Origin of the sequence: Streptomyces griseoruber (assembly GCF_001514205.1) — a bacterium.
In the GTDB taxonomy this organism is placed as follows: domain Bacteria; phylum Actinomycetota; class Actinomycetes; order Streptomycetales; family Streptomycetaceae; genus Streptomyces; species Streptomyces griseoruber.
The window spans coordinates 1,862-57,872 of sequence record NZ_KQ948765.1; the positions used below are offsets into that span (position 1 = coordinate 1,862).

The 56,011-nt window shown below is 72.6% G+C and carries 52 protein-coding genes and 1 pseudogene (1 of these 53 only partly in view); 32 read left to right on the forward strand and 21 right to left on the reverse strand.

Annotated features, from left to right (window positions below; genetic code table 11):
• From AQJ64_RS08365 to AQJ64_RS08395, 7 genes are all read left to right on the forward strand, one after another.
• The coding region (locus AQJ64_RS08365) for an alpha-glucosidase C-terminal domain-containing protein (RefSeq protein WP_079061534.1) at window positions 1-454 on the forward strand (454 nt) is incomplete at its 5' end.
• A gap of 28 nt (window positions 455-482) precedes the next feature.
• The gene (locus AQJ64_RS08370; protein WP_055637111.1) at window positions 483-1,844 is read left to right on the forward strand and encodes a maltokinase N-terminal cap-like domain-containing protein; all 1,362 of its coding nucleotides are present in this window, start codon (window positions 483-485) and stop codon (window positions 1,842-1,844) included.
• Between the two features lie 4 nt (window positions 1,845-1,848).
• Entirely contained in the window at window positions 1,849-4,056 is a 2,208-nt protein-coding gene (glgB, locus tag AQJ64_RS08375; RefSeq protein WP_055637112.1) for a 1,4-alpha-glucan branching enzyme, read from the forward strand.
• A gap of 88 nt (window positions 4,057-4,144) precedes the next feature.
• Window positions 4,145-5,239 carry a glutamate--cysteine ligase 2 gene (locus tag AQJ64_RS08380; RefSeq protein WP_055637113.1) on the forward strand — a complete coding sequence of 365 codons (1,095 nt, stop codon included), beginning with the start codon at window positions 4,145-4,147 and terminating at the stop codon, window positions 5,237-5,239.
• Window positions 5,240-5,404: 165 nt separating this feature from the next.
• Window positions 5,405-7,303: an AMP-dependent synthetase/ligase gene (locus AQJ64_RS08385; RefSeq protein WP_055637114.1), complete on the forward strand. Its 1,899-nt coding sequence runs from the start codon at window positions 5,405-5,407 to the stop codon at window positions 7,301-7,303.
• 160 nt (window positions 7,304-7,463) lie between these two features.
• On the forward strand, window positions 7,464-7,898 hold the full coding sequence (locus AQJ64_RS08390) for an ATP-binding protein (protein WP_055637115.1): 435 nt from the start codon (window positions 7,464-7,466) through the stop codon (window positions 7,896-7,898).
• 167 nt (window positions 7,899-8,065) lie between these two features.
• Complete coding sequence (locus tag AQJ64_RS08395) at window positions 8,066-8,455, forward strand: STAS domain-containing protein (protein WP_055637116.1); 390 nt, start codon at window positions 8,066-8,068, stop codon at window positions 8,453-8,455.
• Window positions 8,456-8,662: 207 nt separating this feature from the next.
• Here the strand turns inward: AQJ64_RS08395 and AQJ64_RS08400 are convergent, their stop codons facing one another.
• Entirely contained in the window at window positions 8,663-9,157 is a 495-nt protein-coding gene (locus tag AQJ64_RS08400) for a MarR family winged helix-turn-helix transcriptional regulator (protein ID WP_167739003.1), read from the reverse strand.
• Between the two features lie 117 nt (window positions 9,158-9,274).
• Here AQJ64_RS08400 and AQJ64_RS08405 point away from each other — a divergent pair, with 117 nt between their 5' ends.
• From AQJ64_RS08405 to AQJ64_RS08430, 6 genes are read left to right on the forward strand one after another with little or no spacing between them, the layout of a single operon-like run.
• Window positions 9,275-10,480 (forward strand): PP2C family protein-serine/threonine phosphatase, encoded by a 1,206-nt coding sequence (locus AQJ64_RS08405; RefSeq protein WP_244902642.1) that lies wholly within the window; start codon window positions 9,275-9,277, stop codon window positions 10,478-10,480.
• 38 nt (window positions 10,481-10,518) lie between these two features.
• A complete protein-coding gene (locus tag AQJ64_RS08410; RefSeq protein WP_055638423.1) occupies window positions 10,519-11,427 on the forward strand; it encodes an STAS domain-containing protein in 909 nt (302 codons plus the stop codon).
• Window positions 11,424-11,840: an STAS domain-containing protein gene (locus AQJ64_RS08415; protein WP_055638424.1), complete on the forward strand. Its 417-nt coding sequence runs from the start codon at window positions 11,424-11,426 to the stop codon at window positions 11,838-11,840. Before AQJ64_RS08410 ends, AQJ64_RS08415 begins: the two co-directional genes overlap by 4 nt.
• Window positions 11,837-12,280, forward strand: a complete 444-nt coding sequence (locus AQJ64_RS08420) for an anti-sigma regulatory factor (RefSeq protein ID WP_055638425.1) — start codon at window positions 11,837-11,839, stop codon at window positions 12,278-12,280. Before AQJ64_RS08415 ends, AQJ64_RS08420 begins: the two co-directional genes overlap by 4 nt.
• The gene (locus tag AQJ64_RS08425) at window positions 12,280-13,317 is read left to right on the forward strand and encodes an ATP-binding SpoIIE family protein phosphatase (protein WP_055638434.1); all 1,038 of its coding nucleotides are present in this window, start codon (window positions 12,280-12,282) and stop codon (window positions 13,315-13,317) included. The genes AQJ64_RS08420 and AQJ64_RS08425 overlap by 1 nt, the downstream gene beginning before the upstream one ends.
• Complete coding sequence (locus AQJ64_RS08430; protein WP_055638426.1) at window positions 13,314-15,035, forward strand: PP2C family protein-serine/threonine phosphatase; 1,722 nt, start codon at window positions 13,314-13,316, stop codon at window positions 15,033-15,035. Before AQJ64_RS08425 ends, AQJ64_RS08430 begins: the two co-directional genes overlap by 4 nt.
• Before the next feature lie 7 nt (window positions 15,036-15,042).
• Here the strand turns inward: AQJ64_RS08430 and AQJ64_RS08435 are convergent, their stop codons facing one another.
• On the reverse strand, window positions 15,043-15,504 hold the full coding sequence (locus tag AQJ64_RS08435; RefSeq protein ID WP_059202534.1) for a MarR family winged helix-turn-helix transcriptional regulator: 462 nt from the start codon (window positions 15,502-15,504) through the stop codon (window positions 15,043-15,045).
• Window positions 15,505-15,729: 225 nt separating this feature from the next.
• Between AQJ64_RS08435 and AQJ64_RS08440 the strand changes: the two genes are divergently transcribed.
• Together AQJ64_RS08440 and AQJ64_RS08445 are read left to right on the forward strand one after the other, a co-directional pair.
• Window positions 15,730-17,115 carry an NAD(P)/FAD-dependent oxidoreductase gene (locus AQJ64_RS08440; protein ID WP_055638427.1) on the forward strand — a complete coding sequence of 462 codons (1,386 nt, stop codon included), beginning with the start codon at window positions 15,730-15,732 and terminating at the stop codon, window positions 17,113-17,115.
• 20 nt (window positions 17,116-17,135) lie between these two features.
• Window positions 17,136-19,361 (forward strand): FUSC family protein, encoded by a 2,226-nt coding sequence (locus AQJ64_RS08445; RefSeq protein WP_055638428.1) that lies wholly within the window; start codon window positions 17,136-17,138, stop codon window positions 19,359-19,361.
• Window positions 19,362-19,406: 45 nt separating this feature from the next.
• Here AQJ64_RS08445 and AQJ64_RS08450 read toward each other — a convergent pair whose 3' ends face one another.
• The 4 genes from AQJ64_RS08450 to AQJ64_RS08465 form a co-directional block, all read right to left on the reverse strand.
• Window positions 19,407-19,838: a hypothetical protein gene (locus AQJ64_RS08450; protein ID WP_055638429.1), complete on the reverse strand. Its 432-nt coding sequence runs from the start codon at window positions 19,836-19,838 to the stop codon at window positions 19,407-19,409.
• A gap of 28 nt (window positions 19,839-19,866) precedes the next feature.
• A complete protein-coding gene (locus AQJ64_RS08455; protein ID WP_055638430.1) occupies window positions 19,867-20,718 on the reverse strand; it encodes an ANTAR domain-containing protein in 852 nt (283 codons plus the stop codon).
• 117 nt (window positions 20,719-20,835) lie between these two features.
• Window positions 20,836-21,678, reverse strand: coding sequence for a SigB/SigF/SigG family RNA polymerase sigma factor (locus tag AQJ64_RS08460; protein WP_055638431.1), 843 nt, complete (start codon window positions 21,676-21,678; stop codon window positions 20,836-20,838).
• A 181-nt stretch (window positions 21,679-21,859) separates the two neighbouring features.
• Complete coding sequence (locus tag AQJ64_RS08465; RefSeq protein WP_055638432.1) at window positions 21,860-22,312, reverse strand: ATP-binding protein; 453 nt, start codon at window positions 22,310-22,312, stop codon at window positions 21,860-21,862.
• Between the two features lie 200 nt (window positions 22,313-22,512).
• Between AQJ64_RS08465 and AQJ64_RS08470 the strand changes: the two genes are divergently transcribed.
• On the forward strand, window positions 22,513-22,734 hold the full coding sequence (locus AQJ64_RS08470) for a hypothetical protein (protein WP_055638197.1): 222 nt from the start codon (window positions 22,513-22,515) through the stop codon (window positions 22,732-22,734).
• 279 nt (window positions 22,735-23,013) lie between these two features.
• Entirely contained in the window at window positions 23,014-23,469 is a 456-nt protein-coding gene (locus AQJ64_RS08475) for a cyclic nucleotide-binding domain-containing protein (protein ID WP_055638198.1), read from the forward strand.
• A 43-nt stretch (window positions 23,470-23,512) separates the two neighbouring features.
• Here the strand turns inward: AQJ64_RS08475 and AQJ64_RS08480 are convergent, their stop codons facing one another.
• Window positions 23,513-24,823: an MFS transporter gene (locus AQJ64_RS08480; RefSeq protein ID WP_055638199.1), complete on the reverse strand. Its 1,311-nt coding sequence runs from the start codon at window positions 24,821-24,823 to the stop codon at window positions 23,513-23,515.
• Window positions 24,824-24,943: 120 nt separating this feature from the next.
• A complete protein-coding gene (locus tag AQJ64_RS08485) occupies window positions 24,944-25,561 on the reverse strand; it encodes a LysE/ArgO family amino acid transporter (RefSeq protein WP_055638200.1) in 618 nt (205 codons plus the stop codon).
• 77 nt (window positions 25,562-25,638) lie between these two features.
• On the opposite strand from AQJ64_RS08485, the gene AQJ64_RS08490 reads away from it, so the two are divergent.
• Window positions 25,639-26,541 (forward strand): LysR family transcriptional regulator ArgP, encoded by a 903-nt coding sequence (locus tag AQJ64_RS08490; RefSeq protein WP_055638201.1) that lies wholly within the window; start codon window positions 25,639-25,641, stop codon window positions 26,539-26,541.
• Between the two features lie 105 nt (window positions 26,542-26,646).
• Here AQJ64_RS08490 and AQJ64_RS08495 read toward each other — a convergent pair whose 3' ends face one another.
• Window positions 26,647-27,354 (reverse strand): TetR/AcrR family transcriptional regulator, encoded by a 708-nt coding sequence (locus AQJ64_RS08495; RefSeq protein ID WP_055638202.1) that lies wholly within the window; start codon window positions 27,352-27,354, stop codon window positions 26,647-26,649.
• Window positions 27,355-27,464: 110 nt separating this feature from the next.
• Here AQJ64_RS08495 and AQJ64_RS08500 point away from each other — a divergent pair, with 110 nt between their 5' ends.
• A complete protein-coding gene (locus AQJ64_RS08500; RefSeq protein ID WP_055638203.1) occupies window positions 27,465-28,682 on the forward strand; it encodes a saccharopine dehydrogenase family protein in 1,218 nt (405 codons plus the stop codon).
• 345 nt (window positions 28,683-29,027) lie between these two features.
• Here the strand turns inward: AQJ64_RS08500 and AQJ64_RS08505 are convergent, their stop codons facing one another.
• Both AQJ64_RS08505 and AQJ64_RS50035 read right to left on the reverse strand, forming a co-directional pair.
• On the reverse strand, window positions 29,028-29,606 hold the full coding sequence (locus AQJ64_RS08505) for an SMI1/KNR4 family protein (RefSeq protein WP_079061537.1): 579 nt from the start codon (window positions 29,604-29,606) through the stop codon (window positions 29,028-29,030).
• Window positions 29,599-30,324 (reverse strand): DUF6262 family protein, encoded by a 726-nt coding sequence (locus AQJ64_RS50035; RefSeq protein ID WP_211286472.1) that lies wholly within the window; start codon window positions 30,322-30,324, stop codon window positions 29,599-29,601. Before AQJ64_RS50035 ends, AQJ64_RS08505 begins: the two co-directional genes overlap by 8 nt.
• 182 nt (window positions 30,325-30,506) lie before the next feature.
• On the opposite strand from AQJ64_RS50035, the gene AQJ64_RS50630 reads away from it, so the two are divergent.
• Window positions 30,507-30,698 carry a WhiB family transcriptional regulator gene (locus tag AQJ64_RS50630; RefSeq protein WP_055638206.1) on the forward strand — a complete coding sequence of 64 codons (192 nt, stop codon included), beginning with the start codon at window positions 30,507-30,509 and terminating at the stop codon, window positions 30,696-30,698.
• 18 nt (window positions 30,699-30,716) lie between these two features.
• Here the strand turns inward: AQJ64_RS50630 and AQJ64_RS08520 are convergent, their stop codons facing one another.
• A complete protein-coding gene (locus AQJ64_RS08520) occupies window positions 30,717-32,132 on the reverse strand; it encodes a M1 family metallopeptidase (RefSeq protein WP_059202535.1) in 1,416 nt (471 codons plus the stop codon).
• A gap of 133 nt (window positions 32,133-32,265) precedes the next feature.
• On the opposite strand from AQJ64_RS08520, the gene AQJ64_RS08525 reads away from it, so the two are divergent.
• A complete protein-coding gene (locus tag AQJ64_RS08525) occupies window positions 32,266-32,613 on the forward strand; it encodes a DUF488 domain-containing protein (protein WP_059202536.1) in 348 nt (115 codons plus the stop codon).
• Between the two features lie 7 nt (window positions 32,614-32,620).
• Here the strand turns inward: AQJ64_RS08525 and AQJ64_RS08530 are convergent, their stop codons facing one another.
• The 4 genes from AQJ64_RS08530 to AQJ64_RS08545 form a co-directional block, all read right to left on the reverse strand.
• Window positions 32,621-34,294, reverse strand: a complete 1,674-nt coding sequence (locus AQJ64_RS08530; protein ID WP_055636282.1) for an FAD-binding dehydrogenase — start codon at window positions 34,292-34,294, stop codon at window positions 32,621-32,623.
• A 46-nt stretch (window positions 34,295-34,340) separates the two neighbouring features.
• Entirely contained in the window at window positions 34,341-34,973 is a 633-nt protein-coding gene (locus AQJ64_RS08535) for a TetR/AcrR family transcriptional regulator (protein ID WP_059202537.1), read from the reverse strand.
• 314 nt (window positions 34,974-35,287) lie between these two features.
• Window positions 35,288-37,009, reverse strand: a complete 1,722-nt coding sequence (locus tag AQJ64_RS08540; RefSeq protein ID WP_079061599.1) for an MFS transporter — start codon at window positions 37,007-37,009, stop codon at window positions 35,288-35,290.
• Between the two features lie 236 nt (window positions 37,010-37,245).
• Complete coding sequence (locus AQJ64_RS08545; RefSeq protein ID WP_055636612.1) at window positions 37,246-38,283, reverse strand: LacI family DNA-binding transcriptional regulator; 1,038 nt, start codon at window positions 38,281-38,283, stop codon at window positions 37,246-37,248.
• Between the two features lie 110 nt (window positions 38,284-38,393).
• Between AQJ64_RS08545 and AQJ64_RS08550 the strand changes: the two genes are divergently transcribed.
• The 3 genes from AQJ64_RS08550 (at window position 38,394) to AQJ64_RS08555 (ending at window position 40,713) form a co-directional block, all read left to right on the forward strand.
• Window positions 38,394-39,572: a phytanoyl-CoA dioxygenase family protein gene (locus tag AQJ64_RS08550; RefSeq protein WP_055636613.1), complete on the forward strand. Its 1,179-nt coding sequence runs from the start codon at window positions 38,394-38,396 to the stop codon at window positions 39,570-39,572.
• A 107-nt stretch (window positions 39,573-39,679) separates the two neighbouring features.
• Complete coding sequence (locus AQJ64_RS45465; RefSeq protein WP_079061539.1) at window positions 39,680-39,871, forward strand: hypothetical protein; 192 nt, start codon at window positions 39,680-39,682, stop codon at window positions 39,869-39,871.
• A 56-nt stretch (window positions 39,872-39,927) separates the two neighbouring features.
• On the forward strand, window positions 39,928-40,713 hold the full coding sequence (locus AQJ64_RS08555; RefSeq protein WP_079061540.1) for a TetR/AcrR family transcriptional regulator: 786 nt from the start codon (window positions 39,928-39,930) through the stop codon (window positions 40,711-40,713).
• On the opposite strand, the pseudogene AQJ64_RS08560 reads toward AQJ64_RS08555, so the two are convergent.
• The 3 genes and pseudogenes from AQJ64_RS08560 to AQJ64_RS08570 all read right to left on the reverse strand — a co-directional run.
• Window positions 40,637-41,048 (reverse strand): annotated as a pseudogene (locus AQJ64_RS08560) (DUF2071 domain-containing protein); the annotation flags it as partial. The gene AQJ64_RS08555 and the pseudogene AQJ64_RS08560 overlap by 77 nt on opposite strands.
• 66 nt (window positions 41,049-41,114) lie before the next feature.
• Window positions 41,115-42,116 (reverse strand): MASE1 domain-containing protein, encoded by a 1,002-nt coding sequence (locus AQJ64_RS08565; protein ID WP_099054055.1) that lies wholly within the window; start codon window positions 42,114-42,116, stop codon window positions 41,115-41,117.
• A gap of 51 nt (window positions 42,117-42,167) precedes the next feature.
• Window positions 42,168-43,013, reverse strand: coding sequence for a PP2C family protein-serine/threonine phosphatase (locus tag AQJ64_RS08570; protein ID WP_059202538.1), 846 nt, complete (start codon window positions 43,011-43,013; stop codon window positions 42,168-42,170).
• Between the two features lie 354 nt (window positions 43,014-43,367).
• Between AQJ64_RS08570 and AQJ64_RS08575 the strand changes: the two genes are divergently transcribed.
• Complete coding sequence (locus tag AQJ64_RS08575) at window positions 43,368-44,753, forward strand: serine hydrolase domain-containing protein (RefSeq protein ID WP_079061541.1); 1,386 nt, start codon at window positions 43,368-43,370, stop codon at window positions 44,751-44,753.
• Between the two features lie 62 nt (window positions 44,754-44,815).
• Here AQJ64_RS08575 and pgm read toward each other — a convergent pair whose 3' ends face one another.
• Window positions 44,816-46,456 carry a phosphoglucomutase (alpha-D-glucose-1,6-bisphosphate-dependent) gene (pgm, locus tag AQJ64_RS08580; protein WP_059202539.1) on the reverse strand — a complete coding sequence of 547 codons (1,641 nt, stop codon included), beginning with the start codon at window positions 46,454-46,456 and terminating at the stop codon, window positions 44,816-44,818.
• A 145-nt stretch (window positions 46,457-46,601) separates the two neighbouring features.
• Between pgm and AQJ64_RS08585 the strand changes: the two genes are divergently transcribed.
• Both AQJ64_RS08585 and AQJ64_RS08590 read left to right on the forward strand, forming a co-directional pair.
• On the forward strand, window positions 46,602-47,042 hold the full coding sequence (locus AQJ64_RS08585; protein WP_055636634.1) for a PPOX class F420-dependent oxidoreductase: 441 nt from the start codon (window positions 46,602-46,604) through the stop codon (window positions 47,040-47,042).
• A gap of 76 nt (window positions 47,043-47,118) precedes the next feature.
• Complete coding sequence (locus tag AQJ64_RS08590; protein ID WP_055636633.1) at window positions 47,119-47,784, forward strand: lysophospholipid acyltransferase family protein; 666 nt, start codon at window positions 47,119-47,121, stop codon at window positions 47,782-47,784.
• Window positions 47,785-47,862: 78 nt separating this feature from the next.
• Here the strand turns inward: AQJ64_RS08590 and AQJ64_RS08595 are convergent, their stop codons facing one another.
• Window positions 47,863-48,918: a LacI family DNA-binding transcriptional regulator gene (locus AQJ64_RS08595; protein WP_055636632.1), complete on the reverse strand. Its 1,056-nt coding sequence runs from the start codon at window positions 48,916-48,918 to the stop codon at window positions 47,863-47,865.
• Window positions 48,919-49,147: 229 nt separating this feature from the next.
• Here AQJ64_RS08595 and AQJ64_RS08600 point away from each other — a divergent pair, with 229 nt between their 5' ends.
• From AQJ64_RS08600 to AQJ64_RS08620, 5 genes are all read left to right on the forward strand, one after another.
• The gene (locus AQJ64_RS08600; RefSeq protein ID WP_055636631.1) at window positions 49,148-50,074 is read left to right on the forward strand and encodes a carbohydrate ABC transporter permease; all 927 of its coding nucleotides are present in this window, start codon (window positions 49,148-49,150) and stop codon (window positions 50,072-50,074) included.
• Between the two features lie 4 nt (window positions 50,075-50,078).
• Window positions 50,079-51,002 carry a carbohydrate ABC transporter permease gene (locus AQJ64_RS08605; RefSeq protein ID WP_059202540.1) on the forward strand — a complete coding sequence of 308 codons (924 nt, stop codon included), beginning with the start codon at window positions 50,079-50,081 and terminating at the stop codon, window positions 51,000-51,002.
• A 92-nt stretch (window positions 51,003-51,094) separates the two neighbouring features.
• The gene (locus tag AQJ64_RS08610) at window positions 51,095-52,432 is read left to right on the forward strand and encodes an ABC transporter substrate-binding protein (RefSeq protein WP_055635506.1); all 1,338 of its coding nucleotides are present in this window, start codon (window positions 51,095-51,097) and stop codon (window positions 52,430-52,432) included.
• Between the two features lie 84 nt (window positions 52,433-52,516).
• Complete coding sequence (locus tag AQJ64_RS08615) at window positions 52,517-54,562, forward strand: beta-galactosidase (protein ID WP_055635507.1); 2,046 nt, start codon at window positions 52,517-52,519, stop codon at window positions 54,560-54,562.
• A gap of 131 nt (window positions 54,563-54,693) precedes the next feature.
• Window positions 54,694-56,011, forward strand: partial view of an RICIN domain-containing protein gene (locus AQJ64_RS08620; RefSeq protein ID WP_055635508.1) — the 5' portion only. 704 nt of this gene lie beyond the right edge of the window; only the first 1,318 of its 2,022 coding nucleotides appear in the window; it begins with the start codon at window positions 54,694-54,696; its stop codon lies off the right edge, out of view.

Here is a 56,011-nt window from a genome sequence, read left to right on the forward strand (position 1 = left end):
CAACGCGGGTTTTTCCTCCAGCGACCCCGGGCGGCTCTATCTGCCGACCATCATGGACCCCGTCTACGGCTACCAGGTCACCAACGTCGAGGCGTCGATGGCGGATCCGTCCTCGCTGCTGCACTGGACCCGCCGGATGATCGAGATCCGCAAGCAGAACCCCGCCTTCGGCCTCGGCACCTTCACCGAGCTGCCGTCCTCGAATCCGGCCGTTCTCGCGTTCCTGCGCGAATACGAGGACGACCTGGTGCTGTGCGTGCACAACTTCTCGCGTTTCGCCCAGCCCACCGAGCTCGACCTGCGCCGCTTCGACGGACGCCATCCGGTCGAGCTGTTCGGCGGGGTGCGCTTCCCGGCCATCGGTGAGCTGCCCTATCTGCTCACGCTGGCCGGGCACGGCTTCTACTGGTTCCGGCTCACCCGAGCCGCGGCCCGGGTCGGCCGACGCCCGTGAGCGTGCGCCGAGGAAAGGATGGGTCATCGTGACGAAGACCGCCCCGCTCAGGCCGAGCACCGCGAGCGCCTTCCGCTCCGGGGGGCCGCTCGTCGCGCTGCTGCGCGAGTGGCTGCCCCGGCAGCGCTGGTTCGCCGGGAAGGACCGGCCGCTCACCGAGCTGCGCATGCTGTCGATGACGGAGCTGTACCCGGGCTGTCTGCATCTGCTCGTGCACGCGGGCCAGTCCGGGGTGCCGACGCCCGGGGGCACTCCCCCGGCCGGTGACTGCTACCAGCTGCTCCTCGGTCTCCAGGAGCATCTGTCGCCCCGGCTGCGCCGGGCCCTGATCGGCAGGGTCGAGGACGGCCCGCTGGCCGGGCTCACGGTGCATGACGCGTTGCAGGACCCCCGGTCGGCGCAGTTGCTCCTGGAGCGGATGCGGCACCCGGGCACACTCGGTCCGCTGTGCTTCGAGTCGGATCCGTCGGTGTCGCTGCCCGCCGGGCTCGCACCGCGGCTGCTGGAGGCCGAGCAGTCCAACACCTCGCTGGTGTACGGCGACGCGTACATCCTGAAGATCTTCCGGCGGATCCAGCCGGGGGTGAACCCCGATCTGGAGGTGCCGGTGGCGCTGGCCGGCCAGGGGTGCGGGCGGGTCCCGGCGCCGGTGGCCTGGTTCCGCACCACCCACCCCCAGGAGGCCACACTCGGCGTGCTCCAGCCGTTCCTGCCCGACGCGGCGGACGGCTGGACGCTGGCGCTGCAGGCGCTGGCCCGGGGCGAGGACTTCACCTCGGAGGCCGAGGAGCTGGGCCGGGCGACGGCCGACGTGCATCTGGCGCTCGCGGCGGCCCTGCCGGCCGGTCCGGACGCCGAGGACGGGCGTACGGCGGCCGCGATGACGGAGCGGCTGGAGGCGGCGGCGCACCACGTGCCGGCGCTGCGGCCGTTCGTCCCGGGTCTGACCACGGCGTTCGTCTCGCTCGCGGTGTGCGACCAGGGTCCGCCCGCCCAGCGCATCCACGGCGATCTGCATCTGGGCCAGGTGCTGCGGGCCGGGCGCGACTGGTTCGTCATCGACTTCGAGGGCGAGCCGTCGCGTCCGCTGGCCGAGCGGCGGCTCGCCCACTCCCCGGTGCGGGACATCGCGGGCATGCTGCGTTCCTTCGACTACGCCGCCCGGCAGCGGCGGCCCTGGCGGCCGGAGTGGGCGCGCCGCTGCCGGGAGGCCTACTGCGCGGGCTACGCGGCCCGGGCGGGCTGGGATCCCCGGAAGAAGCACGCCCTTCTGCGTGCCTATGAGACGGATCGCGCCGTTTACGAAGTGCTGTACGAGGCCCGCAACCGGCCCGACTGGCTACCCGTACCCATGGCGGCGATCGAACGACTCGCCGTCCGAGGAGGCTGACCCCATGGCCCTGCGCGACACCGCTCCCCCCGAGGCCGCCGGCCCCCGGCCGCTCGCGGCGCCCGCGCTCGACCCCGCCGAACGCGCCCGTCTGCTGTCGGGCGCCCATCACGACCCGCACGCCCTGCTGGGCGCGCACCCGGTGGCGGGGGGCGTGCTGTTCCGGGCGCTGCGCCCGTTCGCCGACTCCGTGAGCGTGGTGGTCGGCGGTACGGCGACCGCGCTGGCATCGGAGGAGGACGGTCTCTTCGCCGCCGTACTGCCGCTCGACGAGGTGCCGGCGTACACCCTGCGGGTGTCCTACGCCGGCGATCCGTGCGAGGTGGAGGACCCGTACCGGTTCCTGCCCGCGCTCGGTGACCTTGATCTGCATCTGGTGCGGGAGGGTCGGCACGAGGAGCTGTGGCGGGCGCTGGGCGCCGAGCCGATGACCCACCAGGGGGTGGCCGGCACCCGGTTCACGGTGTGGGCGCCGAACGCCCGGGGCGTGCGGGTCGCGGGCGACTTCTGCTGCTGGGACGGGACCGCGTTCCCGATGCGGTCGCTGGGCGCGGCCGGGGTGTGGGAGCTGTTCCTGCCCGGCATCGGGGAGGGCACCCGGTACAAGTTCGAGATCACCTCCCGGCACGGCGGGCGGTTCCTGAAGGCCGACCCGATGGCGCGGCAGGCGGAGGTCCCGCCGGACACGGCGTCGATCGTGCACGCCTCGCACCACGAGTGGGGCGACGCGGAGTGGATGGCGCACCGGGGTGACGTCCCGGTGCACCGGGCGCCGTTCTCGGTCTACGAGGTCCATCTGCCGTCCTGGCGGCCGGGGCTGACGTACCGGCAGCTGGCCGAGGTGCTCCCGGCCTACGTGAACGGCCTCGGCTTCACGCATGTGGAGTTCATGCCGGTCGCCCAGCACCCCTTCGCCGGTTCCTGGGGCTACCAGGTCACCGGCTTCTACGCGCCGACGGCCCGGCTCGGCACCCCGGACGACCTCAAGTACCTGGTGGACGCCCTGCACCGGGCCGGCATCGGGGTGATCGTGGACTGGGTGCCGGCGCACTTCCCGAAGGACGACTGGGCGCTGGCCCGGTTCGACGGGGATCCGCTGTACGAGCCCGGGGACGCGCGGCGGGCCGAGCACCCGGACTGGGGGACGTTCGAGTTCGACTACGCGCGGACCGAGGTGCGCAACTTCCTGGTCGCCAACGCCACGTACTGGTGCGAGGAGTTCCACATCGACGGGCTGCGGGTGGACGCCGTCGCCTCGATGCTCTACCTGGACTACTCGCGGGACTCCGGTCAGTGGGAGCCCAATGTGTACGGCGGGCGGGAGGATCTGGCCGCGATGGCGTTCCTCCAGGAGATGAACGCCACCGTGTACCGGCGGTGCCCGGGGGTCGTCACGATCGCCGAGGAGTCGACCGCCTGGGGCGGGGTGACCCGGCCGACCGACAGCGGCGGGCTGGGCTTCGGCCTGAAGTGGAACATGGGCTGGATGCACGACTCGCTCCAGTACATGGCGAAGGAACCGGTGCACCGCAAGTACCACCACAACGAGATGACCTTCTCGATGGTGTACGCGTACAGCGAGAACTACGTGCTGCCCATCTCCCACGACGAGGTGGTGCACGGTAAGCAGGCGCTGGTGTCGAAGATGCCCGGCGACTGGTGGCAGCGGCGCGCGAACCACCGGGCCTATCTGGGGTTCATGTGGGCCCATCCCGGCAAGCAGCTGTTGTTCATGGGGCAGGAGTTCGCGCAGGGGGCCGAGTGGTCCGAGGCGCACGGTCCCGAGTGGTGGCTGCTCGACCCCGGGTACGCGTCCGCGGGCGACCACCGGGGCGTCCAGGACCTGGTGCGTGATCTGAACACGCTGTACCGGTCGACCCCGGCGCTGTGGGAGCGCGACACCGACCCGGCCGGGTTCCGGTGGGTGCTCGGGGACGCCGCCGACGACAACGTCTTCGCGTTCCTGCGGTACGGCGCCGACGGCACCCCGCTCCTCGCGGTGAGCAACTTCTCTCCCGTGGTCCGCCACGACTACCTCCTGCCCGTCCCCGGTGAGGCACCCGTGTGGGAGGAGGTCCTCAACACCGACGCGGCACGGTACGGCGGCGGTGACGTCGTGCACGCCGATCCGGTCAAGGCAGCGGCGCACGGGGAGCTGATGCTGACGCTGCCGCCGCTGGCCACGGTGTGGCTGAGGCCGTCGTCCGTGTGAGGCAGCCCCCCAGGGGGCAGTCGGGTGCGTGCCACCCGTCAGCAGTCCCACCCGTCAGCAGGCAGGACGCAGAGAAAGGCCGCATCGCGTGCGCACCGTCGGAGTGGAGGAGGAGCTCCTCCTGGTCGACCCTGAGACCGGGGAGCCCAGGGCGCTGTCCGCCGCGGTCCTCGCCCGCGCCGCGCGGTACGAGGTGGCGGAGGAGGAGCCCGTCTTCCAGAAGGAACTGCACAACCAGATGGTCGAGTTCGCCACCCATCCCCAGTCGGAGATGGGTGAGCTCGGCGCGGACATCGTCCGGATCCGCGCGGAGGCGGCCCAGCACGCGCGGGAGGCCGGCTGCGCGGTCGCCGCGCTCGCCACCTCCCCGCTGGCGGTGCGCCCCTCCGTGAGCATCGGGCAGCGCTACCGGTGGATGGCCGACCAGTACCGCATCGCGACCCGTGAGCAGATCGTGTGCGGCTGTCACGTCCATGTCTCGGTCGCCTCCGACGAGGAGGGGGTAGCGGTCATCGACCGGCTCCGGCCCTGGCTGTCGGTGCTGACCGCGCTCAGCGCCAACTCTCCCTTCTGGCAGGGCCGGGAGACGGGGTACAGCAGTTATCGCAGCCGGGTGTGGCTGCGCTGGCCGTCGGCCGGCCCGACCGAGCTGTTCGGCTCGGCCGAGCGCTACCACCGGCGGGTGGCGGACATGCTGGCCACGGGGACGATCCTCGACGAGAAGATGGTCTACTTCGACGCCCGGCTGTCGGCGCGCTGGCCGACGGTGGAGGTCAGGGTGGCGGACGTCTGTCTGCACGCGCACACCGCCGTCCTCGTCGCGACGCTGGCGCGGGCCCTCGTGGAGACGGCCGCCCGTGACTGGGAGGCCGGAAAGGAGCCGGCGGACCACAGTGTCAGCCTGCTGCGGCTGGCCGACTGGCGGGCCGCCCGCTCCGGTCTGACCGGGGACCTGGTCGACCCCCTGACCATGCGGAACGCGCCCGCCGAGACCGTCGTACGGTCGCTGCTGGAGTACGTCGAGGACGCGCTCACGGACAGCGGGGACCTGGAGCGGGCCCGGGAGTCGTGCGCCGGACTGCTGCTGAACGGCAACGGGTCGCAGATGCAGCGTGAGGTGTTCGAGCGTACGGGCAGCCTGCGCGAGGTCGTCACCACCTGCGTGCGGCAGACGCAGACCTGAGGCCGCTTGGCCGGTTTCCGTCTGCGCCCTCCGACGGGCCAGGTCACCGACGCTCATCACTTGGTCGGTTCCCGGCCACAACCGGTCCCACCTGGGCTACATTCGCCAGCGTCGATAACAGTTCTCGTCGACGGGGTCACCCTTCGTACATGTCAGGAGCAGCGTATGCGCGACTTCGCTGTCGCTCCCCCAGCCGTTTCGCCCCTGACCGGAGGGCTGGCCGACAGCGTTTTCGAGACAGCGGCCCGCACCCCGACGCTCGCCGTGCTGGCCCGCCGCCGTGCGCCCGGCTCCGCCACCTGGGACGAGGTGACGGCCGTCGAGCTGCGCGACGAGGTGGTGGACCTGGCCAAGGGGTTCGTGGCGTCCGGGATCTCCCCGGGCCACCGCGTCGCGATCATGGCGCGCACCCGGTACGAGTGGACCGTCCTCAGTTACGCCCTGTGGGCGGTGGGCGCCGAGGTGGTGCCCGTGTACCCGACCTCCTCGCGGGACCAGGTCGAGTGGATCCTGCGGGACTCGGCCTGTGTGGGCGTGGTCGTCGAGGACGAGCAGAGCGTCATGACGGTGGGGTCGGTGTGTGCGACCCTGCCCCGGCTGCGGCACGTCTGGCAGCTGGACACGGGAGCGCTGGACGCGCTCGCGCGGCGCGGTGAGTACGTCCCGGTGACCACCGTGGACTCGCTGCGCCGGATCGTGCTGCCCGACTCCACCGCGGTGATCGCGTACACCTCGGGCACCTCGGGCCGTCCGCTCGGCTGCGCGCTGAGCCACCGCAGCCTGGCCAGTCCCTGCGACACCCTGCTCGCCGGCTGGGGACAGACCGCCGCGCCGGCCGGGGAGCAGGCCTCCGTCCTCGCGTTCCTGCCGTTCTCCCATGTGTACGGCCTGATGATCCAGGGGCTGTGTCTGCGCGGGGGCATCCTGATGGGGCACGAGCCCGAACTCGGCGCGGAGTCGCTCTCGGCGGCGCTCCAGTCCTTCCGGCCGACGTATCTGTACGCGGTGCCGTCGGTGTTCGAGAAGATCTACAAGAATTTCCTGCGGGTGGCGCAGGAGGCGGGCCGCGGGGCGCTGTTCGAGCGGGCCGCGGAGACCGCGCGGGACTTCGCGGCGGCCGTCGAACGGAGTCGGCTGGGCCGGGGTTCGGGGCCCGGCTTCGACCTGCGGCTCCAGCACGCGCTGTTCGAGCGGACGGTGTACCGCCGGCTGCGCGCGGCGCTGGGCGGCCGGGTCCACCGCGCCACCTCCGGCGGCTCCCCGCTCCACCGCGACCTGTCCCTGTTCTACGAGGGCATCGGCGTGTACGTGCACGACGGGTACGGGCTCACCGAGACCAGCGGCGGGGTCACCATGCAGCCGCTCGGCCGGGAGCGGTCCGGGACGGTCGGGCAGGCCCTGCCGGGCACGGACATCCGGGTGGCGGACGACGGGGAGATCCTGGTGCGCGGACCGTCGGTGTTCCAGGGCTATGTCAACGACGAGGGCGCGACCCGGGCCGCGCTGCGGGGCGGCTGGCTGGCCACGGGCGATCTGGGCTTCCTGGACAACGACGGCTATCTGACCATCACCGGGCGCAAGAAGGACGTCATCATCACCAGCAGCGGCAAGAGCGTGGCCCCGGCCGCGCTGGAGCAGCGGCTGCGGATGCATCCGCTCGTGCACCAGGCGGTGGTCGTCGGCGACAACCGGCCCTGCGTGGGCGCGCTGATCACCCTGGACCCCGATTTCCTGGCGCACTGGCGCGGCAACCTGACCCTGTACGGGGAGAGCCGGGAGGCTCGCGAGGAGAACGCGCTGCGGGAGGAGATCGCCCGGGCGGTCGCCGCGGCCAACAGCACGGTGTCCCGCTCGGAGTCGATCCGCGCCTTCCGGATCCTGCCCCAGCCCTTCGACCAGACCAACGGTCTGCTGACCCCGTCCATGAAGCTGCGCCGCGACTCGATCGTGCGGCACTACGCGGCGGAGATCGAGGCGATGTACCAGGCGAGGGCCCGGCTGCCGCGGCAGGCCCCGACGGAGGAGATCCTGAGCTGGGACGACGCGGACGACGTGTTCCGCTGAGCGGCGCGGGGCGTGCGTACGGACAAGGGCGGACGAGGGCGGACGAGGGCGGCCGGGAGCGCGTAGGGCGGGCCGGCTCGGGAACCCTGTGAGTGGCGACGAGAGAGATCCGTACGAGAAAGGACGCCGGCCCCCGCTGCCGGAGGGCCGCACCCACGACATGGCGATCGACCCGCGCGGCGACGACACCCCGGCCTGTGCGGCCGTGCCGGGCCGCACCGTACGGTTCGCGGGCGAGCCGCACGACGTGACCGGCGCCCGGCTGGCCGCGGAGGAGTTCCTCGACGCGCTCGCGGAGGTCACCCCGCCGTCCGCGCCGGAGTGCTGGCACGACATCGTGCTGATCGTCACGGAACTGGCGTCCAACGCCGTCCGGTTCGCTCCGGGGCCGTTCGAGCTGGCGCTGCGGCCGACGTTCGACGGGGTGCACGTCACCGTGCACGACACCAGCGCCGCACCGCCGGCCCCGCGGCCCTTCCGGCCGGAGAGCGGGGGCGGCGGCATCGGCTGGTATCTGATCGAGGCGCTGGGCACGCAGGTCAGCGTGGTCCCGGACGGGGCGGGCAAGGAGATTCACGTGTTCCTGCCGTGGTGAGGCAGTCCGGACACCCAGGGCATGAGGGACGGGTTCCGGGGTAGCCGCTCGGCGCGAGAAGAAGGCCGCAGCCCCTGGAGGAATCCGCCCGTCCGTCGCCCCCGGCCCCCGCTGCGCAGCCGTTCGCCGGGGCGACCGGTCCCGACCGTCAGCTTTCGGAGGTAGTCGTGTCCACCGCCCAGCACCCCCTGTCCGTCGAGGTCGACGTGGTCCGGGAGGACGTCGCCCTGGTGACGGTCGAAGGCCATCTGGACCTCGACACCGCGACCGGGCTCCAGGCACAGCTGGCGAACCAGCTCCACCACGGCCGCCGGCACTTCCTGCTCGACCTCTCGGCCGTGCCGTTCATGGACTCGTCCGGCATGAACATCATCCTGCGTATCCACCACGAGGCCCGCGCGCTGCCCGGCAGCGTCCATGTCATCGCGCCGACGCCCGCCGTGCGGCGCGTGCTCGATCTGACCGGGGTCAGCCTCACGGTGCCGATCTCGGAGGAGGTCGGTGACGCGCTGGACCTCGTCGACCGGGGCGAGGCCGGGACGGATCAGGAGGCCTGAGCGGGGAGCCGCGCCGCACCCGCCGGAAAGGCGCAGGTGCGCGGGCACCCACGGGCCCCCACGGGCAACAGTTGCCATTTGACAACTGTGAGCATGAGGCAACAAAGTGTGCGGGGCAGTCACGCGGGAGGGATCACGGATGTGCCGGTGGGCGAGGACGACCACCCGCGGCGCGCCACGGCGGCCCGCGGCGGACGCCCGAGGAAGTCAGGCCGTGGCCGCGTCGGCCGGGCCGGCCGGCTCGTGGATCTGTTCGGCCGCGGCGGCGCAGAAGGCCTCCAGACCCCGTAGCAGCGCGTCGCGCTGCGCGGCCGGCATCTGCTCCAGGACGGCCTGCAGGGCACTCTCCCGCCGCGCGCGCAGATCGGTGAGGAAGGCACGCCCGTGCCGGCTCAGGAACAGCTGGAGTTCACGGCGGCTGTTCGCGGCCGCCCTGCGCTCGACGAAGCCCACGGCCTGCAACCGGTCGCACAGCCGGCTGGTGGACGGCGGGGTCGAGCCCAGGTGGTCGGCGAGGGTCCGCAGGTTGATGCCCTCGTTGTGCTCCAGGATGAACAGCACGCGCAGCTGGGAGGCGGAGACCGGGGCCGTGGAGGCACGGCCCCACAGGACCTCCAGCAGCTCCGCCGCCTCCGAGGTCACACGCGCGACCTCCTGGGGCTGCGGACGCAAGGAGCGCGAGGAGCGCGAGGAGGGGGACATCACGGAGCCACTCTCCCAGGCTTCCGTGACGCTGTCAGCCCACCCCCGCCGGACCCCGCCCGGCAGCCGTGTCACCGCGGCCCCTTCCCCCCGTCCCGGCCCTACCCGGAGAAAGGCGTGACCGACATCGTGAACCGGCTCGTGACCGCCGGGCGCGCCCTGCGCTCCGCGGCCGCCCACGAGGTGCCCGAGGCGCTGCGCGAGGTGCTCCGCGCCCACTACGCCGCCGAGACGGCCGAGTTGTGCCTCGCCGACTACGGCGCGACCGTCCTGCTGCCCGTCTCCCCCGCGGCGTACGGCGTCGCCCCCGACCCCGTGCCCGTGCGCGCCGGCGCCCCCGGGCGGGCCTACGGCGCCCAGGAGCCCCACGTCGAGCGGCTCGACGGCGGCCGGGTACGCGCGCATCTGCCCGTCACCGTGCGCGGCGACCGGCTCGGCGTGCTGTCCGTGACCCTGCCCGCCGAGGCGGCCGGACCCGGCCCGCTCGCCGAACTCGCCGAGGTGGCACGGCTGCTGGGCCATGAGCTGGTGGTCGCCGAACGCGACACCGACCGCTATCTCCAGGCCCGCCGCACCGACCGGCTGACGCTCGCGGCCGAGATGCAGTGGCAGTTGCTGCCCGCGCGGTCCTGCGCCCGGGACGCCTACGCGCTCGGCGCCCAGCTGGAGCCCGCGTACGCGATCCACGGCGACAACTTCGACTGGTCGGCGTCCGCGGACCATCTGATGGTGTACGTCACCAACGGCATGGGCGAGGGCATCGAGGCGTCCCTGCTCACCGGTCTCGGCATCAACGCGCTGCGCAACGCCCGCCGCGCGGGCATCCCCATCGCGGACCAGGCCGCGCTGGCGGACCAGGCGATCCACGCCCACTACCGGGGCGAGGCGCATCTGTCCGTGCTGCTGGTGGACATCGAGCTGTCCACGGGCCGGGCGCAGGTCGTCGACGCCGGGTCGCCGCGGATGCTGCTGCTGCGCGACCGGGTGCTGACCGCGGTGGACCTCGAGGCGCAGCTCCCGCTCGGCATGTTCGAGGAGACGGACTACGTCGCCCAGGAGTTCACCCTGGAACCGGGCGACCGGCTGCTGTTCGTCAGCGACGGCGTGCACGCGGTGCCCGGGCCCGGCGGGGAGAGCTACGGCGAGCGGGCGCTGGCCCGGGCGGTGAACTCCGCGGCGCTGCTGCCTGCGGCGGAGGTGCCGGCCGCGGTCCTGCGGGAACTCTCCGGCCACCGCGGCAGACCCGAGCCGGACGACGACGCGCTGGTGGTGTGCCTCGACTGGTTCGGCAGGCCGACCGCGCCGCCGTCCGGCACCCCCTGACCCAGCGGCGGCACGCAGCAGACGAGGAGTGAGGCAGGTTGGCGGAGCACGAGACGGCCGCACGGCACAGGACGCCCGAGAACCCCGGCAGCGAGGTCGGGGCGTTCCTGCGCCGGCGGCGGGAGCAGCTCGCCCAGCGGTGGGCCGACGAGCCCCTGTTCCGCACGGTGTTCACCGTCGCCCGGGACGAGGCGGTGGAGGCGGGGCGGGTCGTGGTCGACGCGCTCGCCCAGGTGGCCGGGCACGGACGCGTGGAGGACCCGGCGGACCCCGGATTCACCGTCGTACGTGAGCAGTTGTCCCGGATGGCGGCGGCGCGGGCCCGTACCGGGCTCACCCCGTCCCGGGTGTCGACCGAGGTGGACGCGTTGCGGGTGCCGGCCGACGAGCTGCTCGTCGCGGAGCTGCCGGACGCGTCGGCCGAGCACGTGCGGGCGTGCACGACGGCGCTGACCGTCCTGATGGGCACCCTGCGCCTGGTGGTGATGGAGACCGCGCTGAGCGAGGGCGAGGCCCTGATCGACCGGCAGCGGCTGCAACTGCTGGAGGTCGCCACCCCCGTCATCCGGCTGTGGGACGGGATCGTCGCGGTCCCGCTGATCGGGACCCTGGACAGCGCCCGCAGCCAGGTCGTGATGGAGACGCTGCTGGAGTCGGTCGTCGACCAGCAGGCCCGGTTCGCGATCCTCGACATCACCGGCGTGCCGACCGTGGACTCGCTGGTCGCCCAGCATCTGATGAAGACCGTGGCGGCGGTCCGGCTGATGGGCGCCGAGTGCGTCGTCTCGGGCATCCGGCCCGCGATCGCGCAGACCATCGTGCACCTCGGCCTCGACCTGGGCACGGTGATCACCCGGGCGAGCCTCGCCGACGCCCTCGGGTACGCCCTGCGCCGGCTGGGCGCGGACATCGTGCGCGCGGCGCCGGGCGGTGCACAAGCCAGGTGAACGACGACTTCCCGCGGCCCGGCGCGGTCTCCGTCCCGGTGCTCAGACTCGGCGACGTCCTGCTGGTCACCCTCCAGGGCGATCTGTACGACGGCATGGCCGCGCGGCTCCAGCAGGACATCGCGCAGGCGATCGTGGACAGCCGGGTGGCCGGCGTGGTCATCGACATCTCGGGGGTGGAGATCGTCGACTCCTTCCTCGGCCGGGTCCTGGCCGAGATCGCCGCGCACGCCCGGCTGCTGGCCGCGCGGACCGTGGTGGCCGGGATGCGGCCGGCGGTCGCGCTCACCCTGGTGGAACTCGGTCTGACCCTGCCGGGGCTGCGGACCGCGCTGAGCACCGAGGCGGCGCTGGAGCTGCTCGGCCGGGCGGACGCGGCCCGGCCCGGCGGCCCGCACCGGGACGCCCGGTGAGCGCGGCCGCCGCGGGCGTCGAGGCCCGGCTGCCGATCCGCTCGGACCTGGATCTGGTCCGGGTCCGCCAGCATGTGCGCCAGGCGTCCGCCACGCTCGGCTTCGGCCTGGTGGAGCAGACCAAGCTGGTCACCGCGGCCAGTGAACTGGCCCGCAACACCCTGGTGTACGGCGGTGGCGGCGAGGTGGAGGCCACGATGGTCGGAGACGGCCGCCGGGCGGGGCTGCGGCTGACGTTCAGCGACCGCGGGCCGGGCATCCCCGACCTGGAGCGGGCGCTCAGCGACGGTTACACCTCCGGGGTCGGGCTCGGGCTCGGGCTCGGCGGGGCGCGGCGGCTGGTGCACGAGTTCGCCATCGACAGCACGCCCGGGGTCGGCACCACCGTCACGGTGACCTCGTGGACGGCGCGTGCGCCCCGGCCGCGCGGGGGGTTCTGATGGCCCGCGTGTGGGACGTACCGGTGCACGACTCGACGCGGGTGCGCGACGCCCGGGTGGCCGCGGAGGAAGCGGCGGCGCTGGCCGGTCTGGACGAGTCGCGCACCGCGGCGGCCGCCCTGATCGCGACGGAGCTGGCCACCAACCTCCTCAAGCACGCGGGCGGGGGGCAGGTGCTGGTGGAGGCGGTGGCGCCGCCCACCGGGCAGGGCTCGGCGCCGGCGCTCCAGATCGCTGCGGTCGACCACGGTCCGGGCATCGCCGACGTGCCGGCCGCCCTGGTGGACGGGTTCTCCACGACGGGTTCGCTCGGCGCCGGGCTCGGCACCTGCCGCCGGCTGGCGGACGCCTTCGGCCTGGACGGCTCCCCGGGCCGGGGCACGGTCGCCCTGGCCCGGCTGGACGCCCCACCGAGGGCGCCCGCCGTCGGCGCGCGGGCCGGCGGGATCAACGTGCCGTTCGCGGGCGCGGCGTACTCCGGCGACCTGTGGACCTGCGTCCACGCGGCCGGCCTGCTCACCCTGATGCTGGCCGACGGGCTCGGGCACGGCCCCGAGGCCGCGCACGCCTCGACGGCGGCGGCGCGGGAACTGCGGCGGTGCGCCCATCTGTCCCCCGCCGAGGTGCTGGGGTGCCTCGACGGGGCGCTGCGCGGCACCCGGGGCGCGGCCGTCGCGGTGGCGCAGCTCGACCCGCGGGCCGGGCGGCTGCGGTTCGCGGGCGTCGGCAACACGGGGGCCCGGCTGTACGAGGGCGGCGCCTGGCGTCCGCTGCTGTCGCGGCCGGGGATCGTCGGCGTGCACCGGCCCGCGACCGTGCCGGAGACCGAGGTGCCCTGGGCGGCGGACCGGCTGCTGATCCTGCACACCGACGGGCTGCCCAGCCGATGGGTGCCGCCGTCCGGCCCCGGCCTGCCGGGCGCCGACCCCGCCGTCACCGCCGCGGTGACCGTGCGCGACGCGGGCAGTCCCGCGCGCCCGGTGCGCGACGACACCGCGGTGGCCGTCCTGTCCCCCGACCCGCCGGACCTCCCATGACCCGTAGCTGGCAGATCACCACCGTCACCGACGCGGCCCGCGCCCGGATCGACACCGCCCGCCTCGCCGCCGCGTACGGCGTGCCGCCCCTGGAGCGCACCGGGCTCGCGGCGGCACTCAGCGGGCGGCTGCGCCGGTGTCTGACCAAGGGCGGCGACTGGCGGCTCACCGCACGGGTCGCGGACGGTCTGCTCGCGCTGGAGGTGCTGCCCCTGTCCGGTGCCGGGGAACCCGTGTGGCGTACGGCGGTGCCCTGCCCGGAGCCGTCCGACGCCGTGGTCTGCACCGGTGTCGCGGACGATCCGGTGCTGCTCGCGGAGGCTCTGCTGGGCGCCGACGAGGACACCTCGCTGGTCCTGGACCGGCTCGCCGAGCAGGAGGAGCTCGTCGGCTTCCACCGCGAGGAGCTGCACCAGACCAACCAGGGGGTGCTGGCGCTGCACGCGGAGCTCGACGCCGCCGGGCGGGCCCAGCGCGAGGCGTTCTCGGCGGAGCGGGCGGCCCGCCGGGAGGCGGAGAGCGCCCGCCGCCGGCTGACGTTCCTGGCGGACGCCAGCGCCGCGCTGACGGCGTCCCTGAACCAGGAACAGATCGTGCGCCGGCTGCCCGAACTGCTGGTCCCCGAGTACGCCCGCACGGTCGACGTCTGGCTGTTCGACGCCGAGGACGACCGGCGGGAGCGTGCCGCGCACCCGGCGGCGGCCGTGCTCGCCGCCCGCACCGGACGGCCCCGGTACGCGGCCGCGGCTCCCGGCGGGCTGCCGGGCATAGACGATCACCCGCCGTCGGCGCTGGATCCCGCCCGTCCGATGCTGTGCGTGCCGCTGGCGACCCGGCGCGCGCCCCTCGGCGTACTGACGCTGACCCCGCCGGGCGAGCGCTGGGACCCCGACGACGCGGTGATGCTGGTGGAGCTGACCCGGCGGGCGAGCACCGCCCTGGACCACGCGCGCCGCTTCGCACACAACCGGGACATCGCCGAGACGCTCCAGCGGGCCCTGCTGACCGATCTGCCGAGGGTCCCCGGTCTGCGCCTGGCGGCCCGCTATCTGCCCGCCACGTACGGGCTCAACATCGGCGGCGACTGGTACGACGCGTTCCGCCGCCCGGACGGCAGTCTGATCGTCGTCATCGGGGACGTCACCGGGCACGGGCTGCACGCGGCCGTGATGATGAGCCAGCTGCGCACCGCGTTGCGCGCCTACGCCGTCGACGGCGCCAGCCCCGGGCAGCTGCTGACCCGCCTGCACGTCTTCCTCCACCATCTCCAGCCCGATCTGTACGCCACCGCCGTGATCGCCCGGTTCCGGCCCGGGGAGCCGTCGCTGACCTGGGCCGCCGCCGGTCATCCGCCGCCGGTGCTGCGCGGTCCGGACGGACGGGTGCGCACCCTCGACGCCAAACCCGGGGCGATGCTCGGCATCCCGCTGCGCCAGGAGATCGCCGACCACACGGTCCCGCTCGCGCCCGGATCCACGCTGGCGCTGTACACGGACGGGCTGGTCGAGCGGCGCGCCCAGGGCATAGACCCGGGCATCGAACGGCTCGCGGCGACCCTCGGCGGGTTCCGTACCCGGGAGCTGGAGGGGGATCTCGACGGTGCGGCGGAGCGCATCCTGGATCCGATGCTGAGCGACTCGGAGCGCGACGACGACGTGTGTCTGCTGCTGTGCCACCTCGACGGCGACACCGGGGCGGCCGGGGCCGCTGAGCGCTGACCGCTGTTCAGCCCTCCCCGGTGTACGCGTGCCGGAAGGCGTACAGCCCCTGTTCCAGGGCCGTGCGCTGGGCGGGGGTCAGGCCTGCGAGCACGGCCGCGAGCCGGCGCACCCGCCGCTCGGTGACGTCGGCGAGGACCCGGCTTCCGTAGGCGGTCACCACGAGCTGGACCTCGCGCCGGTTGCGCGGCTGCACGGTCCGCTCGATCAGGCCCGCGGCCTCCAGCCGGTCGCAGAGCCGGCTCGCGGTGGGCACCCCGATGCCGAGGTGCTCGGCGAGCGCGGTCAGATTGAGCTCGGGTCTGCGCCGGACCGTCCTGAGCGCGAGCAGCTGCCGGGCGGGCAGCCGGGGCACCGCCTCCTCGGCCGCCGCGAGCCAGCAGGCCACCAGGGACTCCACCGCGTCGGCCAGGTGCCGCGCCGCCGCCTCCGGGCCTCCCCGGGCGTCGGAGCCCTCCGCGCGCTCCACGTCAGTACCCTCCGGCCACCGCAGTTGTCATGTACCTCGGCCTACCCGGAGGTACCTGGCGTACACGGCCCTTGCGCGGGGTACGACGGAGGCCTCAGCAGAAACGTTCGTCTGCATGCCTCGCCCGGCTGGCGGAACCGGTCCGGGCGGGGTGGGATCGATGGGGTGCGACGGCTCGCGGGAGGGCACACGCATGACGTCAGACGCCTGGAGCCGCAGAAAGGGATGGACACCGTGACACGACCCAGGATCCTGGTGGTGGGCGCGGGCTTCGCGGGAGTGGGATGCGTTCGGCGTCTGGAACGCCAGCTCGCCGCTTCGGAAGCCGAGATCACTCTGGTGACGCCGTTCGCCTACCAGCTCTATCTGCCGCTGCTGCCGCAGGTCGCCTCGGGGGTGCTGACGCCCCAGTCGATCGCCGTGTCACTGCGGCGCAGCAAGAAGTACCGCACCAGGATCATCCCGGGCGGCGCCATCGGCGTGGACCTGAAGGCGAAGGTCTGCGTCATCCGCACCATCACCGACGAGATCGTGAACGAGCCGTACGACTACATCGTGCTGGCACCCGGCAGTGTGACCCGCACCTTCGACATCCCGGGGCTGACCGAGCACGCCTTCGGCATGAAGACGCTCGCCGAGGCCGCGTACGTCCGCGACCACGTCATCAGCCAGCTCGACCTCGCCGACGCCAGTCACGACCCGGCCGAGCGGGCCTCCCGGCTCCAGTTCGTGGTCGTGGGCGGCGGCTACGCGGGCACCGAGACCGCCGCCTGTCTGCAACTGCTGACGCACAACGCGGTCAAGCGCTATCCCCGGATCGACCCCGCCCTGATCAAGTGGCATCTCATCGACATCGCGCCCAAGTTGATGCCGGAGCTCGGCGACAAGCTGGGCTCCAGCGCGCAGGACGTGCTGCGCAGGCGGGGCATCGACATCTCGCTGGGCGTGTCCATCGCCAAGGCCGGCCCGGAGGAGGTCACCTTCACCGACGGACGGGTGATCCCGACCCGCACGCTGATCTGGACGGCCGGGGTGGTGGCCAGCCCGCTGATCGCCACGCTCGGTGCCCAGACGTTGCGCGGACGGCTCGCGGTCACCTCCCACCTGGATCTGCCGGGCCAGGACGGGGTGTTCGCCCTCGGTGACGCGGCCGCGGTGCCGGACGAGGCGAAGGCCGCCAACGGCGAGGAGGCCGCGGTCTGCCCGCCGACCGCGCAGCACGCCATGCGGCAGGGCAAGGTCGTCGCCGACAACGTCGTCGCGAAGCTGCGCGGGCGGCCGACGCGGCCGTACGTGCACAAGGACCTCGGACTGGTCGTCGACCTCGGCGGCACCGACGCGGTGTCCAAGCCGCTCGGCATCGAGCTGCGGGGGCTGCCCGCGCAGGCCGTGGCGCGCGGCTACCACTGGTCGGCGCTGCGCACGGGCGTGGCCAAGGCGCGGGTGCTGACGAACTGGACGCTGAACGCGGTCGCGGGCGACGATTTCGTCCGCACCGGGTTCCAGGCGCGCCGGCCCGCGAAGCTGAAGGACTTCGAGTACACGGACAGCTATCTGACACCCGAGCAGGTACGGGCGCACGTCGAGGGCTCGGGTCCCGGGTCCGGGTGACGGCAGCGGGGACGAGCGCGGTGGCCCGGTGGCGCGACCGGGTCGCCGCGTCCGATCCCGGACTGCTGCGGCTGGCGGCGGGGCTGCGGACGGTGGCCGCGATCTCGCTCACGCTGGCCGTGCTCGCGCTGCTCGGAGCGGACGTCCAGCATCTGGTCGCGGGGGCCATCGCGGCGATGGTGGCCACGTTCGCCATCCGGGAGAAGCAGCGGTCCCGGCAGGCGGTCACCCTGGCGCTGGGGCTGCCGACGGCGCTCGCCTCGGTGTCGGTGGCGGCGCTGCTGGGCACCCGGCAGGTGGCCGGTGACGTCTTCTTCGTGGTGCTCATCTTCTGCGCGGTGTACGGCCGCCGGTTCGGCGACCGCGGCACCACGCTGGGGCTGATCGGCTTCCAGGTCTACTTCCTGGCCCTGTTCGTCGGCGTCACCACCGACGACCTGGCCGGGTTCTGCGGGGTGATCGCCGTCGCGTTCGCCTGCGGCGCGGCGGCCCGGTTCGTGCTGGTGCCGCAGACCCCGGCGGCGATCCTGGAGCGGCTGCGGCAGGCGTTCCGGGCCCGGCTGGCGCAGCTGCTCGACGCCCAGCTGGAGTTGCTGGACGCCGGTCCCGAGGACGTGGACAAGGCGCTGGAGCACGCCCGGGAGGGCACCGCGCGGCTGCACGAGACGGCCATGATGATCCAGGGCCGGCTGGAGGAGGGCACCTCGGACGAGGCGGTGGCCCGGCTGGTGCAGCGCCGGATCGCCGACGCGGAGATCACCGCCGAGCGGCTGGGCCTGCTGCTGCTGACGGCACGCGGTGCGGAGCGGGCCGACACCCTGACCATGCATCTGCCCGGGGCGCCCCTGCCGGAAAGCGGCCGGCTGCCGGTGCGGGACGAGGCGCTCGACACCCTGCGCCGGGATCTGACGGCGCTCCAGCTGCTGGTCCGGCAGCCCCTGGCGGACGGCGCGGGCACGGCACGGGTGCGCAACCGGCTGCTCGGGTACCGGGACGAGGAGAACCTGCCGGTGGCGTCGCCGGACGTGCAGGACGTGTTCCGCGGGCTGGGCGAGGCGGCGCGGGCGGTGCTGGGGCTGCGGATCGCGCTCGACGGGCCGCAGGACGAGTCGCAGGACAGTCCCGAGACCGCCCGCTCCCGGGAGGAGCTGGACGCGGAGGACGCGGCCATCGCCGCCGAGGAGGAGACACGGGAGACGGGGCTGCGCCGGCCGACCACCCGGGCCGCGGTGCAGGTCGCCGTCGGCTCGTCGCTGGCCATGGTCGGGGGCGAGCTGCTGTCCGCACACCGGTGGTACTGGGCGGTGCTGACCTGCTGGATCGTGTTCCTCAACACCGCGTCCACCGGGGAGATCCTGGTCAAGGGCTCCCGCCGGCTGCTGGGGACCGTGCTCGGGGTGGTCGCGGGCATCCTGCTCGCGGGGATCGTCGGGCATCACACCTGGACGGCGTTCGCGGTGGTGCTGCTCTGCGTGTTCGCGATGTTCTACACGGCGCCGCTGTCGTACACCCTGATGTCGTTCTTCGTCACGGCGGCGCTCGGGGTGCTGTACACGCTGCTGCACACCTACAGCCTGTCGGTGCTGGTCCTGCGGATCGAGGAGACGGCGCTCGGGGCGGCCTGCGGGGTGGCCGCGGCGGCGCTGGTGCTGCCGGTGCACACGGACCGCCGGACGAACGAGCTGCTGACGACCGTCCTGGACCGGCTGACCGATGTCACCTCGGCCGCGGTCGACCAGCTCAGCGGGGAGCCGCCGGCCGAGCTGCTGGACCTGGCCCGGGACCTGGACCAGGCGCTGGCGGACCTGCGGGCGGCCACCCAGCCGCTGACGCATCCGGTGACCCCGCTGCGGACCCGCCGGGACACCGCGCAGTACGTGGTCGCGCTGCTGGAGACCTGCGCCTACCACGCCCGGTCGCTGGCGGCGACCGCGGAGCTGCTGCCCACGCATCCCTCGATCGCGGCGGATCCCCGGCTGCGCGGGGCCGGTCGGCGGATCCTGCACAACATCGGCGCGATCGCCGCCCGGGTCGCCGGGGAGCCGGGCACGGCCGAGGTGCTCACCGGGCCGAGCATCGCCTCGCTGCTGAAACCGGGCGGGATCGGCACCCCCCGCTACGGCCGGGTCACCGACCGGGTGCTCCGGCATCTCCAGCGGCTGGACGAGGCGGTACTGGGGCTCGCCCGGCCGCTGGGAGTGCCGGTGACCCGGCCGCTGGGCGTGCCGGTCGCACGGCCGACGTGACGTCGCCGGCGCGGGTGGATGCCGGTCACGAGCGTGACGTGGCGGTCAGAAGTCGGCGGGCAGGTCGCTCGCGGCGGCGATACCGCGCAGTTGCTCGATGTCGTGCTGCCGTTGCCGGATGCAGCCGGCGATCTCGGCCAGGCGGGCCGGGTCCTCGGCGGTGACCGCGTCGGTGACCACCCGGACCGGGCCGGTGCCGTCCACCTGGATCTCGATCAGCTGATTGTCCAGTCGGCCGGTGAGGGCGGTGGCGATGACCAGGGCGGCCTCGTCGCGGATCTCCTGGGGCAGCTCGTCGCTGTCGTCCGGGTCCAGGGCGAAGTCGAGGCTCTCCGGTGGCTGTTCTTCGAGGGCGCGCAGCGCCGGGCCGACGATTCTCATCAGCAGCCGGTAGTCCTCGCTCTCCATGCGGAGGCGCAGAAGGTCGAGGTACATGTCGACGGGTCGTGCGTCCGGCGGGAACTCGGATTCGTTCATGTGCTGCGGGTTCCCCGGCATCCGGGTGTCAGACCTCGCGCCGGCGGCCCAGGGCGTGCAGATATTCCAGGGCGTCCGGCAGGACGGTGCGTTCGTGCCAGGCCAGCCAGCGGCCCGCCTCGGCGCCCAGGCCGCCCAGGGTCCTGAGCTGGGCGGTGCGCAGGGAGTCCAGCGGGCGGCCGGAGTGGGCCGAGACCATGCCGACGCAGGCACCGGAGGACGCGGTCAGGGGCACGCTGTGACAGGCCCTGCTGCCGGCGGCGAGGACGGCCTCGCGGGCGGGCTCGTTGAACACCGGGTCCCGCTCCACGTCCCGCACGGTCACCTGGGCGATGTCGCGGGCGGCCCTGGCGCAGGAGGTGCCCTCCTCGCCGACGTAGGCGAAGAAGTCGAGGAACTCCTCCGTCAGTCCGGTGTGCCGCTCCATGCGCAGCCGGCCGGTGGCCCGGTCGACGGTCTGCACATTGCCCATGTCGGTGCCGACCACGTCGAGCGTCCGGCTGAGCACGGCGCCCAGGACCGCGCCCCGGCTGCGGCCGCCGGGCGGGTCCTGCCCCGCCAGGAGGCGCAGCGGCGGCTCGGGCCGGCGCACCCGCCGCGGGAACCACAGCGCCGTCCCCTCGTCCGGCCGGGGCGTGGTCACCAGGACCCCGGCGAGGGTGCGCAGCTTGACGTTGTACCGCTGCGAGGCGCGCCGCATCAGCGTGAACGCGCCGTCCGCGTCGGGCAGGGCGTACCGCTCCTGCAGCATGCCCTGGGCCTGCGAGATCAGCGGACGGGCGCGGCCCCGGGCCCGCAGCGCGCGCACCTCGGCGCGCAGCCGCAGCACCTCGTCGCGCTCCGGGTTCTCGTCCGCCGTGCCTGGTGCGGCCGCGGTCATGGGATCTCCGTCCGGTCGCCGTCGGACAACCGCGCGGATGCGGCTGCTCCGGTACGCCTGCCCCGGCGGCGTCCGGGTACACGTGCGGGGGTCCGGTGCGGGGTCCGGTGCGGGGGTTCAGGCCCCGTCGTCGGGGCGGCGCCGCCCCAGGGCCTCCTCGCGGACCCGCTCGCAGCTGCGGCTGATGAGCCGGGAGACGTGCATCTGGGAGATGCCGAGCCGGTCGGCGATCCGGCTCTGGGTCATGTCCTCGAAGAAGCGCATGTAGAGGATGGCGCGTTCGCGTTCGGGCAGGCTGCGCAGGCCCTGCCGGGCGGACTCGCGGTCGACGACGGTGTCGTACGAGGCGTCCGGGCCGCCCAGTGTGTCGGCGAGGCTGTAGCCCTCGTCGTCGGTGCGGAGTTCGGCGTCCAGCGAGAGGGTGCTGAAGCTGTCCAGGGCCTCCAGACCGGCGCCGACCTCGTCCTCGGTCAGGCCCGTGCGGGCGGCGAGGTCGGCGACCGAGGGCTCGGGCGAGCCCGGGCTCTGGGTGAGCTCGCGACGGGCGATCCGTACCTTGTTGCGCAGTTCCTGGACCCGGCGGGGGACGCGCAGCGCCCACATCCGGTCCCGGAAGTGCCGCTTGATCTCGCCGGTGATGGTGGGCACGGCATAGCTCTCGAAGGCGCCGCGCCCGGGGTCGAAGCGGTCGACGGCCTTCACCAGGCCGAGCGCGGCCACCTGCCGCAGGTCCTCGACGGCCTCGCCGCGGTCGCGGAACCGGCCGGCGATGCGGTGGGCCATGGGCAGCCAGGCGGTGACGATCTCGTCGCGCACGGCGTCCCGTTCCGGTCCCTGCGCGAGACCGGTCAGCCGCGTGAACAGGCGGGCGGTGTCAGGGGCGTCGTCATGGGGCCGCCGGGTCCGCGCCGTGGATCGGGCGGATCCTGCGGGACGGCTGTTCGACAGGTCGGTGAGCATGCTGAATCGACTCCTGAACGGTCGTCTCGGGGATTGACCACGGGAGGGCCGCCGTCGTCCGGGGCTCGAGGGAGCGGCCCGGAGCGGACATACCGCTCCCGTCGGCGCGCCTCCGGTCCGAAGCACGAACCTCCGTCTGCCCGGCGGCCGGAGGAACAAACTCCGTTCGGGGGACGGCCTTTCAGTACACGGGGACCACGGCGGTGATGCGCTTGCCGCCGGAGGGCAGGCCGGACACCTGGACATCCCGGGCCAGCCGGCACACGATCGGCCAGCCCCGGCCGCCGGTGCGGGTCCGCCCGTGCCCGTCGAGCGGCCGGGCGACCACGGGCAGCCGGTCGCTGCGGTCGCTGACGGAGACCCGTACGGCGGGTCCGTCGAGGTCGACGTCGTAGGCGGTGACGCCGCCGCCGTGGAGGATGGCGTTGGTGGCGAGTTCCGAGGCGACGAGCAGGGCGTCGGAGAGGGCCTCCTCGTCGTACGGACGGCCGCCGCCCCCGCACCGCCCGGTCACCGCCCGCAGGACGGCCCGGCGGACGTCGCAGGGCCGGCAGGGACCCTCCCCCGGGTCCGGATCGGGCCCGCACGGTGCCTCGCGTGCGTCCGTGCGGTCGGTCGTTCCGTTGACACGCATCCTTTCGCTCCCCTGGCCGTTTCCGTGCGGGTGGACGGGTGGGCGGGTTGACGGGTGGGCGGGTGGTCGGACCCAGGTCCTGTCGTCACCTTCCCGTCGTCGCCCGAAGGGCTCCCTGTTCGGCTGGCCGCCCCGGCGGACTCCAAACATGCGGGGCGCCGGGAGTCGTCGGAGTGGCCCGCGGAGGGTACATATCAGTCATGACCGATGTCGTGGACGCGGGTGAGCTGCTGCGCCGCATCCAGCGCGCGAGGGCCTGCGCGCGGGAGGAGCTGCGGAGCTGGCGGGCCCGCAGCGGTGAGCTGGAGCGGGACGATCCGGACGGGGCGCGCGAGGCGCGGGTGCGGGGTCTGGCGTACGAGGCGGTGCTCAGGATCCTGGACGAGATCGTGACGCCGGGCCGGACCGGTGTGCGGCACTGAGCGGGCGAAGTGAAACAGGTCACGTGACCGGGTTCCGGGTACGCGAAATCCCGTTGGATGGTTTACGGTTCACCCATAGGCGGTGAGCGAGGTCGAGCGTCTGTCTCCTTCGCACACCATCCTTGACGGCCCTGGCTGGCTTCCCCCGTCCAGCCAGGGCTTTTTCCTGCCCTTCCGCCGAAAGTCGGCTCCGCCGAGGTGCCCGGCGGGCCGGCAGCGGCTGAAATGGGCTGTGGAGACAAGCACCGCGACCGATCGCCCGGCGAGGAGCACCGCGCCATGACCAAAGCGACCAAACTGCTGACCGCCCTTCCCCCGCCCCAGCGCCGGAGTCTGATGGAGCTCGCCCGGGAGGTCTCCTTCCCGGAGGACGCCCGGATCTTCGAGGCGGGCGGCCGGGCCGACCGTTTCTGGGTCGTGCGCTCCGGCGCGGTCTCCCTCGTCCAGCAGGTGACCTCGGTGCAGCGGGTCACCGTCGCGAGCCTCGGCGCCGGTGATCTGCTCGGCTGGTCCTGGCTGTTCCCGCCGTACCAGTGGGACTTCGGCGCCGAGGCGTTCAGCCCGGTCCGCGCCTATGAGTTCGAGGCGCAGCCGGTGCTGAAGCTGTGCGAGGAGGATCCGGCGCTCGGGGTGACGCTGGTGCGGATCGTGGCCGAGATCCTCGCCCACCGGCTGGAGATGACCCGGGGCCGGCTGCTGGACCAGTACGGGACGCACCGGCACCGGTCGCTGTAGCCCGACGGGACGGTCGGCCGCGGCAGCCGCCGGGACGGGACCGTCAGACGCGGTAGCGGCGCAGCGCCGGTACCGCGGTGGCCAGGGCCAGCATCACGGCGACGACCAGCAAGCCGCCGCCCGCGACCGCCGCGCGCGGGCCGAAGGCGGCGCCCGCCGTGCCGTGCAGGACGTCGGCGAGCCGCGGTCCGCCCGCGACCACGACCGTGAAGACGCCCTGCATCCGGCCGCGCATCTCGTCGGTGGCGGCGGAGAGCAGGATCGCCCCGCGGAAGACCATGGAGACCATGTCGGCGACCCCGGCGGCGGCCAGGAACAGCACCGCGAGCCACAGGCTGGTGCTCAGCCCGAACCCGGTGATCGCGGCGCCCCAGGCGACGACCGCGCCGATGACCATCCAGCCGTGCCGGCGGGCCCGCGAGAACGTCCCGGAGAACAGTCCGCCCAGCACCGCGCCGATGGGGATCGCCGCGAACAGCAGACCGAGCGCGAGCCCTTCGCCGTAGGAGGCGTACGTCCGGTCGGCGAGCTGCGGGAACAGGGCGCGGGGCATGCCGAAGACCATGGCGACGACATCGGCGAGGAAGGACAGCAGCAGGACCTTGTGCCGGGATATGTACCGGAAGCCCTCCGCGATCTCACGCACCCCGGCCCGCTTGGCCGCGGTGGTCGCGAGCGGCGGCAGCGCGGGCAGGCGGACGACGGCCCACAGGGTGACGGACAGGGCGAGGGCGTCGAGCAGATACAGCTCGGGCAGGCCGATCACGGGGATCAGCGCGCCCGCCAGCAGCGGGCCCGCGACCAGTCCGGTCTGCATGACCGTGGAGCCGAGGGCGTTGGCGGCGGCGAGCTCCCCGGCCGGGACCAGACGGGCGATCGAGGCGTTGCGGGCGGGCGCGTTGAGGCCGAAGAACGCCTGCTGGGCGGCGAGCAGCACCATCAGGACGGCCACCGAGTCCAGGCCCGAGACGGCCTGGAGCCAGAACAGCACCGAGGTGACGGCGATCCCGCTGTTGGTGATCAGCAGCAGTCTGCGCCGGTCCATGGTGTCGGCGACCGCGCCGCCCCACAGGGCGAACAGCACCATCGGCACCAGCCCGGCGAGGCTGGCGTAGCCGACCCAGGCGGAGGACCCGGTGATGTCGTAGATCTGTTTGGGCACGGCGACGGCCGTCAGCTGGCTGCCGACGGCCGTGACGATGGTCGAGGACCACAGCCTGCGGTAGGCGGGACGGCGCAGGGGGCGGGTGTCCATCGCCCAGCGGCGCCAGCCGCGCCGGGGTGCCTCCTCGGTACTCGGCCCGTCGTCGGTACCGGCCCCGGGTACCGTGCCGCTGCTCTCGCTGGTGTCCACGCGCGTCCTGGTTGCTCGTTACATCTTTCGGATCGAGGGCCACTATTCCAGCAGCACCTGTGGTGAAGTGGCCCTTTTGGACATGCAATCTCAGAGTGTGGAATATGTCGGCGTGCGGAGTCAGGCGCCCGTGACGAGCAGCACGCCGAGGGTGATCATCGTGGCGGCGACCAGGCCGTCCAGCACCCGCCAGGCGGCGGGCCGGGTCAGGAAGCGGCCGAGCAGCCGGGCGCCGAAGCCCAGGGCGGCGAACCAGCACAGACTGGCGAAGGCGGCGCCCAGGCCGAAGGTCCAGCGCAGCGGGCCGCGGTCGGCGGCGATCGAGCCCAGCAGGAAGACCGTGTCGAGGTACACGTGCGGGTTGAGCCAGGTCAGCGCCAGACAGGTGAGCACCGCCCGGCGGCGTGAGCCGGCCGCCTCGCCGTCGGTACGCAGCGCCTCCGCGCCGGGCCGGACCACCCTGCGTGCCGCGAGCAGCCCGTATCCGAGCAGGAACGCGCCGCCGACCCAGCCCACCACGGTCAGCGCGTCCGGCCAGGCCACCACCAGCGCGCCCACCCCGCCCACTCCGAGGGCGATGAGGACGGCGTCGGACAGGGCGCAGATCCCGACGACGGCCAGGACGGCGTCACGGCGGATCCCCTGTCGCAGGACGAAGGCGTTCTGGGCGCCGATGGCGACGATGAGCGAGAGACCGGTGCCGAAGCCTGCGGCCGCGGTGGCCAGTGCGGTGGACATGGCTTCCACGCTAGGGAGACGATCACCGCGCGTACAGCTAAAGATTTTTACGTACCCTTAGCGGTCGTGATGATGTCATGATGATCGACCTCCCGCTGGAGCAGGTGCGGACACTGCTGGCCGTGGTGGACGAGGGCACCTTCGACGCGGCGGCCGCCGTCCTGCATGTGACGCCGTCGGCGGTCAGCCAGCGGGTGAAGGCGCTGGAGCAGCGCACCGGCCGGGTCCTGCTGCTGCGCACCAAGCCGGTGCGGCCGACGGAGTCCGGTGAGATCGTCGTCCGGTTCGCCCGGCAGCTGGCCCGGCTGGAGCGCGACACGCGGTCCGAACTGGGCATGAGTGGGTCCGGGGAACCGACCCGGGTGACGGTCGCGGTGAACGCGGACTCGCTGGCGACCTGGTTCCTGCCCGCCCTGTCCCGGGTGCCGCGGGACCCGCAGCTCTGCTTCGAACTCCATCGCGAGGACGAGACCCGTACGGCGGAGCTGCTGCGGGAGGGGCTCGTGATGGCCGCGGTCACCTCGTCGCCGGAGGCCGTGACCGGGTGCTCGGTGCGGGCGCTGGGCACGATGCGCTATCTGGCCGCCGCCAGCCCGGACTTCGTGGCCCGCCATCTCGAGGACGGCCCCCTGGGGGAGACCCTGGCGCGGGCCCCCGTGATGGCGTTCGACCGCAGCGACGACCTCCAGGACACGTTCGTACGAGGACTGCGGCGCGGCGCCTCGGGCGCGGGGCCGGTACGGCACGCCGTGCCGACCTCGGAGGGTTTCGTGGCCGCGGTGGCCGCGGGGTTCGGCTGGGGCATGGTCCCCGAGGCCCAGGCCGGCGACCTCCTGCGGACCGGCCGCCTGGTCCCCCTGGCCCCCGGCCGTCCGCTGGACGTCCCGCTGTACTGGCAGCAGTGGAAGCTCGACTCACCGGCCCTGGCGGCGGTCGCCGAGGCGGTGGCGCAGGAGGCGGCACGGACACTCAGGCGCTGACCCGGAGGGACGTCCGTGCCGGGTGCGCACCGGGGAGCCGAGCCGGGACCCGCCGGCACACCCGGCGTCGGAAGCCGGTCCGGGACACGGCGGGCCACCCCGCCCTCAGCGGCCGAGTCGGGCCAGGGTGCCCGCCGCGCTGTCCAGGAGCATCGCCAGGGCCGTCGGATAGGCGCTGGTGACCATGCGGGCGGACAGCAGGGGGGCCGCTTCGGCGATACGGGGGTGGGTGGTGGCGGGGAGGCGGGCGTAGGTCGAGGCCCACTTGGCGTCGTCGGCGCGCTGCGAGGCGCGGGGCAGCGCGAGGGAGGCCGCGTCCAGGGCGGCGAAGGCCAGCGTCTGGTCGATGAAGGCGTGGTAGATCCGGACCGTCTCCGGGAGCGGGAAGCCCGCGGTGCGCAGGACGTCGAGGACGGCCTCGTCGGCGGCGAGTTCGTTGGCCCGGCCGGTGACCCGGCTCGCGGTGAGCTGGGCCGCCTGCGGATGGGCGACGTACGCGGCGTGGATGCGCAGCCCGATCGCGTGCAGGTCCGCCCGCCACTCCCCGGTCGGCTGCCAGCCGCGCAGCGCCTCACCGATCAGCGCGTCACCGATGGCCAGGGTCAGCTCGTCCATGCCCCGGAAGTAGCGGTAGAGCGTGCTGGGGTCGCAGTCCAGGGCGAGGCCGAGGCGGCGCGCGGTCAGACCGCTGCTGCCGTGCTCGCGCAGCAGCCGCAGCGCGGCCTCGACGATCAGCCGCTCGGACAGCACGGTGCCGCTCCTGGTGGGCCGGCGCCGGCGCCGCTTCTCCTCCGGTACGACCGTCTTCGGCATCCTCGCCCGCCTCCTTATGCCAACGCCATTGACCTTACGGCAGGGGAAGGCGTTGTATCGCGGTCAGGGCCCCCTTCACTCGCACACCCTTGACCGAGGGAGTTCTCGTCATGCGTGTCCTGCTCGTGGGTGCCGGCGGCGTCGGCACCGCCGTCACCCGGATCGCCGCCCGGCGCCCGTTCTTCGAGGCGATGGTGGTCGCCGACTACGACCCCGCCCGTGCCTCGGCCGCCGTCGCCGCACTCGACGGCGACGACCGGTTCACCGCCGAGCGGGTCGACGCCGGCGACGAGGAGGCGGTCGCCGCGCTCCTCGCCCGGCACCGCTGTGACGTGCTCCTCAACGCCACCGACCCGCGCTTCGTGATGCCCCTGTTCGGCGCGGCGCGCACCGCCGGGGCCACCTATGTCGACATGGCGATGTCGCTGTCCCGGCCGCATCCGGAGCGGCCCTACGAGGAGTGCGGGGTCAAGCTCGGCGACGCGCAGTTCGCGCAGGCCGAGGAGTGGGCGGCGGCGGGCGGACTCGCCCTGGTCGGCATGGGGGTGGAGCCGGGGCTGTCGGACGTGTTCGCGCGGTACGCCGCCGACGAGCTCTTCGACGAGATCGAGGAGATCGGCATCCGGGACGGCGCGAACCTCACCGTCGACGGCGCCGACTTCGCGCCCTCCTTCAACATCTGGACCACCATCGAGGAGTGCCTCAACCCTCCGGTGGTCTACGAGGCCGGCCGCGGCTGGTTCACCACGGCGCCCTTCAGCGAGCCCGAGGTGTTCGACTTCCCCGAGGGCATCGGCCCGGTCGAGTGCGTCAACGTGGAGCACGAGGAGGTGCTGCTCGTCCCGCGCTGGGTGGACGCCCGCCGGGTCACCTTCAAGTACGGTCTGGGCCGCGAGTTCGTCGAGACCCTGAAGACGCTGCACAAGCTGGAGCTGGACCGCACCACACCGGTCACCGTGCCGAGCGCGGCGGGCCCGGTGCCGGTCTCGCCCCGGGACGTGGTCGCCGCCTGTCTGCCCGACCCGGCGACACTGGGCGAGCGTATGCACGGCAAGACCTGCGCCGGCACCTGGGTGCGGGGCGTGAAGGACGGCGCGCCGCGCGAGGTGTACCTGTACCACGTGGTCGACAACCAGTGGTCCATGGCCGAGTACGGCAGCCAGGCCGTGGTCTGGCAGACGGCCGTCAACCCCGTCGTCGCCCTGGAGCTCCTCGCCGGCGGCGCCTGGTCCGGCACGGGTGTCCTCGGCCCCGAGGCGTTCCCCGCCCGCCCCTTCCTCGACCTTCTGACGGCGTACGGCTCCCCCTGGGGCATACGGGAGCAGTAACGGGGTTTCCCGGTCGCGTCCGTTTCACCTCCGCCCCTGCGGTGACCCGCTCCGGAGCAACGCATACGGAAGACCGAAGCACGAAGAACACCGAGGATCTCGATCGGAGCGACTTCGATGGACACGTCGGGCCCGGCCCTGCTCCCAGCAGGCGAAGGCGGTCTGCAGGATTCGCTGGGGGCAACCGTGTGGCGCGAGGCGATTGGGGACCACTTTGTGCAGCTCAGCGCCGGTGTGGGCGACACTATCGCGTGCAACACGTGTGGTGCTGCTTGATGCTGAGGAGATCGTCTCGGCTCGTGGGCCAGGGCTGACACAAGTCAGCACCACACGTGGTCGCGCGGGTCACCAGACGAGACGGCCGTCCTCGGTCTTCCCGTACTCGCGCATCTGGTTCGCGAGGGAATGGAAGTAATCCGCCAACGAGTCATGGGTCTCGAACTGGTTCAGGTCACCATCGCTCCAGCACCCCAGCAGACCCGTACTTGTGTCAATGAACCGGCCGTAGAGCCAGTCCGTCTCCACGGCGAAGGGGATCCAGTCACGGTGCCATCCCAGGCATACGGGATCCGGGTCAGGCGACGGCTCCATCGCTTCCATCCCGATGCGCCATTCGTAGACCTTCACGATCTGCTCCACCGACAGCAGGTGCCAGCCGGAGGGAAGAAAACTACTGTCAATGCCAACGAACTTTCCGCTCGCGTCGCCATCGGCCATGCGCACGCCGTCATTGGTCAGCAACCACGTCCACATTTCCTGCGGGAAGCTCAGACCGAGCTTGGCTTCGGCGTCACTGATCATCTTCGGTCTAGCCGGGCCGCACAGGGCAGCCGCGTTCTTCGGGGCGTTCCGCTCAAGCCACCTCGTGACTCGCCCCCATGCCTGCCGGACGTTCTCTGCTTCGCGTGACCGTACTTCATTCATCAGTGATCTCCAGAGTGATGTTTGCGGCCAGGCGGGTGTTGCGGGCCTGGGCGTTGGCGAGGTCGGCTTGGAGCGAGGCCCGGCTCACTGGCGAGCCGCCGGCCGGGTCCTGAGCTCCCGGTTCGCGTTCGGCCGCGTGGACAAGTTCGAGCAGGTCGCGGTGACGATAGAGGAACGTGCGGTCCACTCCTGCTTGCCGGGCGACGGCGGAAACGCTGATCGGGGTGCCGTTCTTGGCGGCGTTCTTGATCGCGGTGGCCACTCGCTGGCGCCGACGCTCGGAGGTGGCCTGCGACCAGGCTCCGTTGGGGTTGTCCCGGCGTCGAACGTGCAGGTGAGGGCCTTCGTAGTCGCAGCCCAACGCCTTTGAATCCGGCAGCAGATGGCAGTCGCTGCGGCGAAGGCCCGCCACCTGGCCGCGGCGCAGTCCGACCCGGCCGTGCAGCAGCACAATCAGCCGGTCCCGTGCGCTGCGGCACTGAGGGAACATCGCCACCAGCTCGTTGTCGGTGGCCCGGTCGACATCCGCCTCCGGCTCCTGCACCCGATGCCGGGCCCGCAGCCGATAGGACAGCCCCGAGTCCTCACCCTGCGCCTCCAGCGGCAGGTCCCGGCTGTCGGCCAGCTCACAGATCGGCCCCAGCACCGATCGGGGCGCCTCGCCCACCGACACGGCGTACGACAACAGCCCACGCACCGCGGTCAGCACCCCGTTCATCCGCCGTTCCTTCCGGGCGGGATGGCCCCGGGCCCCAGCACCACCGGGGCCGGTTCGCCGTCCGGCGTCGACGGCGTGAACTTCAGCCAGACCATGAACAAGCCCAAGTCCCGGGCCGCCTGCGGCCACTGCCGTCCCGTCCGCCTGCACCACAGCAGGTACCCAAGAACGAGTCTCAGAAGATCAACTTAGCCTCCTCCCGCAACAACACACCACGCAGGTCAGCACCCCAGAGAAGCGGCCGCTGCCCCGTGCGGGAGCAGTGCCTGGACCGGGCCATGGACACGGACCAGGCACTGGGCGTGTGGGGCGGCACCACCGAGGCGGAGCGGCGGGCGCTCAGGCGGCGCACCGGCGCACGCCGGGGTTCCTGACGCGCGCCGCCCCTGCCGTCACGGGGTGCTGGGCTTGCCCGGCCGGTACAGCCACTTCTGGAACAGGGGTCCGAGGTTCTGGCCGGACTCCCGCTCCGCGAGCCGCTCCAGCTGGGCGGTGGTGCCGTGGCCGTAGCGGTGCTGCTGCGCCCAGGCACGCAGCACGCGGAAGAAGGCCCGGTCGCCGATCGCGACGCGCAGGGCCTGGAGGGTCATGGCACCGCGGGCGTAGACGGGGGTGCCGAAGATGTTGGCGCCGCTGCCGGGGTTGCCGGGCGGGAACGCCCAGAGGCTGTCGGTGGCGGGGGTGGCGTACAGGGTGTCGAAGTTCTTCTGCGCGCTGTCGCCGCCGTGCTGCTCCGAGTACAGCCACTCGGCGTAGGTGGCGAAGCCCTCGTTGAGCCAGATGTCCTTCCAGGACGTCAGGGAGACCGAGTCGCCGAACCACTGGTGGGCGCTCTCGTGGACGAGGGTGCTCAGGCTGGGCGCGCTGTCGTACACCGGCCGGGTCTGGGTCTCCAGGGCGTAGCCGACGTTGGGCGCGTGGTCGACGATGGAGCCGGCGGCACGGTAGGGGTAGGGCCCGAAGAGCCCGCTCTCCCACTCCAGCACGGACGGCAGCTTCTTCAGCACGGGCGCGGCGGCGTTGGCCTCGCGCGGGTCGACGGCGTCGTACACCTTGATGCCGTCGCGGGTCGTGTACTGCTTGACCTGGAACGTCCCCACGGTCGCGGTGGCGAGGTAGGCGGCCATGGGTTCCTTCTGCCGCCAGCGGAAGGTGGTTTTCCCGTTGCGGGTGCTCTGTCCGAGCAGGACGCCGTTGGCGACGGCGGTGCGGCCCTTGGGGACGGTGATCGTGATGTCGTACGCGGACTTGTCGAGGGGGTGGTTGTTGGCGGGGAACCAGGTCATGGCGCCCTGCGGCTCCCCGGCGACGAAGGCGCCGTCGTCGGTGGGGATCCAGCCGTCGAGGGAGTCGTCGGGGTCGGTGACCGGGCCCGGCTTGCCCTGGTAGGTGACGGTGACGCGGAAGGTCTGGCCCTTGCGCAGGGGGCGGGCGGGGGTGACGACGAGTTCCTGGCCGTCGCGCCGGTGGGCGGCCGTGCGGTGATCGACCGTCAGACCGGTGATCTTCAGGCCCTTGAGGTCGAGGTCGAAGCGGCTGAGGCGCTGGGTGGCGCGGGCGGTCAGCACGGCCTTGCCGGTGAGGTGACCGCTGCTCGGGTCGTAACCGAGCGTCAGACCGTAGTGGGAGACGTGGTAGCCGCCGTTCCCGGCGAGCGGGAAGTACGGGTCGCCGACGCCGGGCGCGCCCGCCGAACCGGCCGCGGTGGCGGGTCCGGCCGCCGTCAGCAGGGCCGCCACGGCGACCGGGACGGTGGCGACGACGGCTTCCCGCCGTAGCAGGGCGGGGCGTCTGCGGGAGGGGGTCACGTGCGCTCCTTGGGGGGTGGCGGGTGATCAAACGCCCATCAGACTAGGCAACGCGCCGCCCGGAGTCGCCCTCCTCCAGGTCAAGCCGCGCGGCGCCGCGGGACGGTCGCGGGCGGGGCCTAGGCTCGGCGCCATGACTGTCCGTGTGCGCCGTGTCTACGAACCGCCCGAGCCCGAGGACGGCGTCCGTGTCCTCGTCGACCGGCTGTGGCCGCGCGGCCTGGCCAAGGACGCGGCCCGGATCGACGAGTGGCCCAAGGCGATGACCCCCTCGACGGAGCTGCGCCGCTGGTACCACGCGGGCGAGGCGTCGTACGAGGAGTTCTCCCGCCGCTACGAGGCGGAGCTGGCCGCCCCCGACGCGGCCGAACTCCTGGACCACGTCCGTACGTTGGTCCAGGAGGGGCCGGTGACCCTGCTGACGGCCGCGAAGTCCCCCGAGGAGAGCCACGCGGCCGTACTGCTGGGGCTGCTGGACTGACGGCGGCTCAGCCGGTCTGCCGGGCCGCCGCCCGGCCCGCCGCACGGCCCGAGAACAGGCAGCCGCCGAGGAAGGTGCCTTCAAGGGCGTTGTACCCGTGGACCCCGCCGCCGCCGAAGCCGGCGACCTCGCCCGCCGCGTACAGGCCCTCGATCGGCGCTCCGTCGGCGCCGATGGCGCGGGAGTCGAGGTCGGTCTGGATGCCGCCGAGCGTCTTGCGGGTGAGGACGTGCAGCTTGACCGCGATGAGCGGGCCGGCCTCGCGGTCGAGGATGCGGTGCGGGGTCGCGACCCGGCCGAGACGGTCGCCGATGTAGCGGCGGGCGTTGCGGATGCCCTGGATCTGGGCGTCCTTGCTGTACGGGTTGTCGATCTGCAGGTCGCGGGCGCGGATCTGGCGGCGCAGTCCGTCCGCGTCGAGCAGGGGCTTGTCGGTGAGCGCGTTCATCTTCTCGACGAGCCGGTCGAGGGTGTCGGCGACGACGAAGTCCGCGCCGTGGTCGAGGAACGCCTGCACGGGGGCCGGGGCACCCTTGCCGAGCAGCCGGTCACGCAGGACGGCCCGGCGGTCCTTGGCCGTGATGTCGGGGTTCTGCTCGGAGCCGGAGAGCGCGAACTCCTTCTCGACGATCTTCTGGCTGAGGACGAACCAGGAGTGGTCGTACCCGGCGATGTCCTCGGTGGTGCGCAGGTACTTGAGGGTGTTGAGGGTGTCGTAGCCCGGCAGACAGGGGTCGGGCAGCCGGCGGCCGAGCGCGTCGAACCACATCGAGGACGGGCCGGGCAGGATGCGGATGCCGTGGCCGGGCCAGATGGAGTCCCAGTTCTGGATGCCCTCGGTGTAGTGCCACATGCGGTCCCGGTTGACCAGCCGGACGCCGGCCTCGGCGCTGATGTCGAGCATGCGGCCGTCGACGTAGGCGGGCACGCCGGTGACCATCTCGGCGGGCGGGGTGCCGAGGCGCTCGGGCCAGTAGCGGCGCACGATCTCGTGGTTGGCGCCGATGCCGCCGCTGGTGACGACGACGGCCTGGGCGGTCAGCTCGAACTCGCCGATCGCGTCGCGGTGGGAGGCGACACCGCGCGCGGAGTCGTCGGGCGCCAGGACCGTGCCGCGTACGCCGCGGGCGGCGCCGTCCGTCACGACCAGCTCGTCCACGCGGTGGCGGTGGTAGAAGGTCAGCAGCCCGTCCTTCGCGGCCTGCTTGGCGTAGCGGGCGAACGGCTCGACGACACCGGTGCCGGTGCCCCAGGCGACATGGAAGCGGGGCACCGAGTTGCCGTGGCCGTCGGCGCGCAGGTCGCCGCGCTCGGCCCAGCCGACCGTGGGCAGCAGGCTGATGCCGTGGCCGGTCAGCCAGGTCCGCTTCTCCCCCGCCGCCCACTCGACGTAGGCGCGGGCCCAGCGCACCGCCCAGGAGTCCTCGTCCTCGGTGCGGTCGAACTGCGCGCTGCCCTGCCAGTCGTTCCAGGCGAGGTCGAGGGAGTCCTTGATGCCGAGGCGGCGCTGCTCCGGGGAGTCGACGAGGAACAGCCCGCCGAAGGACCAGAACGCCTGGCCGCCGAGGTTGGCGGCGTTCTCCTGGTCGACCAGGGCGACCCGCCTGCCCCTGCTGGTGAGTTCGTGCGCCGCGACGAGGCCCGCGAGGCCCGCTCCGACGACGATGACGTCCGCGTCCATGGCGACCGTTGCCTTTCTCTGACTGGGGGGGAGCTGCGATGGGGTGCTATTCCGAGGCGCTGCCGTCGGTCAGCAGCGCGGTGAGCAGTTGCTTGAGCCAGGCACGGGCGGCGTCCACGTCCTTGTCCAGCAGCAGTTGGGTGGTGACCCCGTCGTACGCGGCGACGACCGCGTGGGCGGCGGAGTCGGCGTCACCGAGGACGGCGGGCAGCGGGATGTGGCCGCGCGCCCGGGCCAGCCGGTCGGCGATCGCGCGGCGCAGCCTGGCCCGCTGTTCCAGGAGGGTCTGCGCGACGGCCGGGTCCCGCGCCGCGTGCACCAGGAAGTCCGTCTTCACCAGCAGCCAGTCGAGGTCGAGCAGCAGCACCTCGGTGACCCGGTCCACGGAGGCCGGTACGTCGAGATCGGGCCCTTCGCCCGCGAGGGCGTCGGCGACCTGCTGGGCGATCAGGTCGGCGCGTTCCCGGTAGAGCGCGAAGAACAGCTCGTCCAGGGTGCCGAAGTTGGAGTAGAAGGCGCCCCGGCTGTAGCCGGCGGCCTCGCAGACCTCCTCGATGGAGACCCGCCCGAAGCCCTTGGCGGCGAACACGGCGAAGGCGGCGTCGAGCAGATTGGCCCGGGTGCGCACCCGGCGCCGGGTGACCCGGCCGGTCGCCCGTCCGTTCTGCTCCGTCGCCATTGTCCGACCTCCGTTCGATACGCGAATGTATCGGATGCATTGGTGTATCGAAAGAGTTCGTACTCGATCGACCGCCGCCCGCTCGAGGACGCCGGCACGCCCGGCAGCACATGACGCTCACCGCCGACCCCGGCACCGACCGCGTCTACGTCCACATCGCCCCGTACGGCGGGAACGTGCTGGTCTCCTGGGCCGGTGGTCTGACGAATGTCCGGTTCCTCGCCGACGACCACGACGCTGTCGATCGCGCGTCTCGCGCCGTGAGCGGGGCCGTGCCCGGTACCCGCCGTGACGGGTACCGGGCACCGGGGGGGTCAGCCTGCGGTGCGGTGGCCGGACAGGGAGGGCGCCGCGTCCTGGCCGCCCGCGTCGGGGCCCGCGCCCGGGGCGGGGTCCGGACCCGGGGCGGGGTCCGGGCCCGCGGCGGGGTCCGGGCCCGCGGCGGGGTCCGGGCCCGCGGCGGGGTCCGGGCCCGCGGCGGGGTCCGGGCCCGCGGCGGGGTCCGGGCCCGCGACGGGGTCCGGGCCCGCGGCGGGGTCCGGGCCCGCGGCCTGGGGCGGTGCCGTGCGCTGCGGGTGCCGCAGCAGGAGCACTCCCACGGCGGCGGCGAGCAGGGTCAGGACGGCGGAGACGATCAGGCAGAGGTGCAGGCCGTCCAGGAAGGCCTCGGACAGTGCGCCGAGGGCGCGGGGCGTGTCCGCGCCCAGGTCGATCCCGGCCACGGCGCCGATGCCGCCCTGTTCGGCGACTCCGGTGACCTGCTGCACCGTCCGGTCGCTCAGGCCCGCCCCGGTGAGGTGACCGGGGAGGGCGTCCACGGCCTTGCCGGACAGCAGGGCGCCGAGGACGGCGGGGCCGAGGGCCGCGCCGACCTGGCGGAAGGCGTTGTTGCCGGCGGCGGCCATGCCGGCCTGCTGGAAGGGCACCGAGCTGACGGCGGTGGCCGTCATCGGCGTGATGACGAAGGCCATGCCGAGGCCGAGCAGCGCCAGCCGCCAGGCCAGCGAGCCGAACGAGGTGTGCGCGTCGATGTCCGTCAGGGTGAGCAGGGCGGCCGTGGAGACCAGCAGCCCGCCGGGGATGAGCAGCCGCGCCGAGACCCGGTGGACGAGCCGGCCGACGGGGGCGCCGAGCACGAGCGGGACCGAGGACACCATCAGCAGCCGCCAGGCGGCGTCGAGCGTGGACAGCCGCTGGACCATGCCGAAGTAGAGGCTGAGCGCGAAGAAGAACCCGATCAGGCCCAGAAAGCTGATCATGGCGATCAGGGTGGTGGCGGTGAAGGCCGGGCTGCGGAACAGGGTGAGGTCCAGCATGGGGCTGGAGCTGGCGCGTTCCGCCAGGACGAACGCGACGGCGGCGACCGCGGCGGTGGACAGGGCGATCATCACCTTGACGTCGGTGAAGGATCCGGCGCCGCCCTCGATGATGCCGTAGACCAGCGCGGTGATCGCCAGGGCGGCGGTGAGCTGGCCGGGCCAGTCGAGGCGGCGGGAGCCCGGGGCGCGGGAGTCGGTCAGCAGCCCGGCCGCGCAGGCCAGGGCGGCGAGGGACGCCGGGATCGGCAGGAGGTGGATCCAGCGCCAGTCGACGTGGGCGAGGACCGTGCCCGCGATGACCGGGCCGAGGGCCAGCGCGGCTGTCAGGGAGGTGGCCCACAGGCCGATGAACCTGCCGCGCTCCCGCGGGTCGGGGACGGCGTGGCTGATGAGGGCGAGGGTGGTGGGCAGCAGGGCGGCCGAGCCCAGTCCGGCGAGTGCCTGGCCGGCCCAGAGCGTCTGGACGTTCTGCGCGCACAGGGCGACGAGTGCGCCGAGGGCGCTGAGGGCGAGTCCCGCCTGGTAGACCTTCTTGCGGCCGTGGACGTCGCCGAAGACGCCGGCGGTGAGGATGAGGGCGGCCATGGGCAGCACGAACGCGTCGGAGACCCAGGACAGCTGGGAGGTCGAGGCGTTCAGCGCCCGCTGGATCGCGGGCAGGCTCGCCGAGACGGTGGTCACCGGCAGATAGGCGACGAACACACCGACGCAGGCCATGACGAGCGTGGCGGTCCGTCGTTCCCGCGGCGGGTGCGCCGTGGTCGTGGCATTCACGGAGGACTCTTCCTGACGGCGCCCGGGCACCGGGCGCTGGAGTGGGGCTTGACGGCCGCCACTCTCCGTGACACCGGCCGCTTCAGGCGAGCCACGGGCCCCCGGGACGAGGACAATCGACATCCGGGGGCCGCTTTCCCCGGATCTTCGACATCCCTCGCCCACTCCTCCCCGGCGGGCTACGCCCGCGCGGACACCTCCGGGGGCAGGTTGAACGGCGTCACCACCTGGATCGCCGAGGGCAGCGAAGGCCCGTCGTCGGGGAGTGCCCCGTGGGCGCGCATCACCGTCTGGCAGGCCCGCCGTACGTCCTGGCGCAGATCGTGGTGGAGGACCGCGGACAGCCGGCGCCCGCGCAGCAGCCGGGTGTTGTCGTGGTCGAGGTCGTGGGCGACGAACACCGCGCAGGTGCGGCCCAGTTCGTCGAAGGCGGCCAGGGTCGCGAGGTTGCCGCCGCCCATGGAGTACACGGCGACGATGTCCTCGTCGCGGCGCAGCGCCTCGAGGACCAGGTCGTGCTGGGTGGCGTCGAGGCCGTCGCTGTCGGTGACCTCCACCAGGGCGCGCCGGGGGTGGGCGAGGCGCATCGCGCTGCGGAAGCCCATCTCGCGCTCCTCCTCGCCCCGGAAGGAGCCCCGGCTGATGGTGGTGAGGACATGACCGGGCCGGTCGCCGAGCCACTGGCCGAGGAGGTAGGCGGCGGTGCTCCCGGCGGCCCGGTTGTCGATCCCGACGTACGCCACGCGCGCGCTCGACGGCAGGTCGGTGACCAGGGTGACGACGGGGATGCCGGCGGCGGCGAGCCGGCCGACGGCGGCGGTGGTCTCCGGCAGGTCCGGCGCCTTGAGGATCACCCCTTGCGAGCCCCGCCGGGCGATCCGGTCGAGGATGGCGGTCAGTTCGCCGACGGGCGCGGTCTGCCGGAAGTGGAACCGTGAGCGCACCACGGCGGGGTGCAGCGACGGCAGTTCGGCCTCCAGGGCCTCGCGTACGGCGGTGGAGAACCGCTCCGGCGCCTGCATCACGATGTCGATCATGAAGGTACGGCCGCCGATGCGGACCTGGGTCTGCTGGCGGTCGAGGTCCTCGACGGCCCGCCGCACCTCCCGGACCGTGCTCTCACGGACACCGCCGCGGCGGTTGAGGACCCGGTCGACCGTGGCCGTGCTCAGGCCGGACTGACGGGCGATCTCCTTGATCGTATAGGGGTGTCGCATGCCTGGTTTCCCACGATTGCTGAGGTGTTTTTGATGTGCTTCCGAGCCTTGAATGAGGGGTTCGATCTCAGAAGACTGGCAGAAAAGCGAGGGCTGCGAAAGGACCCGCGATGATCCCCACCCCTGTGCGCTCCCGGACCTGGCTGACCGAGGAGGACTGCGATCTCGACGTGTTCCGCTCGCTCGTCGAACAGCGCACCGATCCCGCCGACCACCCCTCGGCCCTGCGGGTCGAGCGGAACGTCCCGCTCTACGACAGCGGCCGGCTGCGCGAGCTGACGGCCACCGCCGAGGGCCGCCGCGAGGTGCAGAGCGAGCTGGTGCGGACCCTGCTGGACGGTCCCGGTGTCGTGGTCCTCAAGGGCGCGTACACCGACCCGGCGGTGGTGGACCGGGCGTCGGAGGCGTTCCGGGCGCTGATCGAGGAGGAGCGCGCCTCGGGCACGGCCCGCGGTGACCACTTCGCCAAGCCCGGCGCGAACGACCGGGTGTGGAACGCGCTCGACAAGATGGCCGTGCGGGCGCCGGAGGTGTTCGCCGACTACTACGCCAACGACATGCTGGAGCTGGTCGCCGAGGCCTGGCTCGGTCCCGCCTACCAGGTGACCTCGCAGGTCAACGTGGTCAATCCGGGCGGTGCCGCGCAGAGCCCGCACCGCGACTACCACCTCGGCTTCCTGTCCCAGGCCCAGGCGGCCGCGTACCCGGCGCATGTGCACCGGCTGTCGCCCGTGCTGACCCTCCAGGGCGCGGTCGCCCACTGCGACATGCCCGTGGAGTCCGGTCCGACGCTGTACCTGCCGCACTCGCAGAAGTTCGAGCCCGGCTATCTCGCCTGGCGGCTGCCCGGGTTCGTCGAGTACTTCGACGCGCACCATGTGCAGCTTCCGCTGGAGAAGGGGGACGCGGCCTTCTTCAACCCGGCGCTGTTCCACGCGGCCGGACACAACGTCTCCTCCGGCATCCGGCGGATGGCCAATCTGCTCCAGATCTCCTCCGCGTTCGGCCGGGCGATGGAGACGGTCGACCGGCAGGCGATGGCGAACGCGCTGTTCCCCGTGCTGCGGGAGCGCAGGGCCGAGGGGGCCGGGGAGGACTGGCTGCGCCGCGTGGTCGCCGCCACCGCCGAGGGCTACCCGTTCCCCACCGACCTCGACCTCGACCCGCCGGTCGACGGTCTGGCCCCGCCCTCCCAGGCGGACACCCTCTGGCGGTCTGTCATCGAGGACTGGGAGCCGGAGCGGCTGCGGCGGGAACTGGCGGCGGGCGCGGAGCGGCGCAGGAGCTGAACCGGCGTGCGCCGGGCCTCGCCACGCGCGCCCCGGTGCACCGAGTCACGGCCATCAGCAAAGTAACGGGGCATTACTTTGTGACGCCCCCGCACGTTGGTGGGGACGTGAAGAACGTCGACATGCTCCTCACCGGCGGCTTCGTCGCCGTCACCGCGGTGGCCGTCCTGACCGTCCACGGCCTTCAGCCGGACCCGTCCGAAGGCCTCTTGTGCGGAACCCGGCAGGTCACCCGTCCGACCTCGGTACTGTCGCATCCCGCTCCCCTCGGAGCGGACCGGCCGGAGGAGGACGACTGAACGAGGACGACGACCCGAGCTCCGCCCCCACGCGCCGCGAGCGGCTGCGCCGTCAGATGTCGCGGGAGGTCCGCGCCGCGGCGCGCGCGGTCATCACGGACCAAGGGGTGGAGGCGCTGACGCTCGCCGAGATCGCCCGGCGGGTCGGGGTGACCCCGGCGGCCCTCTACCGGCACTTCGACGACCTGGCGGACATCGTCCGGCACACCGCCCGGGACATCGTCGCCGAGCTGACCGCTCTGCTGCGGGACTCCGTGGAGGCCGAGCACGAGGCCGATCTCGCGGCCCGGCTGGTCGCCCCCTGCCGGGTGTTCCGGCAGTGGGGGCTGACCCACCGCCAGGAGTTCGGTCTGCTGTTCGGCACGCCCACGGCGGCCGCCGGTTCCGCCCAGCCCGATCTGACCGGCGACTGGATCCGGGAGCTGGCCTCCGTCTGGGGCCCCGAGCACATGCGGCTGTGGGCGACCCGCCCCTACCCCGTCATCGCCGACGCCGACCTCGACCCGCGGCTGCGCCGGCAGATCGCCGCGTACCGCTCGGCCACCGGGGTGGAGATACCGCTCGGCGCGCTGGTCGTCATGCTGTCCTGCTGGCGCTCGCTCTACGGGCAGGTGGCCCTGGAGGTGTTCGCGCACTTCAACCCGTTGATCCTCGACCAGGAGCCGATGTTCGAACTGCTGATGCTCGAACTGGCGACCAGGCTGGGCCTGGGTGCGGACTACCGGCCCCCGCCGGGCCTGAGGGTGACGGCGGCTCCGGAGCGCCTCACGGCGGCGGCAGCCCCGCCGGGCGCGACGGGCGGCCCAGGCGCACCGGCACCCCCGGCGAGCACAGGACGCTGACCGGTTCCCCGCGCGGCGCGGGCGGCCCGCCGCGGTGATCAGGTTCTCCTCGCGCACGATCAGCTCGGCGCGGTGCGGCGGCCGGCGCGGACGGTGGTTCGGTTCGGCAGGTAGGCGGCCCCGCCGAAGAAGGCGTTGTGCATCCCCCGGCGGGCGGTGAGGAGGTGCTCCAGCCCGGTCGGTTCCCCGACACGCGCGCCGGGGCGCACCGCGACACGGCTGTACGCCCCGCGCGGACCGGGCCGGCGGCGGCTCGTGTACGTCACGATGCCGTCGGCCGCGCGCACGCTCATCCGGGACCACAGGCAGGGCAGCCGGAAGCCGGCCCGCCCCATCGGGCAGCCCCGCCACCGTCTCCGGGGCTACGGCCCGGGCTTCCGCACGGCGCCGGCATGCCGGGCTCACCCCCCGCGGTCGGGGTCCCTCGGCTGCCGGCCGGGCGGTGCCTCGCCCGCCGTGAGGTGTTCCAGAACCTCCACCAGTTCCTGGCAGGCGCGCTCCACGGAACGCCGGGTGTTGCGCTGTTCCATGATCACGGCCGAGAGCAGCAGGGCGGTGAGGGCCATCGTCCCGTTGAAGGCCTGGAGTTTGATCATCACCTCGATCCGGCTGAGGCGGGCGAACGGCCCGATCCGGTCCGTGGCGGCGATCGTCGCCATGACGGAGGTGAACAGCGCGCACAGCATGCTGCCGGCCAGCAGGAAGCGCAGGGCCGCCCAGATCAGCAGCGGATAGACCAGGAAGAGCAGGCTGACCGTGCTCCGGGTGGCCAGCGGGACGAGGGCGAGGCAGATCACCGCGAGGCCCGCGGCCTCCTTCCAGCGGGACAGGAGCAGGGGGCGGCGCGCCGTGCGCAACAGGAGCAGGACGGGCGTGACGATCAGGACGCCCATCGCGTCCCCCACCCACCAGCCCAGCCAGACCGGCCAGAAGGACTCCGCGGCGATCTTGCCGGTGAGGATCAGCAGGCCCACGCCGACGCTCGCGCTCAGCAGCATCGAGGTGAGCGCCGCCAGGAAGACCAGGGCGAGGCCGTCGCGTAATCGGGCGAGGTCGGTGCGGAAGCCGACCTTGCGCAGCAGGAGGTAGGCGCAGACGGGGGCGGCGGTGTTGCCCACCACGTTGACCAGGGCGACGGGCCGCAGGGTGGTGATCGACAGGATGACGAGGAGGACACCGAGGGCGATGCCCAGCCAGGCGCGCAGGCCGAGGATCAGCAGGGAGGCGACCGCGACGCCGGTGGGCGGCCAGATGGGGGTGAACACGGCTCCTTCGACGACGAGCCGGCGGATGAGTCCCAGCCGTCCGGCCCCGTAGTAGCAGACGGCGACGGCGAGCGTCTGGACGGCGAAGACCACCGTCCGGCGCAGCTCGAGGTCCCGGATGCCCACCACAGCAGCCATCAGACACCGTCCCGGCGCGGTCGGCGAGGTGAGGACCCTGCCGCCGGGGCCCTATGACTGCATCCGGGGTACGTCCGCGAGGAGTCCGTCGTGGCCGACCACCAGGACCGCCGCGTCGTCCTCGTGCCCGGAGCGTTCGGCACCCCTGATCACGGCGGCGGCGAGCGAACCGGCCTCCATGCCCGCCACGGCGGCGATGCCCGCGAGGCGGACGACCTGGTCGAGGCCCTCCTCGACGCTGAGCCGGGGGCCCTCGACGACACCGTCCGTGAGCAGGACGAACAACCCGCCCCTGGTGAGCCGGTAGCGGGTGACCGGGTAGTCGATGCCCGCGACGACACCGAGGGGCGGGCCACCCTCGTCCTGGGCTGTGCCGGACTTGCCGTCCGCGGTGGCCCAGACGCAGGGGACGTGTCCGGCCCGGGCGCTCTCCAGGACCCCGCTGGCCGGGTCGAGCCGCATGAAGGTGCAGGTGGCGAAGAGATCGCCGCCGAGGGAGAGCAGCAGGTCGTTGGTGCGGGCGAGGAGTTCGCCGGGCTCGCCGGTGACGGAGGCGAGCGCCCGCAGGCCGACCCGGACCTGCCCCATGAACGCGGTCGCCTCGATGTTGTGGCCCTGGACGTCGCCGATGGACAGGCCTATGCGGCCGTCGGGCAGGGTGAAGGCGTCGTACCAGTCGCCGCCGACGTTGAGGCCGGAGCAGGCGGGGGCGTACTGGACCGCGAGCCGGTACCCGGGGGCCACGGGGAGGTCCCGGGGCAGCATGCCGCGCTGGAGGGCGAGCGCCAGTTCGACACGGGAGCGTTGCAGTTCCGCGCGCTCCCGCGCCTGGGCGGTCAGCGACCCGAGCCTGGCCAGCAGCTCGTCGCCTTCGTCCGGGGGGCGCTTGCGGGACATCGATCACTCCGGGGCAAATCTGGCATTTTGCGTGTACAGGATCATATTCGGCCGCAGGAGGTCCGGCGCCACGGGAGCGCCCGCCCGCGCCCCCCGCACCCCCACACACGCTCCGCAACCCGCCACCCCCGAAGGCCGACACCCGGCGGCGCACGCCGAACGCTCCGGTGCCACAGCACGGCCCGCCCCGACAACGGCCCCAGCACGTCAACTCCGTCGCACATCCGCCATGGTGATGAGATGTCAGATAAATACGGTGCGCAGCCGTCCGTCCTCCGTGGGCCCGATGCCCGATTTCCCGGAAACCCGAACAATCGTCCCTGTCACGGCCGTTCGACCGGGAGGGGACGAACCATGCGCGTCATACGGCTCATCGGGGCCGTTCTGGGAACCACGCTGGTGGTGGGCACCGGGGTGCAGTCGGCATCCGCCGACACCGCCGGGGGTGTACGGCTGCCGGCGAAGAAGCTGGACCGGGCCGCGCTGCGGGCCAGTCCGGACGACGTCCGCGAGGCGGGGATGTACGGCGTGTACTCGTCGGTACGCGACGGTGCTCCGGCCTGGACCGGCGCCGCCGGTGTGGCCGACGTGGACACGGGCCGCCCGGTGCGACCCGGCATGCGGCACCGGATCGGCAGCGTCACCAAGAGCTTCACCGCCGTCGCCGTGCTCCAGCAGGTGGAACGGGGGCGGATCGCCCTCGACGCGCCGATCGGCGACTACGTCCCGGACCTGGTCCCCGGGAAACGGGGCCGCACCGTCACGGTCCGCATGCTCCTGAACCACACCAGCGGCATCGGCGACTACATGCCGGGCGCCTTCCCGTCGCCGGCGCAGAACTCCACCTCGAGCATCGACGAGGGGCGCTTCCGCCGCATCCCGGCCCGGGAACTGGTGCGCCTCGGCCTCGCCGACCCCGCGACCGGCCGGCCCGGTGCGGCATGGTCGTACTCCAACACCAACTACGTGCTCGCGGGACTGCTCCTGGAACGGGTCACCGGCCAGGACGCGGGGACGTACCTCACCCGCAACGTCATCGACCGGGTGGGGCTGCGCCACACCGTCTATCCGCGCGGCCCCTACATCTCGGGACCGCACGCCAAGATGTACGAGGCCTACTTCGGTGTGATCGACCCGCCCCGCGACTACAGCGTCTACGACATGTCCTGGGGCAGCACGGCGGGCGCGCTGATCTCCACCACCGACGACCTGAACACCTTCTACCGCGCCCTGCTCGGCGGCCGGCTCCTCGGGCGAGCCGCGCTCACGGAGATGCTGCGCACCGTGCCGGGCAGTGACGGCCTCGGCCACGGCCTCGGGATCGACTCCGTCGACCTGCCGGACTGCGGGCGTTTCTGGGGGCACGACGGCTCGGTGTTCGGCGCCGGGACGATCGCCCTGTCCAGCCGGGACGGCAGGCGCCAGCTCGCCCTCGGGTGGAACCTGACGAAGTACCAGCGGCTCGGCGAGGACGGAACCGTCGAACCCAGCGACATCGACGCCGCTCTCTTCGAGCACATCACCCGGGCACTCTGCCCGACGCCGCGCCGGCCTTCGGCGAAGACCGGGAGCGGGGCCGGGGCAGGGGCAGGGGTTGGGGCCGAGGGTGGGGCCGCCGCCGAGGCCGCCACCGACGGCGACACCGACGGCCACGCCGACGCAGACGCCCGGAAGGTGATCCCCACCGGGCTGCTCGGCGTAGGCCTCCCCCCGAAGGATGCGATGGTCAGGGCACGTTGACGACACCGGCCACAGAGGCGCCGGCGTTGGAGCGCCCCCTGGCCACCTCGGCTCCGGTGCCGTCAGGACTCCAGGGCCGCCATCACCACCGCCTTGGCCTCCTCCTGGACCCGGGCGAGGTGCTCGGTGCCCAGGAACGACTCGGCGTAGATCTTGTAGACGTCCTCGGTGCCGGAGGGACGGGCCGCGAACCAGGCGTTGGCCGTGGTCACCTTGATGCCGCCGAGGGCCGCGCCGTTGCCGGGGGCCTCGGTGAGGACGCCGGTGACGGCCTCTGCGGCCAGGGTGTCGGCGGTGACCTGCGCGGGCGAGAGCTTCGCGAGCAGCGCCTTCTCCTCACGGGTGGCGGGCGCGTCGATGCGGGCGTAGGCCGGCTCGCCGAAGCGCTCCGTCATGCCGGTGTAGTGCTCCGAGGGCGTCTTCCCGGTGACCGCGGTGATCTCGGAGGCGAGCAGGGCCAGGATGATGCCGTCCTTGTCGGTGGTCCAGACGGAGCCGTCGCGGCGCAGGAAGGACGCGCCGGCCGACTCCTCCCCGCCGAAGCCGAGCGAGCCGTCGACCAGCCCGTCCACGAACCACTTGAAGCCGACGGGCACCTCGACGAGCCGGCGCCCGAGGTCGGCGGCGACCCGGTCGATCATCGACGAGGACACCAGCGTCTTGCCCACCCCCGCGTCGGCGGGCCACTGCTCGCGGTGCGCGTAGAGGTAGGCGATGGCGGCGGCGAGGTAGTGGTTCGGGTTCATGAGCCCCGCGTCGGGGGTGACGATGCCGTGCCGGTCGGCGTCGGCGTCGTTGCCGGTGGCGATGTCGAACCGGTCCCGCTTGTCGATCAGCGAGGCCATCGCGTACGGCGAGGAGCAGTCCATGCGGATCTTGCCGTCCCAGTCGAGCGTCATGAACCGCCAGGTGGGGTCGGTGAGCGGGTTGACCACGGTCAGGTCGAGCCGGTGCTGCTCGGCGATCCGGCCCCAGTAGGCGACCGAGGCCCCGCCGAGCGGGTCGGCGCCGATCCGGACCCCGGCGGCGCGGATCGCGTCCAGGTCCAGGACCGCCGGGAGGTCGGCGACGTACGTGCCGAGGAAGTCGTGGCGCCCGGTGGTGGGCGCGGCGAGCGCCCGGGTGTACGGGATGCGGCGGACGTCCTTCAGACCGGCGGCGATGATGTCGTTGGCCCGGTCCTGGATCCAGGAGGTGGCGTCGGAGCCCGCGGGGCCGCCGCTCGGCGGGTTGTACTTGAAGCCGCCGTCGGCGGGCGGGTTGTGCGAGGGGGTCACGACGACGCCGTCGGCGAGCCCTGCGGTGCGGCCGCGGTTGTGGGTGAGGACGGCGTGCGAGACGGCCGGGGTGGGCGTGTAGCCGTCGGCGCTGTCGACGAGCACGGTGACGTCGTTGGCCGCGAACACCTCCAGGGCGGTGACGGTCGCGGGCTCGGACAGCGCGTGGCTGTCGGCGCCGAGGAAGAGCGGGCCGTCGGTGCCCTGGGCGGCGCGGTACTCGCAGATCGCCTGGCTGGTCGCGGCGATGTGGTCCTCGTTGAAGGCGGTGTTCAGGGACGAGCCGCGGTGGCCCGAGGTGCCGAACGTGACGCGCTGCGCGGGGTCGGCCGGGTCGGGGTGCAGCGCGTAGTACGCGGTGACCAGCCGGGCGACGTCGACGAGATCCTCGGGGCCGGCCGGCCGGCCCGCTCGCTCGTGCTGCATGTGCCCGCTCCTCCATGTCGGTTGACCATTTGGCTTGCGGTTCCATCTTCCCCCGCCGCGGTGATCACCCGCGACGTGAGTCCACGGGGAGTCGCGGCGCCGCCGCCTTGACCTCGACCGGACTTGAGGTTCTAGCGTCGGTGCCATGCCACCCACACACGCCTTCACCCCGGCGGAACGCGCCTACCTGGCCGCCCAGCCACTGGCCCGCCTCGCGACCACCGGACCGGACGGCGGCCCCCAGGTGCGCCCGGTCGGCTTCGTCGTGAACGAGGACGACACGATCGACATCGGCGGCCCCGCGCTCTCCCGCAGCCAGAAGTACCGCAACGCCCAGGCCCGTCCCGAGGTCTCCCTGGTGATCGACGACATGGCACCGGCCGACGACCCGGTCGCGGCCGGCTGGGGCCGGGGCGTGGAGATCCGTGGGCGTGCCGAGGTGCTCACGCTCGACGCCCCGCCCATGGCTCCCGACTTCTTCAGCGCCGAGGTGATCCGGATCCACCCGCGCCGGATCATCAGCTGGCACCTCGAACCGGACGACGGCCGCGCCCGCGCCCGGAACGTGGATCGCTTTTCGCGTTGAGTATCCGTACTCAGGCGCCGGGCCCCCGCCACCCGCGAGACTGGGAGCGGATCATCACCCGTCGAGAGGCCGACCCGTGTTCAGTCGCACCGTCATCGCCCTGACCCCGTTCTTCGGGCGGCTCACCGTCACGAGTGAGATCAAGATGCGGCTGCCCGAGGGGAGCATCTTCGTCGCCAACCACGACTCCCTGGCCGACCCGGCGGTCGTGATGGCCGCGCTGCGCAGCTTCGACCTGAAGCCGGTGGTGCTGGCGACGGCGGGCCTGTGGCGGATCCCGCTGCTCGGCAAGGCGCTCAGCCGCGAGGGGCACATCCCGGTCCACCGGGGGACGGCGCACGCCGCCCTCGCGCTCGACGCGGCCGCGGAGGCCCTGGCCGGCGGCCGCCATGTGCTCCTCTACGGCGAGGGCGGCCTGCCCCGCCGCAGGGACGCGGCCCCCACTCCTCCGGAGCCCTTCCGCACCGGCCTGGCCCGGCTGGCCCGCACGACCGGCGCGATGGTGGTCCCGATCGGCCACGCCGGAGCCCGCCGTATCGCCTCGGGCTCCCCCACGAAGCAACTCGCCGGCACCCTGACGGCCCCGATCCGCCGCCCGCGCTGCCATGTACACGTCGGCGCCCCGATCCGTCTCCCCGCCGAAACCGACCGGGGCACGAGAGCGGCCCACCAGGCGGTGACGGCAGCCTGGCGTACGGCGGTCAGGGCAGCTGGTGAGCCGGCACTCACGGGCTCACACTGACCGGTGGCGGGGCGTTGCCCCGCCACCGGGGGCGCGGGGAACTGCGCGACCAACCCCGACGCACCCGCACCCCGAAAACTACCGAGCCCCCGACGGCGGAGCCGTACTCTCCCGCACCACCAACCGGGTAGGCACCAACGTCGTCCCCCTCGCCCCATCGTCCGGATTGCGCATCTTGCGCAACACGGCCCGCACACACAACCGCCCCACCTCCGCGAAATCCTGATGCACGGTGGTGAGCGGCGGCATGAAGGACCCCGCCTCGGGAATGTCGTCGAACCCGATGACACTGACGTCCTCGGGCACCCGCCGCCCCCGCTCCTGGAGCGCCCGCAGCAGCCCCAGCGCCATCTGGTCGTTGGCGACGAACACCGCCGTACAGTCCTCGCGCGCGGCGAGCTCGATACCGGCCCGGTACCCCGACTCCGCCGACCAGTCCCCCCGGATCAGCGGCGGAGCCGTACATCCCGCCTCGGTCAGCGCGGCCCGCCACGCGTCGGTGCGCCGCTGCGCGGCGAAGGAGTCCGCGGGTCCGCCCAGGTGCCACACCGTCCGGTGCCCGAGGCCGAGCAGATGCCGCACGGCGGTCCGGCTGCCGCCCGCCTGGTCGGTGTCGACGACCGTGTAGTGCTCGCCCGCGTCGGAGTCGACCACCAGCACCTGCACATACGGCGGCAGCATGATCGTCGCCGCGTCCAGCAGATGCACCTCCATGATGACGATCACCGCGTCCACGGCCAGTTCCTCGAGCCGGGTGAACGCGCCGCGCACCTCGTCCTGCGTGGGCAGCGCCACCGGCAGCAGCGTCACCGCGTACCCCTCGGCGGCGGCCGAGTTGGCGATCGCCTCCAGCGTGCGGACGTTGCCCGTGGAGGACAGCGAGAAGGTGATCACACCGATGGTGCGGAACTCCCCGCGCTTGAGCGCGCGGGCCGCGCTGTTGGGCCGGTAGCCCAGTTCCTTCATCGCGGCGAGCACCTGCCGCCGTGTCTCCTCGTTCACACCGGCGTAACCGTTGGAGACCCGGGAGACGGTCTGCGACGAGACCCCCGCCAGGCGGGCCACATCGGCCATGGAGGCGGTGACCCGGCCTTGTCTCGGCGTCTTCGCCGGGGTTCTTTCAGCCATCTCCATGGCGTCCCCGCCTCTCTGTCCGCACTGGTGTCACGGTCTCCCCCAAAGGACCCTTGACCATCGTAATCAGGGCAGTGTAGACATGCCGCCATCCAATGTTTACGTAAACATAACAGTCCGCCAGGGCTCTTGCGTGGCCGATGTTTGCGTAAACATCATGGGTTCCGGTGGGGCGGCCGGAAACATCCGCACCACCGCTGGTTCCACCACCGCACGAGCGAGGAACGACATGACGACGCTGCAACCGCCGGCGGCCGCCGAGCCACGGCAGGCACCGCCTCCGGCGAGACGGGACCGACGCTCCTGGGCGGGGTGGGGTTTCATAGGTCCCTTCGTGGCCGTGTTCGCCCTGGTCTTCCTGGCTCCGATCGGCTACTCGATCTACCTGAGCCTCTTCCGTGACCAGCTCATCGGCGGCAACCACTTCGTCGGCCTGGACAACTACACGCAGGCCCTGAAGGACGACGCGTTCTGGGCGGCGGTCGGCCGGGTGGCGCTCTTCCTGGTGGTCCAGGTGCCGATCATGCTGGGCATCGCCCTGCTGGTGGCGCTGGCACTGGACAGCGGCCGGCTCTACGGCAAGAGCTTCTTCCGGATCACGATCTTCCTGCCGTACGCCGTGCCCGCCGTGGTCGCCACCCTGATGTGGGGCTTCATGTACGGCACCAAGTACGGCCTGGTGGGCGACATCAACTCCGCGTTCGGCGTCTCGCTGCCGGACCTGCTCTCCCCGGGCTGGGTGCTCGCCTCCATCGGCAACATCGTGACCTGGGAGTTCGTCGGGTACAACATGCTGATCTTCTACTCGGCGCTGCGGGTCATCCCGACCTCGCTGTACGAGGCGGCGGAGATCGACGGCGCCGGTCAGTGGCGGATCATCAGCTCGATCAAGCTGCCCGCGATCCGGGGCGCGGTCGTCATCGCGACGATCTTCTCGATCATCGGCAGCTTCCAGCTCTTCAACGAGCCGAGCATCCTGCGCCCCCTGGCGCTGAACTCCATCACCACGGACTACACACCGAACTTCTACACGTACTCGCTGTCCTTCAACGGCCAGCAGCACAACTACTCCGCGACGGTGGCCATCATCATGGGCGTCATCACGATGGTCGTCGCCTACGCCGTCCAGCTGCGCGGCATGCGCAAGGGAGCGTGACCCGATGAGCACCTCTGTCACCGCCTCCCCCGCGAAGAGCACCGCCCCCAAGCTGCGGACCCCCCGCAAGAAGCACACCCCGGGCAAGCCGAAGCGCAATGTGCTGCTGACGGTGCTGATGGGCCTGATGGTCCTCTACACCGTGGTGCCGCTGATCTGGCTGGTCATCAACTCCACCAAGACCCAGACGGGTCTGGCCGAGTCCAACGGGCTGTGGTTCGCCCACGACTTCGCCCTGTGGGACAACGTCCGGGACACCTTCACCTACCACGACGGCATCTTCGGCCGCTGGCTCCTCAACACCCTGCTGTACGTGGTGCTCGGTGCGGGCGGCGCGACACTGCTGGCGGTGCTGGGCGGGTACGCGCTGGCGAAGTTCGACTTTCCCGGCAAGCGCGCGGTCTTCGCCGTGGTGATCGGCGCGGTGGCCGTGCCGGGTACGGCGCTGGCGGTGCCGACCTTCCTGATGTTCAGCAAGATGGGGCTGACCGACACCCCCTGGGCCGTGATCATCCCGTCGCTGGTGTCGCCGTTCGGCCTCTATCTGATGTGGGTGTTCGCCGCCGAGGCGATCCCGACCGAGCTGCTGGAGGCGGCCCGGATGGACGGGGCGAGCGAGGTGCGGACCTTCTTCCGGGTCGCCCTGCCGCTGCTGGCGCCCGGGATCGTGACCGTGCTGCTGTTCACCACCGTCGCCACCTGGAACAACTACTTCCTCCCGCTGATCATGCTCAAGGACCCGGACTGGTACCCGCTGACGCTGGGTCTGAGCGCCTGGAGCTCCCAGGCACAGACCATCGGCGGTGATGTGATCTTCAATCTGGTGATCACCGGGTCCCTGCTCACGATCCTGCCCCTGATCGCCGCCTTCCTGTTCCTCCAGAAGTACTGGCAGTCCGGCCTCGCCGCCGGAAGTGTCAAGGAGTGACGAGGGCCGCCCCCCCAAGCCCCACATGTGAGCAATACCGGCACCACCCCCACCCTCACCCGTCCCACCCACGAAGAAGTGGAAACACCCTCATGCGCAGATCAACGAGCCGTGTCCTGCGCGGCCTCGCCCTCCTCTCCACCCTCGCCCTCGGCGCCACGGCGTGCGGCAGCTCGGACGACAGCTCCGACACCAAGGCCGTCTCCGCCGGTGACATCCAGTCGGCCCTGAAGAAGGGTGGCTCGATCACCGTCTGGGCCTGGGAGCCCACCCTGAAGTCGGTCGCCGCCGACTTCGAGAAGAAGTACCCCAAGGTCAAGATCAACCTGGTCAGCGAGCGGTCCGGCGACAAGCACTACACCGCGCTGTCGAACGCCATCTCCGCCGGCAAGGGCGTCCCGGACGTCGCGCAGGTCGAGTACTTCGCACTCGGCCAGTACTCCCTCACCAAGGGCCTGACCGACCTGGCCCCGTACGGCGCGGAGAAGCTCGCCTCCAAGTTCACGCCCGGCCCGTGGAACGCCGTCAGCGAGGGCGACAAGGTCTACGGTCTGCCGATGGACTCCGGTCCGATGGCGCTGTTCTACAACAAGAAGGTCTTCGACAAGTACAAGATCGCCGTCCCGACCACCTGGGACGAGTACCTGGACGCGGCCCGCAAGCTGCACAAGGCCGACCCGAAGGCGTACATCGCCAACGACCTCGGTGACGCGGGCTTCACCACCTCGATGCTGTGGCAGGCCGGTTCGCGTCCGTACAAGGTCGACGGCACCAAGGTCGCCATCAACTTCGACGACGCCGGCGCCAAGAAGTTCGAGACCGTCTGGCAGAAGCTGATCGACGAGAAGCTGCTCGCCCCGGTCTCCGGCTGGACCGACGACTGGTACAAGGGCCTCGGCGACGGCACCATCGCCACCCTGGCCACCGGTGCCTGGATGCCCGCCAACTTCGAGACCGGTGTCCCGAACGCCAAGGGCGACTGGCGCGCCGCCGCCATGCCGGCCTGGACCAAGGGCGACAAGGCGAGCGCCGAGAACGGCGGCTCCTCCCTCGCGCTGCCCGCGCTGGGCAAGAACAAGGAACTCTCCTACGCCTTCGTCGAGTACGCGAACGCCGGTGACGGTGTGGCCACCCGGGTGAGCGAGGGCGCCTTCCCGGCGACCGTCGCGGAGCTCCAGGACACCGCGTTCAAGAACAAGGAGTTCCCGTACTTCGGCGGCCAGAAGGCCAACGAGATCTTCGCCGAGTCGGCCGCGAACGTCGCCGACGACTGGTCGTACCTGCCCTTCCAGCCGTACGCCAACTCGATCTTCAACGACACGGTCGGCAAGGCCTACGTCTCCTCCACGAAGCTGGCGGACGGCCTGAAGGCCTGGCAGGAAGCCTCCGTCAAGTACGGCGAGGAGCAGGGCTTCACCATCGAGAAGTAGTTCTCGGGCAGCAGTACGTCAACGCCGGGCGGCGCGGCTCCCGGGCCGCGCCGCCCCCGTGCACGACCTTTCGGAAGGACCGCCATGATCTCCACCCTCCAGTCCCGCATGCTGCGCGGGGCGGACGGTGACCCCGCCCCGCGTCTGGCCTACGGCGCCGACTACAACCCCGAGCAGTGGCCCCGGGACGTGTGGGAGGAGGACGTCCGGCTGATGCGGGAGGCCGGCGTGACCGTCGTCTCCGTGGGGATCTTCTCCTGGGCGAAGATCCAGCCGGGCCCGGACACCTGGGACTTCGGCTGGCTCGACGAGGTCATGGACCTGCTGCACGCGGGCGGCATCGGCGTCGACCTGGCGACCGCGACCGCCTCCCCGCCCCCGTGGCTGACCACCGCCCACCCGGAGATCCTGCCGGTGACCGCGAACGGCGAGACCCTGTGGCCAGGCGCCCGCCAGCACTGGCGGCCCACCTCGCCCGTCTTCCGCGAGCACGCCCTGCGCCTGGTCCGCACGATCGCCGACCGTTACAAGGACCACCCGGCGCTGGTCGCCTGGCACGTCTCCAACGAGCTGGGCTGCCACAACGTCTACGACCACTCCGACGACGCGGCCCGCGCCTTCCGCGTCTGGCTGCGCGCCCGCTACGGCACGCTCGACGCCCTCAACCACGCCTGGGGAACCGCGTTCTGGTCGCAGCGCTACACCGACTGGGAGCAGATCCTGCCGCCCCGGCTGGCCGCCTCGCACCCGAACCCGACCCAGCAGCTCGACTTCAAGCGGTTCTCCTCGGACGCCCTGAAGGACCACCTCGTGGCCGAGCGGGAGATCCTGAAGGAGATCACGCCGGACATCCCCGTCACCACCAACTTCATGGTGATGGGCAACACCAAGGGCATGAACTACCCGGACTGGGCCGACGAGATCGACTTCGTCTCCAACGACCACTACGTCCACCCCGGCCCGCAGGACCGCGACGAGCTGTCCTTCTCCGCCAACCTGACCAGCGGCATCGCCGCCGGCCGGCCCTGGTTCCTGATGGAGCACTCCACCAGCGCGGTCAACTGGCAGCCCGTGAACGTGGCGAAGCGGCCGGGCGAGCTGGCCCGTGACGCGCTGCTGCACGTGGCGCACGGCGCGGACGCGGTGTGCTACTTCCAGTGGCGGCAGTCCGCGGCCGGTGCCGAGAAGTACCACTCCGCGATGGTCCCGCACGCCGGCGCCGACAGCGACGTCTTCCGCGCGGTGGCCGAACTGGGCGCCACCCTCAGGACGCTGGCCCCCGTGGCCGGTGCCGAGCGGGAGACCGCGGCCGTCGGCATCCTCTACGACTGGGACTCGTGGTGGGCGAGCGAGCAGGACTCGCACCCCACCTCGCTGCTCGACTACCGGCAGGAGGCGCTCGACTGGTACTCGGCGCTCCTCGCCCTCGGTGTGCGCGCCGACCTGGTCACCACCCGCGCCGACCTCTCCCGCCACCAGGTACTCATTGCGCCGGTGCTGCACGTCGTACCCGCCGGACTCGCCAAGGAGCTGACGCGGTACGCCGAACAGGGCGGCCACCTGATCACCACCTACTTCTCCGGTGTCGTCGACGAGAACGACCACGTCTGGCTCGGCGGCTACCCGGGCGCCCTGCGCGAGCTGCTCGGCATCCGCATCGAGGAGTTCGGCCCGCTGCTCGCCGGGGAGGACGTCGAGCTGGACGGCGCCGGCCCGGGCACCCTGTGGACCGACCGGATCACCGTCACCGACGCGACCGACACCGAGGTCCTCGCGAGCTACCGCACCGGTGTGCACGCCGGCCGGCCCGCGATCACCCGGCGCACCACGGGCACCGGTTCCGCCGCCTACGTCTCCACCCGGCTCGGCATCGACGGACTGCGCTCGCTGCTGCCGCGGCTCCTGGAGCCGGCCGGGGTGAGCAGCGAACTCCCCGAGGACGCGCGGGGCCGGGTCGAGCTGACCGTCCGCCGCGGGGCGACGGAACGCTTCCTCTTCCTGGTCAACCGCACCGACGAGACGGTGCCGGTGACCGGCCTCGCGGGCGACGTGCTGGTCGGCGACGACCGCACGGACGACGCCCTCGTCCTCGGGCCGCGCGCGGTCGCCGTACTGCGCCAGGCCCTGTAGCACCGCCTGCAGCACCGCACACAGCACCCCACGACTCCCCGGCACGGCCTGACCCGTGCCGGGGGCCATCCCTTCCTGCCCGCGCGGTGGGAGGGGCCACCACAGCGACCGCACCGCAGTTGGGAGCATTGATGGCACGCCGTACCAGACGGTCCCTCGGGGCCGCCGCGCTGACCGCCCTGGCCACCGGGGCCGCTCTGCTGAGCGTCCCCGCCCAGGCGCGGGCCGACGCCGCCGTCACCGTGACGCCGGATCCGTCGTACCAGCAGGACAAGTTCGAGGGCTGGGGCACCAGCCTCGTCTGGTTCGCCAACGCGACCGGCGACTACCCGCCCGCGATCCGCGAGAAGCTCGCGAAGCTGCTCTTCGGCGACGACGGGCTCGCGCTGAACATCGCCCGCTACAACATCGGCGGCGGCAACGCGCCGGACGTCAAGGACTATCTGCGCGCGGGCGGCGCGGTCGAGGGCTGGTGGAAGGCGCCCGCGGGCACCACCCGGACGGACACCGACTGGTGGAGCGCGGACGACCGGGCGGACTGGAACAAGGACGCCGACGCCACCCAGCGCTGGTGGGTGAACCGCATCAAGAACGACATCGACCACTGGGAGACGTTCAGCAACTCCCCGCCGTGGTTCATGACCGTCAGCGGGTATGTCTCCGGCGGGTTCAACGCCAACGCCGACCAGCTGAAGGCCGACTCGGTCGACGACTTCGCCGCCTATCTCGCCGGGGCGACCAAGCTCCTGGAGAAGTCCGAGGGCATCAAGGTCGACACGATCGACCCGTTCAACGAGCCCAACACCGGCTACTGGAGCACGCGTCTGGGCTCGGACGGCGAGCCCGTCGGCGGCCGGCAGGAGGGCGCCCACATCGGGCCCGAGCTCCAGCAGAAGGTGCTCGCCGCGCTCCCCGCCGCGCTGAAGAAGGCCAAGGTCAAGGCCGACATCTCGGCGATGGACGAGACCAACCCGGGCATCTTCGCGACGAACTGGAACTCCTACTCGCAGGCTTCCAAGGACGCCGTCGGCCAGATGAACGTCCACACCTACGGAACCGGGCAGCGCACCACCGTGCGCGACCTCGCCAAGGCCGCCGACAAGCCGCTGTGGATGAGCGAGGTCGAGGGCGACTGGGGCGACGGGCAGAGCTTCACCGACATGCGCCCGGGCCTCGGCCTCGCCCAGCAGATCGTCAACGACCTGCGCGAACTGGAGCCCAAGGCCTGGGTGTTCTGGCAGCCGGTCGAGGACTACGACAACATGAAGCCGGGCGGCGAGTCCGCCAAGGGCGGCAACTGGGGGTCCATCCAGCTCCCGTTCAGCTGCACCTCCACGGACACGCTCCAGTCGTGCCCGATCCACACCAACACCAAGTTCGACACGGCCCGTAACTTCACGCACTTCATCAAGCCCGGCGACAAGCTGATCAAGGTGGACGACACCTCCA

Coding starts and splice junctions, on each gene's coding strand:
- glgB (WP_055637112.1), top strand. CDS start 1,849: ATGGCCCTGCGCGACACCGCTCCCCCCGAGGCCGCCGGCCCCCGGCCG.
- AQJ64_RS08385 (WP_055637114.1), top strand. CDS start 5,405: ATGCGCGACTTCGCTGTCGCTCCCCCAGCCGTTTCGCCCCTGACCGGA.
- AQJ64_RS08390 (WP_055637115.1), top strand. CDS start 7,464: ATGGCGATCGACCCGCGCGGCGACGACACCCCGGCCTGTGCGGCCGTG.
- AQJ64_RS08400 (WP_167739003.1), bottom strand. CDS start 9,157: ATGTCCCCCTCCTCGCGCTCCTCGCGCTCCTTGCGTCCGCAGCCCCAG.
- AQJ64_RS08425 (WP_055638434.1), top strand. CDS start 12,280: ATGGCCCGCGTGTGGGACGTACCGGTGCACGACTCGACGCGGGTGCGC.
- AQJ64_RS08430 (WP_055638426.1), top strand. CDS start 13,314: ATGACCCGTAGCTGGCAGATCACCACCGTCACCGACGCGGCCCGCGCC.
- AQJ64_RS08440 (WP_055638427.1), top strand. CDS start 15,730: ATGGACACCGTGACACGACCCAGGATCCTGGTGGTGGGCGCGGGCTTC.
- AQJ64_RS08450 (WP_055638429.1), bottom strand. CDS start 19,838: ATGAACGAATCCGAGTTCCCGCCGGACGCACGACCCGTCGACATGTAC.
- AQJ64_RS08455 (WP_055638430.1), bottom strand. CDS start 20,718: ATGACCGCGGCCGCACCAGGCACGGCGGACGAGAACCCGGAGCGCGAC.
- AQJ64_RS08460 (WP_055638431.1), bottom strand. CDS start 21,678: ATGCTCACCGACCTGTCGAACAGCCGTCCCGCAGGATCCGCCCGATCC.
- AQJ64_RS08465 (WP_055638432.1), bottom strand. CDS start 22,312: ATGCGTGTCAACGGAACGACCGACCGCACGGACGCACGCGAGGCACCG.
- AQJ64_RS08470 (WP_055638197.1), top strand. CDS start 22,513: ATGACCGATGTCGTGGACGCGGGTGAGCTGCTGCGCCGCATCCAGCGC.
- AQJ64_RS08475 (WP_055638198.1), top strand. CDS start 23,014: ATGACCAAAGCGACCAAACTGCTGACCGCCCTTCCCCCGCCCCAGCGC.
- AQJ64_RS08485 (WP_055638200.1), bottom strand. CDS start 25,561: ATGTCCACCGCACTGGCCACCGCGGCCGCAGGCTTCGGCACCGGTCTC.
- AQJ64_RS08490 (WP_055638201.1), top strand. CDS start 25,639: ATGATGATCGACCTCCCGCTGGAGCAGGTGCGGACACTGCTGGCCGTG.
- AQJ64_RS08495 (WP_055638202.1), bottom strand. CDS start 27,354: ATGCCGAAGACGGTCGTACCGGAGGAGAAGCGGCGCCGGCGCCGGCCC.
- AQJ64_RS08500 (WP_055638203.1), top strand. CDS start 27,465: ATGCGTGTCCTGCTCGTGGGTGCCGGCGGCGTCGGCACCGCCGTCACC.
- AQJ64_RS08505 (WP_079061537.1), bottom strand. CDS start 29,606: ATGAATGAAGTACGGTCACGCGAAGCAGAGAACGTCCGGCAGGCATGG.
- AQJ64_RS50035 (WP_211286472.1), bottom strand. CDS start 30,324: ATGAACGGGGTGCTGACCGCGGTGCGTGGGCTGTTGTCGTACGCCGTG.
- AQJ64_RS08525 (WP_059202536.1), top strand. CDS start 32,266: ATGACTGTCCGTGTGCGCCGTGTCTACGAACCGCCCGAGCCCGAGGAC.
- AQJ64_RS08530 (WP_055636282.1), bottom strand. CDS start 34,294: ATGGACGCGGACGTCATCGTCGTCGGAGCGGGCCTCGCGGGCCTCGTC.
- AQJ64_RS08535 (WP_059202537.1), bottom strand. CDS start 34,973: ATGGCGACGGAGCAGAACGGACGGGCGACCGGCCGGGTCACCCGGCGC.
- AQJ64_RS08540 (WP_079061599.1), bottom strand. CDS start 37,009: ATGGCCTGCGTCGGTGTGTTCGTCGCCTATCTGCCGGTGACCACCGTC.
- AQJ64_RS08545 (WP_055636612.1), bottom strand. CDS start 38,283: ATGCGACACCCCTATACGATCAAGGAGATCGCCCGTCAGTCCGGCCTG.
- AQJ64_RS08550 (WP_055636613.1), top strand. CDS start 38,394: ATGATCCCCACCCCTGTGCGCTCCCGGACCTGGCTGACCGAGGAGGAC.
- AQJ64_RS08555 (WP_079061540.1), top strand. CDS start 39,928: ATGTCGCGGGAGGTCCGCGCCGCGGCGCGCGCGGTCATCACGGACCAA.
- AQJ64_RS08565 (WP_099054055.1), bottom strand. CDS start 42,116: ATGGCTGCTGTGGTGGGCATCCGGGACCTCGAGCTGCGCCGGACGGTG.
- AQJ64_RS08570 (WP_059202538.1), bottom strand. CDS start 43,013: ATGTCCCGCAAGCGCCCCCCGGACGAAGGCGACGAGCTGCTGGCCAGG.
- AQJ64_RS08575 (WP_079061541.1), top strand. CDS start 43,368: ATGCGCGTCATACGGCTCATCGGGGCCGTTCTGGGAACCACGCTGGTG.
- pgm (WP_059202539.1), bottom strand. CDS start 46,456: ATGCAGCACGAGCGAGCGGGCCGGCCGGCCGGCCCCGAGGATCTCGTC.
- AQJ64_RS08585 (WP_055636634.1), top strand. CDS start 46,602: ATGCCACCCACACACGCCTTCACCCCGGCGGAACGCGCCTACCTGGCC.
- AQJ64_RS08595 (WP_055636632.1), bottom strand. CDS start 48,918: ATGGAGATGGCTGAAAGAACCCCGGCGAAGACGCCGAGACAAGGCCGG.
- AQJ64_RS08600 (WP_055636631.1), top strand. CDS start 49,148: ATGACGACGCTGCAACCGCCGGCGGCCGCCGAGCCACGGCAGGCACCG.
- AQJ64_RS08605 (WP_059202540.1), top strand. CDS start 50,079: ATGAGCACCTCTGTCACCGCCTCCCCCGCGAAGAGCACCGCCCCCAAG.
- AQJ64_RS08610 (WP_055635506.1), top strand. CDS start 51,095: ATGCGCAGATCAACGAGCCGTGTCCTGCGCGGCCTCGCCCTCCTCTCC.
- AQJ64_RS08615 (WP_055635507.1), top strand. CDS start 52,517: ATGATCTCCACCCTCCAGTCCCGCATGCTGCGCGGGGCGGACGGTGAC.